The organism is Streptomyces sp. Q2 (assembly GCF_056820935.1).
In genome coordinates, this window is the sequence record NZ_JBXEJE010000005.1 from 76,095 (window position 1) to 132,678 (window position 56,584).

49 protein-coding genes and 1 pseudogene are annotated in these 56,584 nt (G+C 70.7%); 19 read left to right on the forward strand and 31 right to left on the reverse strand.

From position 1 onward, the window contains the following. Window positions 1-169: 169 nt before the first annotated feature. The 6 genes from ACWBNA_RS07390 to ACWBNA_RS07415 form a co-directional block, all read right to left on the reverse strand. Window positions 170-1,174 (reverse strand): sugar phosphate isomerase/epimerase family protein, encoded by a 1,005-nt coding sequence (locus tag ACWBNA_RS07390; RefSeq protein WP_482703402.1) that lies wholly within the window; start codon window positions 1,172-1,174, stop codon window positions 170-172. Between the two features lie 14 nt (window positions 1,175-1,188). Beyond that, window positions 1,189-2,493, reverse strand: coding sequence for a Gfo/Idh/MocA family protein (locus tag ACWBNA_RS07395; RefSeq protein ID WP_482703403.1), 1,305 nt, complete (start codon window positions 2,491-2,493; stop codon window positions 1,189-1,191). Window positions 2,494-2,576: 83 nt separating this feature from the next. After that, on the reverse strand, window positions 2,577-3,635 hold the full coding sequence (locus tag ACWBNA_RS07400) for a substrate-binding domain-containing protein (protein ID WP_482703404.1): 1,059 nt from the start codon (window positions 3,633-3,635) through the stop codon (window positions 2,577-2,579). A 17-nt stretch (window positions 3,636-3,652) separates the two neighbouring features. Beyond that, on the reverse strand, window positions 3,653-4,672 hold the full coding sequence (locus ACWBNA_RS07405; RefSeq protein ID WP_482703405.1) for an ABC transporter permease: 1,020 nt from the start codon (window positions 4,670-4,672) through the stop codon (window positions 3,653-3,655). Further along, window positions 4,669-6,186, reverse strand: a complete 1,518-nt coding sequence (locus ACWBNA_RS07410; RefSeq protein WP_482703406.1) for a sugar ABC transporter ATP-binding protein — start codon at window positions 6,184-6,186, stop codon at window positions 4,669-4,671. The genes ACWBNA_RS07405 and ACWBNA_RS07410 overlap by 4 nt, the downstream gene beginning before the upstream one ends. A 219-nt stretch (window positions 6,187-6,405) precedes the next feature. Beyond that, window positions 6,406-7,587: an ROK family transcriptional regulator gene (locus ACWBNA_RS07415; RefSeq protein WP_482703407.1), complete on the reverse strand. Its 1,182-nt coding sequence runs from the start codon at window positions 7,585-7,587 to the stop codon at window positions 6,406-6,408. Between the two features lie 237 nt (window positions 7,588-7,824). Between ACWBNA_RS07415 and ACWBNA_RS07420 the strand changes: the two genes are divergently transcribed. Further along, a complete protein-coding gene (locus ACWBNA_RS07420) occupies window positions 7,825-7,953 on the forward strand; it encodes a hypothetical protein (protein ID WP_482703408.1) in 129 nt (42 codons plus the stop codon). Between the two features lie 19 nt (window positions 7,954-7,972). On the opposite strand, the gene ACWBNA_RS07425 is transcribed toward ACWBNA_RS07420, so the two are convergent. From ACWBNA_RS07425 to ACWBNA_RS07440, 4 genes are all read right to left on the reverse strand, one after another. Next, the gene (locus ACWBNA_RS07425) at window positions 7,973-8,650 is read right to left on the reverse strand and encodes a GntR family transcriptional regulator (protein WP_482703409.1); all 678 of its coding nucleotides are present in this window, start codon (window positions 8,648-8,650) and stop codon (window positions 7,973-7,975) included. A gap of 163 nt (window positions 8,651-8,813) precedes the next feature. Next, the gene (locus ACWBNA_RS07430; protein WP_482703410.1) at window positions 8,814-9,755 is read right to left on the reverse strand and encodes a beta-ketoacyl-ACP synthase III; all 942 of its coding nucleotides are present in this window, start codon (window positions 9,753-9,755) and stop codon (window positions 8,814-8,816) included. 147 nt (window positions 9,756-9,902) lie between these two features. Continuing rightward, window positions 9,903-10,037 carry an MFS transporter small subunit gene (locus ACWBNA_RS07435; RefSeq protein ID WP_482703411.1) on the reverse strand — a complete coding sequence of 45 codons (135 nt, stop codon included), beginning with the start codon at window positions 10,035-10,037 and terminating at the stop codon, window positions 9,903-9,905. After that, window positions 10,006-11,340, reverse strand: coding sequence for an OFA family MFS transporter (locus tag ACWBNA_RS07440; protein ID WP_482703412.1), 1,335 nt, complete (start codon window positions 11,338-11,340; stop codon window positions 10,006-10,008). The genes ACWBNA_RS07435 and ACWBNA_RS07440 overlap by 32 nt, the downstream gene beginning before the upstream one ends. Before the next feature lie 223 nt (window positions 11,341-11,563). Between ACWBNA_RS07440 and ACWBNA_RS07445 the strand changes: the two genes are divergently transcribed. Genes ACWBNA_RS07445 through fdhD form a run of 5 tightly spaced genes read left to right on the forward strand, consistent with a single transcriptional unit; the run spans window position 11,564 to window position 18,006 of the window. Then, window positions 11,564-12,535, forward strand: coding sequence for a 2-dehydropantoate 2-reductase (locus ACWBNA_RS07445; RefSeq protein WP_482703413.1), 972 nt, complete (start codon window positions 11,564-11,566; stop codon window positions 12,533-12,535). After that, entirely contained in the window at window positions 12,532-14,457 is a 1,926-nt protein-coding gene (locus tag ACWBNA_RS07450) for a molybdopterin oxidoreductase family protein (protein WP_482703414.1), read from the forward strand. Before ACWBNA_RS07445 ends, ACWBNA_RS07450 begins: the two co-directional genes overlap by 4 nt. A 4-nt stretch (window positions 14,458-14,461) precedes the next feature. Next, window positions 14,462-16,294 carry an NAD(P)H-dependent oxidoreductase subunit E gene (locus ACWBNA_RS07455; RefSeq protein ID WP_482703415.1) on the forward strand — a complete coding sequence of 611 codons (1,833 nt, stop codon included), beginning with the start codon at window positions 14,462-14,464 and terminating at the stop codon, window positions 16,292-16,294. Further along, window positions 16,291-17,151 (forward strand): 2Fe-2S iron-sulfur cluster-binding protein, encoded by an 861-nt coding sequence (locus tag ACWBNA_RS07460; RefSeq protein ID WP_482703416.1) that lies wholly within the window; start codon window positions 16,291-16,293, stop codon window positions 17,149-17,151. The genes ACWBNA_RS07455 and ACWBNA_RS07460 overlap by 4 nt, the downstream gene beginning before the upstream one ends. A gap of 6 nt (window positions 17,152-17,157) precedes the next feature. Continuing rightward, window positions 17,158-18,006 carry a formate dehydrogenase accessory sulfurtransferase FdhD gene (gene fdhD / locus ACWBNA_RS07465; RefSeq protein WP_482703417.1) on the forward strand — a complete coding sequence of 283 codons (849 nt, stop codon included), beginning with the start codon at window positions 17,158-17,160 and terminating at the stop codon, window positions 18,004-18,006. Between the two features lie 70 nt (window positions 18,007-18,076). Here fdhD and ACWBNA_RS07470 read toward each other — a convergent pair whose 3' ends face one another. Both ACWBNA_RS07470 and ACWBNA_RS07475 read right to left on the reverse strand, forming a co-directional pair. Next, window positions 18,077-18,622 (reverse strand): isochorismatase family protein, encoded by a 546-nt coding sequence (locus tag ACWBNA_RS07470; RefSeq protein ID WP_482703418.1) that lies wholly within the window; start codon window positions 18,620-18,622, stop codon window positions 18,077-18,079. A 19-nt stretch (window positions 18,623-18,641) separates the two neighbouring features. Beyond that, entirely contained in the window at window positions 18,642-18,818 is a 177-nt protein-coding gene (locus ACWBNA_RS07475; protein ID WP_482703419.1) for a hypothetical protein, read from the reverse strand. 81 nt (window positions 18,819-18,899) lie between these two features. Here ACWBNA_RS07475 and ACWBNA_RS07480 point away from each other — a divergent pair, with 81 nt between their 5' ends. Then, window positions 18,900-20,129, forward strand: a complete 1,230-nt coding sequence (locus ACWBNA_RS07480) for a DUF4185 domain-containing protein (RefSeq protein WP_482703420.1) — start codon at window positions 18,900-18,902, stop codon at window positions 20,127-20,129. Here ACWBNA_RS07480 and ACWBNA_RS07485 read toward each other — a convergent pair. Beyond that, on the reverse strand, window positions 20,065-21,108 hold the full coding sequence (locus ACWBNA_RS07485; protein WP_482703556.1) for a bile acid:sodium symporter family protein: 1,044 nt from the start codon (window positions 21,106-21,108) through the stop codon (window positions 20,065-20,067). The two genes, ACWBNA_RS07480 and ACWBNA_RS07485, sit on opposite strands and share 65 nt — an antisense overlap. A gap of 172 nt (window positions 21,109-21,280) precedes the next feature. Here ACWBNA_RS07485 and ACWBNA_RS07490 point away from each other — a divergent pair, with 172 nt between their 5' ends. Next, window positions 21,281-22,144 carry a LysR substrate-binding domain-containing protein gene (locus tag ACWBNA_RS07490; RefSeq protein WP_482703421.1) on the forward strand — a complete coding sequence of 288 codons (864 nt, stop codon included), beginning with the start codon at window positions 21,281-21,283 and terminating at the stop codon, window positions 22,142-22,144. 20 nt (window positions 22,145-22,164) lie between these two features. Here the strand turns inward: ACWBNA_RS07490 and ACWBNA_RS07495 are convergent, their stop codons facing one another. Continuing rightward, the gene (locus tag ACWBNA_RS07495) at window positions 22,165-23,145 is read right to left on the reverse strand and encodes an Lrp/AsnC family transcriptional regulator (protein ID WP_482703422.1); all 981 of its coding nucleotides are present in this window, start codon (window positions 23,143-23,145) and stop codon (window positions 22,165-22,167) included. A gap of 107 nt (window positions 23,146-23,252) precedes the next feature. On the opposite strand from ACWBNA_RS07495, the gene ACWBNA_RS07500 reads away from it, so the two are divergent. The 4 genes from ACWBNA_RS07500 to ACWBNA_RS07515 all read left to right on the forward strand — a co-directional run bounded on the left by ACWBNA_RS07500 (window position 23,253) and on the right by ACWBNA_RS07515 (window position 28,735). After that, the gene (locus ACWBNA_RS07500) at window positions 23,253-24,752 is read left to right on the forward strand and encodes an MFS transporter (RefSeq protein WP_482703423.1); all 1,500 of its coding nucleotides are present in this window, start codon (window positions 23,253-23,255) and stop codon (window positions 24,750-24,752) included. A gap of 263 nt (window positions 24,753-25,015) precedes the next feature. Beyond that, complete coding sequence (locus ACWBNA_RS07505; protein WP_482703424.1) at window positions 25,016-26,842, forward strand: AMP-dependent synthetase/ligase; 1,827 nt, start codon at window positions 25,016-25,018, stop codon at window positions 26,840-26,842. A gap of 167 nt (window positions 26,843-27,009) precedes the next feature. Then, window positions 27,010-27,846, forward strand: coding sequence for an aldo/keto reductase (locus ACWBNA_RS07510; RefSeq protein WP_482703425.1), 837 nt, complete (start codon window positions 27,010-27,012; stop codon window positions 27,844-27,846). A gap of 187 nt (window positions 27,847-28,033) precedes the next feature. Then, window positions 28,034-28,735, forward strand: coding sequence for a glycoside hydrolase family 75 protein (locus ACWBNA_RS07515; protein ID WP_482703426.1), 702 nt, complete (start codon window positions 28,034-28,036; stop codon window positions 28,733-28,735). Window positions 28,736-28,748: 13 nt separating this feature from the next. Here the strand turns inward: ACWBNA_RS07515 and ACWBNA_RS07520 are convergent, their stop codons facing one another. Beyond that, entirely contained in the window at window positions 28,749-29,450 is a 702-nt protein-coding gene (locus ACWBNA_RS07520; RefSeq protein ID WP_482703427.1) for an SDR family oxidoreductase, read from the reverse strand. 178 nt (window positions 29,451-29,628) lie between these two features. Further along, a complete protein-coding gene (locus tag ACWBNA_RS07525) occupies window positions 29,629-30,231 on the reverse strand; it encodes a WD40 repeat domain-containing protein (protein WP_482703428.1) in 603 nt (200 codons plus the stop codon). Window positions 30,232-30,355: 124 nt separating this feature from the next. On the opposite strand from ACWBNA_RS07525, the gene ACWBNA_RS07530 reads away from it, so the two are divergent. Next, on the forward strand, window positions 30,356-30,898 hold the full coding sequence (locus ACWBNA_RS07530; protein ID WP_482703564.1) for a hypothetical protein: 543 nt from the start codon (window positions 30,356-30,358) through the stop codon (window positions 30,896-30,898). Between the two features lie 65 nt (window positions 30,899-30,963). Here the strand turns inward: ACWBNA_RS07530 and ACWBNA_RS07535 are convergent. The 4 genes and pseudogenes from ACWBNA_RS07535 to ACWBNA_RS07550 all read right to left on the reverse strand — a co-directional run. Beyond that, window positions 30,964-31,092 (reverse strand): annotated as a pseudogene (locus ACWBNA_RS07535) (hypothetical protein); the annotation flags it as partial. Further along, window positions 31,089-32,039: a class I SAM-dependent methyltransferase gene (locus tag ACWBNA_RS07540; RefSeq protein ID WP_482703429.1), complete on the reverse strand. Its 951-nt coding sequence runs from the start codon at window positions 32,037-32,039 to the stop codon at window positions 31,089-31,091. The gene ACWBNA_RS07540 and the pseudogene ACWBNA_RS07535, both read right to left, overlap by 4 nt. Before the next feature lie 238 nt (window positions 32,040-32,277). Further along, the gene (locus tag ACWBNA_RS07545) at window positions 32,278-33,987 is read right to left on the reverse strand and encodes a glycoside hydrolase family 6 protein (RefSeq protein WP_482703430.1); all 1,710 of its coding nucleotides are present in this window, start codon (window positions 33,985-33,987) and stop codon (window positions 32,278-32,280) included. A gap of 62 nt (window positions 33,988-34,049) precedes the next feature. Further along, window positions 34,050-35,531: a cellulase family glycosylhydrolase gene (locus ACWBNA_RS07550; protein ID WP_482703431.1), complete on the reverse strand. Its 1,482-nt coding sequence runs from the start codon at window positions 35,529-35,531 to the stop codon at window positions 34,050-34,052. 250 nt (window positions 35,532-35,781) lie between these two features. Between ACWBNA_RS07550 and ACWBNA_RS07555 the strand changes: the two genes are divergently transcribed. Beyond that, entirely contained in the window at window positions 35,782-38,700 is a 2,919-nt protein-coding gene (locus ACWBNA_RS07555; RefSeq protein WP_482703432.1) for a glycoside hydrolase family 48 protein, read from the forward strand. A 275-nt stretch (window positions 38,701-38,975) separates the two neighbouring features. Further along, on the forward strand, window positions 38,976-41,636 hold the full coding sequence (locus ACWBNA_RS07560; protein ID WP_482703433.1) for a cellulose binding domain-containing protein: 2,661 nt from the start codon (window positions 38,976-38,978) through the stop codon (window positions 41,634-41,636). Between the two features lie 55 nt (window positions 41,637-41,691). Here ACWBNA_RS07560 and ACWBNA_RS07565 read toward each other — a convergent pair whose 3' ends face one another. The 4 genes from ACWBNA_RS07565 to ACWBNA_RS07580 all read right to left on the reverse strand — a co-directional run bounded on the left by ACWBNA_RS07565 (window position 41,692) and on the right by ACWBNA_RS07580 (window position 45,851). After that, window positions 41,692-42,060, reverse strand: a complete 369-nt coding sequence (locus tag ACWBNA_RS07565) for a hypothetical protein (RefSeq protein ID WP_482703434.1) — start codon at window positions 42,058-42,060, stop codon at window positions 41,692-41,694. Further along, complete coding sequence (locus ACWBNA_RS07570; protein ID WP_482703435.1) at window positions 42,057-42,626, reverse strand: DUF6313 family protein; 570 nt, start codon at window positions 42,624-42,626, stop codon at window positions 42,057-42,059. The genes ACWBNA_RS07565 and ACWBNA_RS07570 overlap by 4 nt, the downstream gene beginning before the upstream one ends. A 304-nt stretch (window positions 42,627-42,930) precedes the next feature. Next, the gene (locus tag ACWBNA_RS07575; RefSeq protein ID WP_482703436.1) at window positions 42,931-44,853 is read right to left on the reverse strand and encodes a rhamnogalacturonan lyase; all 1,923 of its coding nucleotides are present in this window, start codon (window positions 44,851-44,853) and stop codon (window positions 42,931-42,933) included. Window positions 44,854-44,894: 41 nt separating this feature from the next. After that, the gene (locus ACWBNA_RS07580) at window positions 44,895-45,851 is read right to left on the reverse strand and encodes a helix-turn-helix transcriptional regulator (protein ID WP_482703437.1); all 957 of its coding nucleotides are present in this window, start codon (window positions 45,849-45,851) and stop codon (window positions 44,895-44,897) included. A gap of 39 nt (window positions 45,852-45,890) precedes the next feature. Between ACWBNA_RS07580 and ACWBNA_RS07585 the strand changes: the two genes are divergently transcribed. After that, a complete protein-coding gene (locus tag ACWBNA_RS07585) occupies window positions 45,891-46,367 on the forward strand; it encodes a hypothetical protein (protein ID WP_482703438.1) in 477 nt (158 codons plus the stop codon). A 113-nt stretch (window positions 46,368-46,480) separates the two neighbouring features. Here the strand turns inward: ACWBNA_RS07585 and ACWBNA_RS07590 are convergent, their stop codons facing one another. The 3 genes from ACWBNA_RS07590 to ACWBNA_RS07600 all read right to left on the reverse strand — a co-directional run bounded on the left by ACWBNA_RS07590 (window position 46,481) and on the right by ACWBNA_RS07600 (window position 48,727). Further along, window positions 46,481-47,224, reverse strand: a complete 744-nt coding sequence (locus ACWBNA_RS07590; RefSeq protein WP_482703557.1) for a class I SAM-dependent methyltransferase — start codon at window positions 47,222-47,224, stop codon at window positions 46,481-46,483. Between the two features lie 5 nt (window positions 47,225-47,229). Continuing rightward, the gene (locus tag ACWBNA_RS07595; protein WP_482703439.1) at window positions 47,230-47,535 is read right to left on the reverse strand and encodes a 4a-hydroxytetrahydrobiopterin dehydratase; all 306 of its coding nucleotides are present in this window, start codon (window positions 47,533-47,535) and stop codon (window positions 47,230-47,232) included. A 67-nt stretch (window positions 47,536-47,602) separates the two neighbouring features. Then, entirely contained in the window at window positions 47,603-48,727 is a 1,125-nt protein-coding gene (locus ACWBNA_RS07600) for an ADP-ribosylglycohydrolase family protein (RefSeq protein WP_482703440.1), read from the reverse strand. Between the two features lie 172 nt (window positions 48,728-48,899). Here ACWBNA_RS07600 and ACWBNA_RS07605 point away from each other — a divergent pair, with 172 nt between their 5' ends. Continuing rightward, window positions 48,900-49,739, forward strand: coding sequence for a helix-turn-helix domain-containing protein (locus ACWBNA_RS07605; RefSeq protein ID WP_482703441.1), 840 nt, complete (start codon window positions 48,900-48,902; stop codon window positions 49,737-49,739). Here the strand turns inward: ACWBNA_RS07605 and ACWBNA_RS07610 are convergent. Next, window positions 49,721-50,146 carry a hypothetical protein gene (locus tag ACWBNA_RS07610; protein WP_482703442.1) on the reverse strand — a complete coding sequence of 142 codons (426 nt, stop codon included), beginning with the start codon at window positions 50,144-50,146 and terminating at the stop codon, window positions 49,721-49,723. The genes ACWBNA_RS07605 and ACWBNA_RS07610 overlap by 19 nt on opposite strands. A 330-nt stretch (window positions 50,147-50,476) precedes the next feature. On the opposite strand from ACWBNA_RS07610, the gene ACWBNA_RS07615 reads away from it, so the two are divergent. Together ACWBNA_RS07615 and ACWBNA_RS07620 are read left to right on the forward strand one after the other, a co-directional pair. After that, the gene (locus tag ACWBNA_RS07615; protein ID WP_482703443.1) at window positions 50,477-51,340 is read left to right on the forward strand and encodes a helix-turn-helix domain-containing protein; all 864 of its coding nucleotides are present in this window, start codon (window positions 50,477-50,479) and stop codon (window positions 51,338-51,340) included. A gap of 147 nt (window positions 51,341-51,487) precedes the next feature. Continuing rightward, window positions 51,488-52,303: an SAM-dependent methyltransferase gene (locus tag ACWBNA_RS07620; protein WP_482703444.1), complete on the forward strand. Its 816-nt coding sequence runs from the start codon at window positions 51,488-51,490 to the stop codon at window positions 52,301-52,303. Here the strand turns inward: ACWBNA_RS07620 and dnaK are convergent, their stop codons facing one another. The 3 genes from dnaK to ACWBNA_RS07635 all read right to left on the reverse strand — a co-directional run bounded on the left by dnaK (window position 52,304) and on the right by ACWBNA_RS07635 (window position 56,507). Then, entirely contained in the window at window positions 52,304-54,211 is a 1,908-nt protein-coding gene (dnaK, locus tag ACWBNA_RS07625) for a molecular chaperone DnaK (protein WP_482703445.1), read from the reverse strand. Between the two features lie 94 nt (window positions 54,212-54,305). Next, window positions 54,306-55,064, reverse strand: a complete 759-nt coding sequence (locus tag ACWBNA_RS07630) for a glycerophosphodiester phosphodiesterase family protein (protein WP_482703446.1) — start codon at window positions 55,062-55,064, stop codon at window positions 54,306-54,308. Window positions 55,065-55,097: 33 nt separating this feature from the next. Further along, entirely contained in the window at window positions 55,098-56,507 is a 1,410-nt protein-coding gene (locus ACWBNA_RS07635) for a hypothetical protein (protein ID WP_482703447.1), read from the reverse strand. Window positions 56,508-56,584: the final 77 nt, after the last annotated feature.

The window sequence follows — 56,584 nt, forward strand, 5'->3', positions numbered from 1 at the left end:
CGGTGCTGGTGGTGCTGTCGTTCCCGTGCACGGGTGCCTCCAGAATGGGGCCGGTTGTACATGCGGGTGCGGTGCGCCGGGATGCGCCGTCATCCCGGAAGTCATGGACGTCACGGACGTCACGGACGTCATGGACGTCACGGACGCCATGGAAGGCAACGCCGTCGGTCTACTCGTTGCCGCCGAACGCCGCGTCGAAGGAGGCCGACGGCGGCTCGAAGTCGTACGCCTTGAGGCGGGCCAGGGCCTCGGGGGCGCCCTGGAGCCGGTCCATGCCGGCGTCCTCCCACTCCACGGAGATGGGGCCCCGGTAGTCGATGGAGCGCAGCATCCGGAAGACGTCCTCCCAGGGGACGTCTCCGTGGCCCGCGGAGACGAAGTCCCAGCCGCGGCGCGGGTCGCCCCAGGGCAGGTGGGAGCCGAGGCGGCCGTTGCGGCCGTCGAGCCGCTTGCGGGCCTCCTTGCAGTCGACGTGGTAGATGCGGTCGCGGAAGTCCCAGAGGAAGCCGACCGGGTCGAGGTCCTGCCACACGAAGTGGCTCGGGTCGAAATTGAGGCCGAAAGCCGGTCGCCGGTCGACCGCGTCCAGCGCGCATACAGTCGTCCAGTAGTCGTATGCGATCTCGCTGGGGTGGACCTCGTGCGCGAACCGCACGCCTTGCGCGTCGAAGACGTCGAGGATCGGATTCCACCGCTGGGCGAAGTCCTCGTAGCCGCGCTCGATCATCGACGCCGGGGCGGGCGGGAACATGGCCACCAGGTGCCAGATCGCGGAGCCGGTGAAACCGACGACGGTGTCGACTCCGAAGGCGGCCGCGGCCCGGGCGGTGTCGGCGATCTCGGCCGCGGCCCGCCGCCGTACGCCTTCCGCGTCACCGTCGCCCCAGATGCGGGCGGGCAGGATGGCCTGGTGCCTCTCGTCGATGATGGCGTCGCAGACCGCCTGGCCGACCAGGTGGTTGGAGATGGCCCAGCACTTGAGGCCGTACTTGTCGAGGAGCTGGTGGCGCGAATCGATGTACGACGGGTCGGCCAGCGCCTTGTCGACCTCGAAGTGGTCGCCCCAGCAGGCCAGTTCGAGGCCGTCGTAGCCGAAGTCGCGGGCGAGGCGGCAGACCTCTTCGAGCGGCAGGTCGGCCCACTGGCCGGTGAAGAGCGTGAAGGTGCGCGGCATGTCGCGGGGCCTCCTCAGGCCGCTATGGGCGTGTAGACGGAGTTCTTCTCGGCGCTCTCCTCCACCGCCGAGAGGACGCGCTGCACCTGGAGCCCGTCGGCGAAGGAGGGTTCGGGCCGGCGGCCCTCGGCGATCGCGTGGACCAGGTCGCGAGCCTGGTGGACGAAGGTGTGCTCGTAGCCGAGACCGTGGCCCGGTGGCCACCAGGCGTCCAGGTAGGGGTGGTCGGGTTCGGTGACGAGGATGCGGCGGAAGCCCGCGTGCGCGGCGGGCTCCCTGCCGTCGTGGTACGCGAGTTCGTTGAGGCGCTCCAAGTCGAAGGCCAGGGAGCCGAGTTCGCCGTTGAGTTCGATGCGCAGGGCGTTCTTCCGGCCGGTGGCGTACCGGGTGGCCTCGAAGGAGGCGAGGGCGCCGGAGGCGAAGCGGCCGGTGAACAGGGCGGCGTCGTCCACGGTGACCGGACCGGTGCCGGTGGCGGAGACCGCGGAGAGGCCGCTGCTGGGGCCGCCGGGCAGCGGACGTTCTCGTACGAACGTCTCGATGAGCGCGGAGACTCCGGCCAGGTGCTCCCCCGCCAGATGCTGGGCGAGGTCGACGATGTGCGCGCCCAGGTCGCCGAGCGAGCCCGAGCCCGCCAGCTCCCTTCGCAGCCGCCAGGTGAGCGGGAACTGGGGGTCCACCAGCCAGTCCTGCAGGTACGTCACCCGCACGTGCCGCAGGGCGCCGAGACGGCCGTCGGCGACCATCGAGCGGGCCAGCGCGGTGGCGGGCAGTCGGCGGTAGTTGAAGCCGACCATCGCCAACCTGCCCTGCGCGTAGGCTGTTTCGGCCGCCCGGGTCATCGCCTCGGCTTCCTCGACGGTGTTCGCGAGGGGTTTTTCGCACAGCACGTGTTTGCCTGCGGCCAGGGCGGCGAGGGCGATCTCGGCGTGGCTGTCGCCGGGGGTGCAGATGTCGACGAGGTCGATGTCGTCCCGCGCGATCAGGGCACGCCAGTCGGTCTCCGCCGACGCCCAGCCGTGCCGGTCGGCCGCCGCGCGGACGGCCGCCGCGTCCCGTCCGCAGAGCGCGGCCAGGACGGGGGTGCGGGGCAGGTCGAAGACGCGGCCCGCGGTCCGCCAGCCCTGGGAGTGGGCGGCGCCCATGAAGGCGTAACCGACCATGCCGACGCGCAGCGACGGCTTCCCGGCCCCGGCCCCCTCCAGGCGCTCCGCCCCGGCCCCGGTCAGGAGTTGCGCCCCGGCCGGCGCCGAGCTCCCGACTGCGGCCTGGTGCGATCCGTTCGCCTCCGCTCCTGGTGACTGCTGCGGCTGTGCCATACGCGGTGTCCTCCTCGTCGTGGTGGCGCGGTGGGGGGTGCAGCCCGGACCGTCGAGGAACCGGGCGCCTTCGGCGGGACGCCTCACTTGAAGCCGGTGGACATGTACTGGTCGACGTTGTCCTTGTCGACGACGGCCGAGTAGAGGGTGATCGACGCCGGGATCTCGTACTCGGCGAGGCCGCTCACTCCCTTGGCCTGTCCCAGGGCACGGGCGAGGTCGATCGCGGAGGCGGCCATGGTCGGCGGGTAGAGGACGGTCGCCTTCAGGACGCCGTTGTCCTGCTTGATGGCCTGGAAGGCGGACAGGGCACCCGCGCCGCCGACCATCAGGAAGTCGTCGCGCCCGGCCTGCTCGATGGCGCGCAGCGCGCCCACTCCCTGGTCGTCGTCGTGGTTCCACACCGCGTCGAACTTCGACTGGGCCTGCAGGAGTTGGGCCATCTTGGCCTGCCCGGACTCGACCGTGAAGTCGGCGGCCTGGCGGGCCACCTTCCTCACGTTGGGGTAGTTCTTGAGCGCGTCGTCGAAGCCCTGGGTGCGCTGCTTGGTCAGCTCCAGGTTGTCCAGGCCGGCCAGTTCGATGACCCTCGCGCCGGACTTCCCCTTGAGTTTCTCGCCGATGTAGTGCCCGGCGCTCAGGCCCATGCCGTAGTTGTCGCCGCCGATCCAGCAGCGGTACGCCTGCGGGGTGTTGAAGATCCGGTCGAGGTTGACGACCGGGATGCCGGCCCGCATCGCCTTGAGACCAACCTGGGTGAGTGCCTTGCCGTCGGCGGGCAGCACGACCAGGACGTCGACCTTCTTGTTGATGAGGGTCTCGATCTGCCCGATCTGCTGGGCGGTGTCGTTCGAGCCCTCGGTGATCTCCAGGGTGACGTCGGAGTACTTCTTCGCCCGGTTCTTGGCGTTGTCGTTGATGGCGTTGAGCCAGCCGTGGTCGGCCTGCGGGCCGGCGAAGCCGATGGTGACCTGCTTGCCGGGCTTGTCCTCGGCGGCCGGCCGGTCGTTCGCGGCCGGCTCGTCGTCACTGGAGTCGTTGCTGGTGCAACCTGTGAGGAGGGCGCCGGCGGAGACGGCGGCGGTCCCGAAGAGCAGTCCTCTGCGGCTGGTGAAGCGCTGGTAGGTCGTCGGCTCTGGCATGGCGGTGAACCCTTTCCTCAGGTCGTGCTCGCGGTACGGCGCTGGACCAGCACGGCGGCGACGATGATCGCGCCCTTGGCGATCTGCTGGACGTCGCTCTGCAGGTTGTTCAGGGCGAAGATGTTGGTGATCGTGGTGAAGATCAGGACGCCGAGCACGGACCCGGTGATGGTGCCGCGGCCCCCGCTGAGCAGGGTGCCGCCGATGATCGCGGCCGCGATGGCGTCGAGTTCGTAGAGGTTGCCGTTGGTGTTCTGGCCGGAGCCGGACAGGATGATCAGCAGGAAGGCGGCGATGCCGCAGCACAGTCCGGACAGCAGGTACAGGTACAGCCGCTGGCGGCGGACGTCGATGCCGGCGAGCCGGGCGGCCTCCGCGTTGCCGCCGACGGCGACGGTGCGGCGCCCGAAGGTGGTCCGGTTCAGCACAAGCCATCCGATGATCGTCACGAACGCGAACACCATGACCAGTGGCGGGACCCCGAGCACGTAGGCGTCGCGCTCGCCGAGGTCGAGGACGCCGTCGACGGTGACGATCTGCGTGCGCCCGTCGGTGATCTGGAGTGCGAGGCCACGGGCGGACGCCAGCATGGCGAGCGTCGCGATGAAGGGGACCATCGCGCCGTAGGCGATGAGCAGTCCGTTGACCAGACCGCACCCGACGCCGACGATCACCGCGGTGAAGAGGATGCCCGCGAAACCGTACTCCTGCGTGGCGACCGTGGTGGCCCACACCGAGGCGAGGGCGACGATCGCGCCGACGGACAGGTCGATGCCGCCCGAGGTGATGACGAAGGTCATCCCGACGGTGACGACGCCGATCACCGACGCCTGGGTGAGGACGAGTTGGAGGTTGCGGGTATCGAGGAACTCCTCCGGTTTGGTGATGCCGCCGATGACGATCAGCGCGGCGAGCACACCGAGGAGCGAGAGGGTGCGCACGTCTGCGCGGAACGCGAGGGACCGCCAGGCCGGGGCCTGGTTCGTCGACGGCACCTTGTCGGCGCTGTCCCTGGGCGGGGAGACGGGCTGCGTCATGACGCGGGACTTCCTTCCATGACGAGGTCGAGGACGCGGTGTTCGTCGAGGTCGCGGGCGGGCGCCGTGTGGACGACGCGGCCCTCGCGCAGCACCAGGACACGGTCGGCGAGGCCGAGCACCTCGGGGACCTCGCTGGAGACCAGCAGGACGGCGAGGCCTTCGTCAGCCAGTCGACGGACGACTGCATACAGTTCGGCGCGGGCGCCGACGTCGACCCCGCGCGTCGGTTCGTCGAGCAGCAGCACCCGGCAGCCGCGCAGCAGCCAGCGGGCCAGGACGGCTTTTTGCTGGTTGCCGCCGGACAGGGTGCGCACCGGCACGTTCGGGTTGTCCGGCCGCAGCGACAGCTCGCGCGTCGCGGCCCGCGCGGCCCGCTGTTCGGCGCCCCGGTCGATCCAGCCCGCGCGGGCGAAGCGCGACATGGAGGAGACGGAGACGTTGCGGGTGACCGACTCCAGCATCAGCAGGGCCTGCGCCTTGCGCTCCTCGGGGGCGAGTCCGAGGCCGGCGCGGACGGCGGCGCGGACGCTGCCGGGTCGCAGCGGGCGCCCGTCGACGCTGACATGGCCGACGGTGGGTTTGCGGGCTCCGTAGATCGTCTCCAGGATCTCGGAGCGGCCCGAGCCGACGAGTCCGGCGAGGCCGACGATCTCACCGGGACGGATGCTCAGGTCGAGGGGCTCGAACTCACCGTCCCGGGCCAGCCCTTCGACCTCCAGGACCGGGGTGCCGCCGGGCGCCCGGTCCGGCCGCTCGGGGAACACGTACTCCACGTTGCGTCCGGTCATCAGCGCGACGACCTCGCGGGTCGGCGTCGTCTTCGCGGGCAGTCCCACCGCGACGGCCCGCCCGTCCTTCAGGACGGTCACCCGGTCGCCGATGCGGCGGATCTCCTCCAGCCGGTGCGAGATGTAGACGACCGCGACTCCGTCCGCGGTGAGGTCGCCGACGATGCGGAAGAGGTTGTCGACCTCGTCCGGATCGAGGGCGGCGGACGGTTCATCCATCACGATGAGCCGTACGTCGTGCGAGAGCGCCCGGGCCATCGACACGATCTGCTGCTGGGCGGCCGACAACTCCCCCACCAGGCGGCCGGTGTCGATCTCCGGATGCCCGAGTCGCTTGAGCAGCGCGGCCGTTGACGCTCGAGCCGCCTTGGCGCGTACGACGAAACCGGCTGCCGTGGGTTCATGGCCCAGGTGGACGTTCTCGGCCACCGACAGGTGTTCCACCAGGTCGAGTTCCTGGTAGATGGTGGCGATGCCGAGCCGCATCGCGGCGATCGGCGAGCGCAGCGTGACGGCGTCGCCGCGCCAGCGGATGGTGCCGGTGTCGGGCTGGTGCGCGCCGGCCAGGACCTTGATGAGGGTCGACTTGCCGGCACCGTTCTGGCCGAGCAGGCAGTGCACCTCTCCGGCCTGGACGTCGAGGTCGACGCCGTCGAGGGCCCGGACGCCGGGGAACGACTTGGTGATGCCGGACATGCTGAGCAGCGTGGGTTGTGGTGCCATGTGCGGGTCCCCCTGGCAGGCGTGCGGGCCGGATTCAGGGCAGGGCGAAGCTGGGCGTGGTGCCGGTGAGCTGTATGCGGTCGGCGATGTGCCGGATGCGGTCGGCTGGCGAACGTATGGGGTCTGCCGACGGGTGCATGGAGTCTGCCGGCAGGCGTATGAGGTCGGCGGGTGAGCGTGTGGAGTGTGCTGTTCTGGTGCGGTGCGAAGTCGGTGGGTCTATGCGGGTGAGAACAGGTGGTCGCTGATGAGGCGGGCCGCGCCGATCACTCCGGCGGTGGGGCCCAACTCCCCTAGGACGATGGGCAGGTTGCCGGTCGCGAGTGGCAGCGACTGGCGGTAGACCTGGGTGCGGATCGCGGCGAGCAGGGTGTGGCCGAGGCCGGTCACCCCGCCGCCGATCACCACCAGGCCGGGGTTGAAGAAGCTGACCAGGCCGGCGATGACCTGGCCGACCCGGTCGCCGCCCTCGCGGATCAGGTCGAGGGCGGTGGCGTCGCCGGCGGCGGCCGCGGCGGCGACGTCGACGGCGGTGAGCGCGCCGTTCGCCTCCAGGCGGGTCGCGAGTTCCACCGACAGGCCCTGCTGGGCGGCTTCCGTGGCGTCCCTGGCGAGGGCCGCCCCGCTGAAGTGGGCTTCCAGGCAGCCCCGGTTGCCGCAGGCGCATGGTCGTCCGTCGGGCACGGCCTGGATGTGCCCGATGTCGCCCGCGCTGCCCGTCACCCCGCGGTGGACGTCACCGGCCGCGACGATGCCGCAGCCGATGCCGGTGCCGATCTTGACGCAGAGGAAGTCACCCACGGAGCGTGCGACGCCCGCGTGCATCTCCCCCATCGCCATCAGGTTCACGTCGTTGTCGACCATGACCGGGCAGCCGAGTTCCTGGCTGAGCGCCTCCCGCACGGGGAAGCCGTCCCAGCCCGGCATGATCGGCGGAGCCACCGGCACACCCTCGGGGAAGCGGACGGGACCCGGGACGCCGATGCCGGCGCCGTCGTACCCTTCCGCGAGTCCCGAGTCCCTCAACTTCGCCGCCATGGACAGGACTTGTTCGAAGACCGCGACCGGGCCCTCCCGTACGTCCATGGGCTGGTTGAGGTGGCCGAGGATCTCCAGTTCGGCGTTGGTGACGGCGACGTCGACCGAGGTCGCGCCGATGTCGACGCCGAGGAACCTGAGACCCGGGGCGAGCCTGACGTTGTGGGAGCGGCGGCCGCCGCGCGAGGCGGCGAGTCCGTCGGCCACGACCAGGCCGGTCTCCAAGAGCCGGTCGACCTCCACGGCCAGCTTGGACCGTGACAGATCGATGTGGTCTCCCAGCTGTGCACGGGAGTTGGGGCCGCCGTCCCGCAGCAGCTTGAGCAGGCGGGCCTGGTGCGCGTTCGCGGGTCGTGCCGTCATGCGTCTCACGAGCCCCTCCCCGCCTCAATCGGCCACCTGTTGCCGGGCTTTCGAGGGGAACGTAGCAGCGGCTGCCGAAGGTGGGAAGAAGTCGTGCACGGATTGCCGCAGACTTTTTCCCCTCACAGGACAAAGACGAGGCCGCGCTCTGGTGCCTTCACGGCCTTGCACGCAGGATGGGCACCGGGCCCGGGCCCGGGCATGCTCAGGAGCGGAGCAGAGAGGGGGGCGGGGCCCGTGGCCGGTGATCCGAACCGGCCGGAGACCGTGCGGGACACAGTGGAGGGGCATCCCTCGTCGAAGGTCACCGGGCGGGCGCCGCGCGCCTTCGCCGTGTGGGCGAGGGCGCACGCGGACGCCTTCTGAGCAGGAAGTCCCGTGAGGGTCAGGGCTGTTGACGGGCGTGGTACGAGCGGCGCGTGTGCTCGGTGTGTTCCCGCATGAGCTCCGTGGCGCGCTGCTCGTCGCGGTCGGAGATCGCGGCGATGAGGTCCCGGTGTTCGATCCAGGACTGGTTTCCGCGCTGCCGGGCCACCGGCGTGTAGTACCAGCGCACCCGCCGGTCGACCTGCGCGGCGAGCTCGGCGAGGACCGCGTTGCCCGCGAGTTCCATGATCTTCCCGTGGAAGCGGGCGTTCAGCGCGACGGCGGCGTCCACGTCGTCGGAGGCTACCGCCAGCCTGCCCTGCGCCACGATCTCCTCCAGCGCCTGAATGCCGGCCTTGTCCGCGTTCGCGGCGGCCAGTCGGGCGGCTTCGGCCTCCAACAGGGTGCGCACGGTGAGGAGTTGGTCGGCCTCCTCCTCTGTGGGCTCGTGCACGAACGCGCCCTGGGCGGGGCGCAGATCGACCCAGCCCTCGGTGTTCAGCCGCTGCAACGCCTCGCGCACCGGCTGCCGGGAGACCCCGAGATGGCCGGCGAGTTCGCTCTCCACGAGGTGCTGGCCGGGCTGCAGGGCGCGGGTGGTGATGAGTTCGAGCAGCGCCTCGTAGACGCGGTCCCGCAGCGGGCCGGGCCTTTCGAGTTTGGGCACTGCTCCCTGCGGCAGTCCTGTCGACAACATCGCGGTCCCCCTCCTCGGCGGGCCGTGCACAGCCGCCGTAAAAGCCGGTGTCACCCGTAGACCCACTATCGATTGTCTTTCGTCTACAGTCTACGGTGCACAGTTGCCAGAGGAGCGGGCGGTATTCCTCGTCACATCCCGTTGTACCGGCGCGTCGGAGCACTCAGGGACAGCGGACGACCTGTCCGGCGTACGACAGGTTCCCGCCGAAGCCGAAGAGCAGCACCGGATCCCCCGTGGAGATCGCGCCCTGCTCCACCAGCTTGGAGAACGCGAGCGGGATGCTCGCCGCGGACGTGTTACCGGATTCGGTGACATCGCGTGCGATCACCGCGTTGACGGCGCCCAGCTTCTCCGCGAGGGGTTCGATGATCCGCAGGTTCGCCTGGTGCAGCACGACCGCCGCGAGGTCCGCGGGGGTGAGGCCCGCACGTTCGCAGGCCCGGCGGGCGAGGGGCGGCAGCTGCGTGGTCGCCCAGCGGTAGACGCTCTGTCCCTCCTGCGCGAACCGCGCGGGCTGTCCCTCGATCCGTACCGCGTTCCCCATCTCGGGCACCGACCCCCACAGCACCGGCCCGATACCGGGTTCCGTCTGCGCCGCCTCGACCACCGCGGCGCCCGCGCCGTCGCCGACGAGCACGCAGGTCGTGCGGTCGGTCCAGTCGGCCACCTCGGACATCTTGTCGGCGCCGATGACCAGGGCGCGGGTCGCGGCGCCCGCCCGCAGGGTGTGGTCGGCGGTGGCCAGGGCGTGGGTGAACCCGGCGCACACGACGTTGAGGTCCATCGCGGCGGGTGAGGGGATGCCGAGCCGGGCGGCGACCCGGGCGGCCATGTTCGGCGAACGGTCGACCGCGGTCGATGTGGCCACCAGCACCAGGTCGATGTCCGCGGGGGTCAGGCCGGCCGCCGCGAGCGCCTTGGCGGCGGCGTGCGCGGCCAGCTCGTCGACCGGCTCGTCGGGCCCGGCGATACGACGGGTGCGGATGCCCACCCGGGACCTGATCCACTCGTCGCTGGTGTCGACCATGCCCGCCAGCTCCTCGTTGGTGAGTACCCTGGCGGGCTGGTAATGGCCGACGGCAGCGATGCGCGAGCCGTTCATGGGCGAATCCCCCTCGTTGTTCAGGTAGCGGGATTCACCAGTCTGATCAGTGACTCGCGGGTACGGCGGCAGGTGAAGCCACAGGAAACCCGGGCCCTGCTTGTCGGCTTCCGTCAGACCATCGGATGCCCGACACTTACCGCGGGGTCAGCCGGTGAACAATTGTGTGGCCTTTTGTACGAGTTCGTACAGCCCGTAGGCGAGCGGCGCTCCCACCCACACCCAGGCGAAGACGATCAGCCCTCGTCGGTCAGGCGGACTCTGGCTGCTGTCGGTGGACATCGACTGCCTCCTCCCTCGGGGCGGGGATGTGGTGACGGACATGGACGGGCCGCACGAGTTCGTTGGCGACGAAGCCGACGACGAGCAGCCCGATCATGATGACGAACGACAGACCATACAGCGACGCCCCGTGCCTGCCGGCCTCCTCCTGCCGGTCGGCTATCCAGTTCACGATCAGCGGCCCGAGGACGCCCGCCGTGGACCAGGCCGTGAGCAGCCGCCCGTGGATCGCGCCGACCTGGTAGGTGCCGAAGAGGTCCTTCAGGTAGGCGGGGATGGTCGCGAACCCGCCGCCGTAGAAGGACAGGATCACCAGCGCGCACAGGATGAACAGGGGTTTCGACGAGTCGCCGAACAGGGCGATCAGCGCGTACATCGCCGCGCCCACGCCGAGGTAGAGGCGGTAGATGTTCTTGCGGCCGATCAGGTCGGAGGTCGACGACCAGCCGATGCGGCCCGCCATGTTGGCGGCGGACAGCAGGGCGACGAAGCCGGCGGCGGCCGACACGGACACCGGGGTGGAGGTGTCCGCGAAGAAGTCCGTGATCATCGGGGCGGCCTTCTCCAGGATGCCGATGCCGGCGGTCACGTTCATGCAGAGCACGACCCACAGGCACCAGAACTGCGGTGTGCGCACGGCGCCGCGGGCGGAGACCTGCGGTCCGGTCAGGGCGCTCGGCCCGTCGGCCGTGGGCTTCTCGCCGCGCGGCACCCGCACGAGCAGCACACCCAGCGTCATGAAGACCGCATACGAAAGTCCGTGTACGAGAAACGCGAGTGCGATCCCCGAGCTGTCGCTGCCGAACGACTCCAGCATCTGCGCCGACCAGGGCGAGGCGATCAGCGCGCCGCCGCCGAAGCCCATGATGGCGATGCCGGTTGCCATGCCGGGCCGGTCCGGGAACCACTTGATCAGGGTGGAGACGGGCGAGATGTAGCCGATGCCGAGACCGATCCCGCCGACGAAGCCGTAGCCGAAGACGATCAGCCAGTACTGCTCGGTGGCCGCGCCGAGCGCGGACAGCAGGAAGCCGGACGAGAAGCAGATCAGGGCCACGGTCATCGCCCAGCGCGGCCCCTTGCGCTCCACGAGCGTGCCGCCGAACGCGGCCGACAGACCGAGCATGACGATGCCCAGTTGGAAGGGGAGCGCGCTCTGGGTGCCGCTGAGGCCGAGCGCGGATTCGAGCGGCGGCTTGAAGACGCTCCAGGCGTAGGCCTGGCCGATGGAGAGATGGACCGAGAGAGCGGCAGGCGGAACCAGCCAGCGGCTCCACCCTGGGGGTGCGACTGGGGGACTCATGATCCCGAACGTTAGGAAAGATCAGGGGAGTTGAGAAGGCGGCGCGTCGACCGTATGCGATGAACGGTACGCCGCACGCGCCGAACGGTCCTACCGACCGGTTTCCGGGGCGGGTCCCATCCTGCGCGAACCCTTGCTGACGCAACTTCCATACTGTAGACAATATTTCGTCGACAGAGTTCGGCAGTTCCTCGGTACCCTCGACCGAACGGAGCTCCCTCACATGAAGGTCGCAGTACTCGGCGCCGGAGCGATCGGCGCCTATGTCGGCGCCGCGCTCCACCGCGCGGGCGCCGACGTGCACCTCGTCGCCCGTGGACCGCATCTCGCGGCCATGAGGCAGCACGGCGTGCAAGTCCTCAGCCCGCGCGGCGACTTCACCGCGCACGCACACGCCACCGACGACCCGGCCGAGGTCGGCCCGGTCGACTTCGTCTTCCTGGGCCTGAAGGCCAACTCGTACGCGGCGTGCGGGCCGCTGATCGAGCCTCTCCTGCACGACTCCACGGCGGTCGTGGCCGCCCAGAACGGCATCCCCTGGTGGTACTTCCACCGGCACGGCGGCCCCTACGACGGCCATCGCGTCGAGAGCGTGGACCCGCACGGCACGGTCAGCGCGGTACTCGCCCCCGAACGCGCCGTCGGCTGCGTGGTCTACGCGGCCACCGAGCTGGAAGGGCCCGGCGTCGTACGGCACCTGGAAGGAACCCGGTTCTCCGTCGGCGAGCCCGACCGCAGCCTCTCGCCCCGCTGCAGGGCGTTCAGCGAGGCGATGCAGGCCGGCGGGCTGAAGTGCCCGGTCGAGCCCGACCTGCGCAACGACATCTGGCTCAAGCTGCTCGGCAACATCTCCTTCAACCCGATCAGCGCGCTGGCCCGCGCCACCATGCGGCAGATGTGCCTGCACGGCGGCACCCGCAAGGTCATCGAGATCATGATGACCGAGACGCTCACCGTCGCCGAGGCCCTCGGCTGCGAGGTCGGCGTCTCCATCGAGCGCCGGCTCGCGGGCGCCGAGCGGGTCGGCGACCACCGCACCTCCACGCTCCAGGACCTGGAGCGCGGCAAGCCGCTCGAACTCGACGTGCTGCTCGCGGCCGTCGTCGAGCTGGCGGAGATCACCGGCGTCCAGGTGCCCACCTTGCGCACCGTGCACGCCATCTCGGACCTGCTCGCGTCGAGGAGCGCCGCATGAGGAAACGCGATCGAACCCCCAAGACCTACACCCGGCTCACCCACCCGCTGATCCGGGACGCGCGCGACGAACCGTTCAGGCAGGCCAGTTGGGAGGAGGCGCTGGACCGCGCCGCCCGGGGCCTCGCGGCGGCGCGCGGCGCGTTCGGCATGTTCTCCTGCGCCCGCGCCACGAACGAGATGAACTACGTGGCGCAGAAGTTCGCCCGGGTCGTCATGGGCACCAACAACGTCGACTCCTGCAACCGGACGTGTCACGCCCCGAGCGTCGCCGGTCTGTCGGCCGCGTTCGGCTCGGGCGGCGGGACATCGTCGTACGAGGAGATCGAGCACACCGACGTCATCGTGATGTGGGGCTCCAACGCCCGTTTCGCGCATCCGATCTTCTTCCAGCACGCGCTGAAGGGGATACACAACGGCGCCCGGCTGTATGCGGTCGACCCCCGACGGACGTCGACCGCCGAATGGGCGGAGAGCTGGCTCGGTCTCAACGTCGGCACGGACATCCCGATGGCGCACGCGATCGGCCGCGAGATCATCCACGCCGGTCTCGCGAACCAGGCGTTCATCGAGCGGGCGACCAGCGGCTACGAGGAGTACCGGCAGCTCGTGGAACCGTGGACGCTGTCGCTCGCGCAGAAGGTGACGGGCGTACCGGCCGCCGCCATCAGGGAGTTGGCTCACGCCTACGCCCGCGCCGAACGCGCCCAGCTGTGCTGGACCCTCGGCATCACCGAGCACCACAACGGCACCGACAACGTGCGCGCCTTGATCAACCTCTCGCTGCTCACCGGCCACGTGGGCCGCTACGGCTCCGGCCTGCAGCCCCTGCGCGGCCAGAACAACGTACAGGGCGGCGGGGACATGGGCGCCATCCCCAACCGGCTGCCCGGCTTCCAGGACATCCTCGACCCCGTGGCGCGGCTGAAGTTCGAGTCGGCCTGGGACACCGTCATCGAGCCGCACTACGGGATGAACCTGACCGAGATGTTCGAGGCGATGGAGGAGGGCACCCTCAAAGCCGTCTACTGCATCGGCGAGAACCCGGCGCAGTCGGAGGCGGACAGCGAGCAGGCCGTACGGCGCATGCGGCAGCTGGACTTCCTCGTGGTCCAGGACATCTTCCTCACCAAGACGGCCGAACTCGCGGACGTGGTGCTGCCCGCGACGGCCGGCTGGGCGGAGACCGACGGCACGACGACCAACAGCGAGCGGCGGGTTCAGCGTGTGCGCCGGGCCGTGACGCCGCCGGGCGAGGCCCGCGAGGACATCGACATCATCTGCGACCTGGCGGCCCGGCTCGGCCACGACTGGAAGTACGCCGACTCCGAGTCGGTCTGGAACGAGCTCAGGTCGGTCTCGCCGGACCACTACGGGATGACGTACGACCGCCTGGCAGAACACCAGGGCATCCAGTGGCCCTGCCCCGACCCCGGCCGGCTCGAACCGACGTACCTGCACGGCCGGTTGTGGGAGAAGGACCCCGCGAGGAGGGGCACGCCCGCTCCCTTCGGGCTCGTCCAGCACGACCCGCCGGTCGATCTCACCGACGAGGAGTATCCGATCCGGCTGACGACCGGCCGGCGGCTCGACTCGTACAACACCGGTGTGCAGAGCGGGAGTTTCGCGTCCCCGCTGCGGCGCGGCGAGTTCGTCGAGCTGTGCCCGGAGGACGCCGAACGGTACGGGGTCGTGGTCGGCGAGGAGGTGCGGGTCTCCTCGCGGCGCGGGTCGGTCGTCGCGCCCGTGTGGATCGACACCGCCCTGCGGCCCGGGCTGGCCTTCATGACCATGCATTTTCCCGACGAGGTGGACACCAACCAGCTCACGATCGAGGCGAACTGTCCGATCGCGGGGACCGCGGAGTTCAAGGCGTCGGCGATCCGCATCCAGAAGCTTCCGGTCGTGACCTACGTGAGGTGATGCAGTGGACCTGCACTTCGGTGACAGCAAACCGACGGACGAGGAGCGGGCGGCGGTGGACGCGCTGCTCGGTCCCCCGGAGTCCTCGTGGGAGGGAGCCGACCGTGATGCGATGACGGCCGCGGACCTGAGGTGGGCCCGTGGCGGGCGCGCGGCCCGGGACCGCCGGGACCTGTTGCTGCCGGGGCTGCACGCGATCAACGACCGGGTCGGCTGGATCAGCGAGGGCGCCCTCGACTACCTGTGCCGGCGGCTGACGGTGCCCCCGGCCGAGGCGTACGGGGTCGCCACCTTCTACGCGATGTTCTCGGTCAAGCCGCGCCCGGCGACCGTGCTGCACGTGTGCACGGACCTGGCGTGCGCGGCCGCCGGGGCGTCCGGGCTGTGCGCCGGTGTCGAGTCCCGGCTGGGCCTCGGCAGCGGTGTGTCGGTCGAGCGCAGCCCGTGCCTCGGCCTGTGCGAGCGGGCTCCGGCCGCGCTCGCGGTCAGGGCCGGGGATCCGGTGCGTACGGCGGTGTCGGCGCCGGCGACCGTGGAGGGGGCGGTCCTCGCCGCGAGCGCACCCGACTCGGCGCCGAAGGAGCCGTCGGCGGCGATGGCGGTGCCCCAGGCGGGGGACCCGTCGTTGACGTTGCTCCGTCGCGTGGGCGTGGTGGATCCCACGAGCCTGGACGACTACCGCGCCCACGGCGGATACGCCGCCCTGCGCCGGGCCTTCGACCTCGGTCCCGCCGGAGTCATCCGTGAGGTCACCGATTCCGGCCTGGTCGGGCGTGGCGGCGCCGCCTTCCCCACCGGCCGCAAGTGGCAGGCGACGGCGTCGCAGCCCGACCACCCGCACTACCTGGTGTGCAATGCGGACGAGTCCGAGCCGGGCACCTTCAAGGACCGCGTGATCATGGAGGGTGATCCGTACGCGCTGGTGGAGGCGATGGCGATCGCCGGGTACGCGACCGGCGCGCACCGGGGATACCTGTATCTGCGCGGCGAGTATCCGCGGGCGATACACCGTATGCAATATGCCGTCGCCCAGGCGCGGGCCCGTGGACTGCTCGGCGACGACGTCCTCGGCCAGGGCTACGCCTTCGACATCGAGATCCGGCGCGGCGCGGGGGCCTACATCTGCGGGGAGGAGACGGCCCTGTTCAACTCCATCGAGGGATACCGGGGCGAACCGCGATCGAAGCCCCCCTTCCCCGTGGAGAAGGGCCTGTTCGGCAAACCCACGGTCGAGAACAACGTGGAGACGCTGGTCAACGTGCTGCCGATCCTGACCATGGGCGCCCCGGCCTACGCGGCGATCGGGACGGAACGTTCCACCGGGCCGAAGCTGTTCTGCGTGTCGGGGAGTGTGGCGCGACCCGGGGTCTACGAGCTGCCGTTCGGCGCGACACTGGGCGAGCTGCTGGAGCTGGCGGGCGTGCGCGAGGGGCTGCGGGCGGTCCTGCTCGGCGGGGCGGCCGGCGGCTTCGTACGGCCGGACGAAGGGGACATCCCGCTCACCTTCGAAGGCACCCGCGAGGCGGGCACCACCCTCGGCTCGGGCGTCGTGATGGCCTTCGACGACACGGTCCCGCTGCCCCGGCTCCTTGTGCGGATCGCCCAGTTCTTCCGTGACGAGTCGTGCGGCCAGTGCGTGCCGTGCCGGGTGGGGACCGTACGACAGGAGGAGGCGCTGCACCGGATCGCGGAGCGCACCGGCGCGGCGGCGGCCGACGACATCGCCCTGCTCAGGGAGGTCGGCCGCGCCATGCGGGACGCCTCCATCTGCGGTCTGGGGCAGACCGCGTGGAACGCCGTGGAATCCGCCATCGACCGCCTGGGGGCGTACGAATGACCGTGACACCGCTGGGGATCCCCCGCCGCCTGCTGGAGTTCACCATCGACGGAGTGGAGGCCAGGACTCCCGAGGGCTCGACCATTCTCGACGCCTGCCGGGCGGCCGGGAAGGACATCCCGACGCTCTGCGAGGGCGACACCCTCGCCCCCAAGAACGCCTGCCGCCTCTGCGTCGTCGAGGTCGAGGGCGCGCGCACGCTCGTCCCCGCCTGCTCCCGCAAGGCCGAGCCCGGCATGGAGGTGAGGACCGACACCGAGCGGGCCCGGCACAGCCGCAGGATCGTCCTCGAACTGCTGGCCTCCTCGGTCGACATGTCGACGACGCCGAGGGTCGCGGAGTGGATCAAGGAGTACGAGGCGAAGCCCGACCGTTTCGGCCCGGAAGCGGCCCGGCTCGACGAGGAACCCCGGGTCGACAACGACCTGTATGTGCGTGACTACGACAAGTGCATCCTCTGCTACAAGTGCGTGGACGCCTGCGGCGACCAGTGGCAGAACACCTTCGCCATCTCCGTCACCGGCCGCGGTTTCGACGCCCGGATCGCCGTCGAGCACGACGCGCCCCTGACCGACTCGGCGTGCGTGTACTGCGGCAACTGCATCGAGGTGTGCCCCACGGGCGCCCTGTCCTTCAAGTCGGAGTTCGACATGCGGGCGGCGGGTACGTGGGACGAGTCGGCGCAGACCGAGACGACCACGGTGTGCGCCTACTGCGGAGTGGGCTGCAACCTCACGCTCCACGTGCAGGACAATGAGATCGTGAAGGTCACCTCGCCGCACGACAACCCGGTGACCCACGGCAACCTCTGCATCAAGGGCCGTTTCGGCTACCAGCACGTACAGAACCGGGGCTGATCAGACATGGGACGAGTCACGGAACGACGCAAGGTGATCCGGATCCGGGACGGGGTGGTCTCCAGCCGCCCGGACACGCTCGTCGCCGAGGAACCGCTGGAGATCCGGCTGAACGGCAAGCCGCTCGCGATCACCATGCGCACACCGGGTGACGACTTCGCGCTCGCCGCCGGCTTCCTGGTGAGCGAGGGTGTACTGGCCGCCGCATCCGATCTGCTGAATATCGTCTACTGTGCCGGGGCGACCGCAGACGGCTCGAACACCTACAACGTGGTGGACGTGCGGACCGCCCCGGACGTGACGATGCCCGACATCACGCTCGAACGGAACGTGTACACCACCTCGTCCTGCGGCCTGTGCGGCAAGGCGAGCCTCGACGCCGTCCGAACGACCGCCCGCTGGCCCATCGCCGACACTCCCCTGGTCCGCGTCGATCCCGAGCTGCTCGCGAGCCTGCCCGACCGGCTCCGCGCGGCCCAGCGGGTCTTCGACCGGACCGGGGGCCTGCACGCGGCGGCCCTGTTCACCGAGGACGGCGAGCTGCTCGACATACGCGAGGACGTGGGCCGGCACAACGCGGTCGACAAGCTGGTCGGCCGTGCCCTGCAGAACGGGGACCTGCCGCTGTCCCGCACGATCCTGCTGGTGTCGGGCCGGGCCTCCTTCGAACTGGCGCAGAAGGCCGTGATGGCGGGCATCCCGGTCCTCGCGGCGGTTTCGGCGCCCTCGTCGCTGGCCGTGGACCTGGCGGCGGAGGCGGGGCTGACCCTGGTGGGCTTCCTGCGGGGCAGTTCCATGAACGTGTACGCGGGCGAGGGCCGGATCGCCCTGCAGGCTGCGGCCGCCCAGGGCTGACCGGCTCCCGCGACACGGCGGCGGGGCCCCGACCGGCGGGGAGCGCCCCCTGCGCCGCAGGGGCCCCGCCTCAACCCGTACGGAAGCGCACCTCGGCGGCGGTCACGACCGTTCCCAGTCGCGGGAAGTCGAGACGCAGCGACGCCTCGTGCTCGGCGGCGGTGAACGCGGCCATGGCGTCCTCGACGAAGACCAGGTCGTAGCCGAGGTCGCCGGCGGCGCGGGCGGTGGACTCGACGCCGAGGTTGGTGGCGATGCCGCCGAACACGAGCGTGGTGACGCCGTGTTCCCGCAGGCGCTCGTCCAGGCCGGTGCCCTGGAAGCCGCCGATCGTCCGCTTCACGATCTCGACGTCGCCGTCCCTGAGCAGGCCCGGCACCAGCCCGCTGCCGGCCGGCTGCTCGGCGACACCGGGGCGCTCGACCCGGACGAGGACGACGAGCGCGCCGACCGAGCGGAAGGCGGCGGCCAATTCCTCGGAGACCGCGAGGAGTTCGGTGCCCTTGCGGGGCTCCAGGGGCAGCGCGACGATGCGGTCCATCAGGTCGACGAGCACGAGGGCGGTGCGCGCGGGGTCGAGCGCGAGCCGTGACTCGACGGTGTGGGGTGCGTTCATGACGGAACGTTATCCGCCGTCAGCCGTCCGTACCGGAAATCCGGATCAACGGGCCGGTGAACTGGTCGCGTTCGGCAGCCGCGCGCTGCGCCGCGGCGGCGGCCGCCTGACCCTGTTCGTCGACGGTACGGCGATCGGCACCGAGGACGGTGCCGGGGTCGGTCAGCCACAACGCGCCGTTCGGCGAGGAGATCAAGGCCGGGAGCGCACTTGCGGGGAACGTGGTCCTGTGGCTGCCCATGGACCACGTGAGCAACAGCCGCTAACGTCCCAGAGCGTGCCCGAGGACATACGAGCACGACAGCGGACGGGAACCGTGGTCGGCCTGTTGCTGACCCTGGCTCTCGCGGCGGTGCTGCTCAGTGCGTTGCCGGAAGACGACGAACGACGGAATCCGGGAGACTGTATACCGCACACCGTCGGCTCGTGGTCGACGGACGACCGTCTGACCGCCGAGTTCGCCCGCTACGGTGACGACGCGACCCGTGCCGACGACTGGACCGGCGGCGACGGCACGCACTCCGTGCGGTTGCCGGACGGACGGCTGCTGTGGCTGTTCTCGGACACCTATCTCGGCCAGGTGCACAGGCCGCCCAACCCGGTCGGCGAGTCGTACGCGTGGCGGGACGGGACGGCTCCCCTGGTGCGCAACTCGGCCGTTGTGATGGACGACGGGCGGCTCGCGGGCACGCTGCCCGCGCCGCTCTTCCCCGATCCGGCTCCGAATCAGTGGCGTTGGCCGGTCGCGGCCCGCGTCGAGCCGCGCTCCCCCGGCTCCGACGAACAGGTGCTGCGCGTGCTGCTGTGGGTGCGCACGGCGGGGCCGGCGCCGTGGATCTACGGGATGCCCACCGCCACCGAGGTCGCCACCCTGTCCCTGCCCGACCTGCGGGTCGAGTCGGTGACCGAGGTGCTCGACCAGCGGTCCGTCCAGGATCCGTCCCGGCGGGTGCTGTTCGGCACGACGCTGGTCGAGAAGGGCGGCTGGACGTACGTGTTCGGCGGGGACGACGGTCAGGCCGCGTCCCGGCCCACCTCGCACGCGTACGTGGCGCGGGTGCCGGAGGGCGGGCTCGGGGACCCCGCCGCCTGGGAGTACTGGGACGGCTCCGCCTGGGCGGCGCGGGGCCGGCCGGGGGCGGTGCTGGGGGACGGGCGGCGCACCGGGGTGGGCAGTGCGTTCTCGGTGGTGCGGCAGGGCGGGACGTACGTGTTGTTCACGATGGCGGCGGGGGCGCGGGGGCTGACCACGGTGACCTCGTACTGGGCCTGCTCGCCCACCGGCCCCTGGTACGGCCCGGCGAAGGACTTCACCCCGTCGCTGCCGCAGGGGCAGGTCGCCGCCTACAACCCGCAGGTGCATCCGGAACTCGGCGGCGACGGGCGGCTGGTGCTGAGCTACGACGTCAACTGGCTGGAGGCGACGGGCGCGGCGGCGCAGCTCAATCGGAACGTTTCCCTGTACCGACCGCGGTTCGTGACCCTGCGGCTGAAGCCGGCGCGGTGACCGCCTCGCCGGCGCCGGCGCGTACCTCGGGGGCGCCGTAGGGGTCCCGTGAGCGGCGCTTGGCGATCACCGCGCACACCATCAGCTGCATCTGGTGGAAGAGCATCAGCGGCAGCACGGCCAGCGAGGCGTGCGCGCCGAACAGCACGCTCGCCATGGGCAGTCCGGAGGCGAGGGACTTCTTCGAGCCGGCGAACTGGATCGCGATCCGGTCCTCGCGGTCGAAGCGGAGCGCCTTGCCGCCGTACCAGGTCAGCGCCAGCATCACGGCGAGGATCACGACCTCCACGCCGAGCAGGCCGGCCAGCCTGACGGGGCTGACCTGGTGCCAGACGCCTTGGACCATGCCCTCGCTGAACGCCGTGTAGACGACGAGGAGGATCGAGCCGCGGTCGACCAGGCCGAGGACCTTCTTGTGCCGGGTGACGAAGCCGCCGATCCAGCGGCGCAGCAGCTGCCCGGCGAGGAACGGCACCAGGAGCTGGAGCACGATCTCCACCAGGGAGTCGGCCGAGAACCCGCCGGCGCTGCTGCCGAGCAGGGCGGCCGCCAGCAGGGGCGTGACGACGATCCCCACCAGGGAGGAGAAGGAGCCGGCGCAGATCGCGGCGGGCACGTTGCCGCGGGCCATCGAGGTGAAGGCGATCGACGACTGGATCGTCGAGGGGACGAGCGTGAGGAAGAGCAGGCCCTGGTAGAGCGGCTGGGTCAAGAAGACCGGGACGAGTCCGCGGGCGGCCAGGCCCAGCAGCGGGAACAGGACGAACGTGCAGGCCAGGACGGTGACGTGGAGCCGCCAGTGCTTGAGTCCGTCCAGCGCCTCACGGGTGGACAGGCGGGCGCCGTAGAGGAAGAAGAGGAAAGCGATCGCGGCCGTGGAGGCGCCGGAGGCCACGTCGGCCGCCGTCCCGCGGGCGGGGAGGAGAGCCGCGAGGCCCACCGTCCCGAGCAGCAGCAGGATGTACGGGTCGATCGGCATCCAGCTCGGCCAACGCAGGCGTTTCACGGTGCTCCACTTACTCGGTGCTGTCGTTGCTGTCGGTGCGGCGAGGGGGTCACGGGTCCCCGCTCCATCCTGCTCCCGAACCCGGCGATCGGGAATCCCGTATACCGCACTCACTGTCATCACGTTCCGCTATAGCCTGGGTGTCGTGTACGACCCCTCCCAGCTGCGGACGTTCCTCGCGGTGGCCCAGACGCTCAGCTTCACGCAGGCCGCCCGGCGGCTGGGGCTGCGCCAGTCCACCGTCAGCCAGCATGTGCGGCGGCTGGAGGGCGCCGCCGGGCGGCAGCTGTTCACCCGGGACACCCACTCCGTGGAGCTGACGGAGGACGGCGAGGCGATGCTCGGCTTCGCGCGCCGGATCCTGGAGGTGCACGAGCAGGCGACGGCGTTCTTCACGGGGACGCGGGTGCGCGGCCGGCTGCGGTTCGGGGCGTCGGAGGACTTCGTACTGACCCGGCTGCCGGAGATCCTGGAGGGCTTCCGGCACGACCATCCCGAGGTCGACCTGGAGCTGACGGTCGAGCTGTCGGGCACGCTGCACGAGCAGTTGACGGCCGGGAAGCTGGATCTGGTGCTGGCGAAGCGGCGTCCCGAGGATCCGCGCGGACAGCTGGTCTGGCACGACGAGCTGGTGTGGATCGGCGCGGAACGGCTGCGTCTGGACGCGGACCGGCCGGTGCCGTTGATCGTGTATCCGCCGCCGGGGATCACCCGGGCGCTCGCCCTGGAGGCGCTGGAGCGGCAGGGGCGGGCGTGGCGCGTCGCCTGCACCAGCGGCAGCCTCAGCGCGCTGATCGCGGCGGCCCGCGCGGGCCTCGGCGTGATGGCCCACTCCCGGGGGCTGATCCCGCCGGGCCTGGTGCGCGTCCCCGACCGGTCTGGGCTGCCGGAACTCGGCCGGGTCGACTTCGTCCTGGTCCACGGCCGCCGCCGTACGGCCGCCCAGGGCGCCGCCGACGCGCTGGCGGCGGCGGTCCTGGCGGGCGGGGACCGGCTGCACAGGCGCTGACGCGGCGCGACGGCCGGGCGTCAGCGCGACGGCTGCTGGTAGGTGAGCTGCTTCACCCGCCGCAGGAACGGCGAGGCCTCCACGTGCTGGACCCCCTCCAGTCGTCCGAGCGGGCCGCTGAGGTAGGCGTACAGGTGCGCCGTACTCCTGACCACGGCGGTGGCGATGATGTTGGAGGGGCCGGCTGTCGCGGCGGCGTGGGCGATCTCGTCGTGGGTGGCGAGGGCTTCGCCGACGGAGTGCAGGGCGGCCGGGGTGGTGGTGATCCACAGGACGGCGGCGACGGGGTAGCCGATGGCCTCGGTGTGGTACTCCACGTCGATGTAGACCGCGCCGGAGGCGAGCAGGGCGGCGAGGCGGCGTCTGACGGCGGATTCCGAACGGCCGGTGGCGCGCTGGAGTTCGGGGAGGGTGGCGCGGCCGTCCTGTTCCAGCGCGGCGACCAGCGACTCGTCCTGCGGGTCGATGCGTGCCGGGCGCCCGGTGCGGACCGGTTCGGCACCGAGAGCGGTGAGCTGGTCCGCGGTGAGCGCGGCGAACTTGCGGAGCCAGCCGCTCGGTCCGCCGTAGAAGCGGTGGAGCATCTGGTGGGCGCGGATCTCCATGACGCGCGGGATGCGCGGGAGTTTGCCGAGCATCAGGTCGTCGCGGTCACCGGCGTTGCGCGGCCGGGTGCCGAAGATCACCTCGGTGCCGCCCGCGGCGATGCCGATCCAGCTGGTGTCGGGCCGCTTGGCGAGGGCGTCGGCGATGGCGAGGGCGCTGTCGGGGACGCAGCGCAGCCGCAGGGTCCACTGGTCCAGCCCGAGGCGTTCGGCGTCACGGACGGCGACGACCCTGAGACCGCCCTGAGCGCACAGCCTGCGGTAGCGGCGCGCGACGGTCTGGTCGGAGACGCCGAGCACCGCGCCGAGCCGGCTGAAGGAGGCACGCCCGTCGACCTCCAGCGCGTCCAGCAGTTGCAGATCGAGCTGGTCGAAGGTGTGGGATTCCATCTCCATGCGGCTCGCCCCTGTCGGATTCCGGCGCCGGGCGGCCTGCTACCGCTGCGATCTGCCATGCGCGCCCCACTGTACGGAGCACATACGTGACAGAGGGAGCTGGGGAGATGCGTACATGGGGGCCGCTGACGGCGGTGTGCCTGGGCACGTTCATGTTGCTGCTGGACGTGACGATCGCGATCGTGGCGCTGCCGGACATGGCGCGGGCGCTGGACGCGTCGCTGAGCGATCTGCAGTGGGTGATGGACGGGTACGCGCTGGCGCTGGCGGCGCTGCTGCTCGGGGTGGGGGCCGCCGCCGACGTGCTGGGGCGGCGGCGGGTGCACGTCGTGGGGGTGGTGCTGTTCGCGGTCGCGTCGCTGTGGTGCGGACTGGCGACCGGGCCCGGGATGCTGATCGCCGCGCGCGGGCTGCAGGGGGTGGGCGCGGCGGCGATGTTCGCCACGACGCTGCCGCTGCTGGGCTCCGTCTACCAGGGGCGGCAGCGGTCGACGGCGCTCGGGGTGTGGGGTGCGGTCAGCGGGGCGGCGGCCGCGGTCGGGCCGCTGGTCGGCGGGCTGCTCACCGACGGGCCGGGCTGGCGGTGGATCTTCCTCGTGAACCTGCCGGTCAGCGTGGCGGCGGTCTGGCTGACCCTGCGGGTGGTCCCCGAGTCGCGGGGCCGGCAGGGGCGCCGCGTCGACTGGGCGGGCACGGTCACCTTCGCGGCTTTCGCCGGGGCGGTGACCTACGGGGCAGTGCGGGCCGGGGCGCACGGCTGGACCGGGAGCGGCACACTCGTCTGGTTCGCGGCGGCGTTCGTGGCGCTGGCGGCCTTCCTCACCGTGGAACGGCGCGGCGCGGACCCGCTGCTCGATCTGAGGCTGTTCACCAAGCCCGCGTTCACGGGCGTCATGGCGGGCGCGCTCGCCTTCAACGGGGCGGCGTTCGGCGTGCTGGCGTACACCTCGATCTGGCTGCAGACGATGCTCGGCATGAGCGCGGTGCGCGGTGGCGTGCAGTTCCTGTGGATGTCCCTCGCCTCGTTCGGGGTGGCGGCGGCCGGGGGGCGGCTGCTGCACGGGGTGCCGGCCCGGTTCACCATCGGGGGCGGGCTGCTGCTGATCGGCGCCGGCCAGTTCTGCATGGCGGGCCTGGACGCCGGCTCGGGCGCCGACGCGCTGATTCCGGGGCTGGTCCTGGTGGGTGCCGGTACGGGGCTGATGTCGCCCGGCCTCGCGGGCGCCGCGCTGGCCGCGGTGCCGCCGGAGCGGTCGGGCATGGCGGGCGGCGCGGTCAACACGTTCCGGCAGCTCGGCTACGCGGTCGGCATCGCCCTCAGCGGCACGGTCCTCACCTCGCGGATGCAGGACACGCTGCCGCACGACGCGGCCCACGACCTGGCGGGCGGCGGCGCGGAGGTGCTCAGGGGGACGTTCTCCGAGCCGACCCTGCGGGCGGCCTTCGCCGCGGGGCTCGACCGGGCGGCGCTGGTCGCCGCTCTGGTGGCCGTGGTGGCCGGGGTGCTGGTGCTCGCGCTGGTCAGGAGCCCGCGGACGGTGCGGGAACGTGTGACGGATTCGGCGGCGCCGGCGCTGACAGAGGAGGGGGCCGTACAGCGTGGATGAGGCCGCCGGCCGAGGCTCGACGGCCGCATTCCGGTCACCGCCGTGGCCGTGACCAGGTCGTACAGATTCGGTGGAGATTACGGTACCGAAACTTACTCAACCGTCAGCTTTCTGTCCGACCCTTCCCCATGTGAGCGCATTTTCCGCCACTGACCAGTGCATACGTGAGCACTGCTCGGTTTCCGCCCCCCTCCCGCCCGTCCCCGGGGTGGGGTAGCTTTCACGGCGCTGTGCGGAGCGTCACAAGAGGCGGGGAGCGGGGATTGCGCGAGTTCACCAACCCTCCGTTGGCGTTGGCACCGCCGGTGGGCGGACTGGCCGACGTCGTCTTCCAGCATGCCCAGGAGGACCCGCTGCACATCGCGCTCGGCCGTAAGGACGAGACGGGGCAGTGGCGGGACGTGACCGCCGCCGAGTTCCGCGACGAGGTCCTCGCCCTCGCCAAGGGCCTGCTCGCCCAGGGCGTCCGCTTCGGCGACCGGGTCGCGATCATGTCCCCCACCCGCTACGAGTGGACGCTGTTCGACTTCGCCCTGTGGACGATCGGTGCCCAGGTCGTGCCTGTCTACCCCACGTCGTCGGCCGAGCAGTGCTTCTGGATGCTGTACGACGCCGAGTGCACGGCGGCCGTCGTGGAGCACGAGGACCACGCGATGACGATCGCCACCGTCATCGACCGGCTGCCGCAACTGCGCCGACTGTGGCAGCTCGACTCGGGCGCCCTGCAGGAGTTGTACGAAGCCGGCGCCCACCTCGACGACGAGGTGGTGCACCGGCACCGGCAGGCGGTCACCCCTGACTCGGTCGCGACGATCATCTACACCTCGGGCACCACCGGCCGCCCCAAGGGCTGCGTCATCTCGCACGGCAACTTCATGTACGAGGCGGACACGGTCATCGAGCGCTGGGAGCCGGTGTTCCACTCCAAGAAGGGCGACGAGGCGGCGACCTTGCTGTTCCTGCCGCTGGCGCACGTCTTCGGGCGGATGGTGCAGATCGCCGGGATCCGCGGCAAGGTCAAGTTCGGCCACCAGCCGCAGCTGAACGCGGCCGCCCTGCTGCCCGACCTGGCCGCCTTCAAGCCGACCTTCTTCCTCGCCGTGCCGTACATCTTCGAGAAGGTGTTCAACGCCGCCCGCCGCAAGGCCGAGAAGGAAGGCAGAGCCGGGGCCTTCGAGAAGGCCGTCGAGGTGGCGGTGAAGTACGCGGACGCGATGGAGGCGAAGGCCTGGGGCATCGGGCCCGGCCCCTCGGCGGGGCTGCGCATGCAGCACCAGCTCTTCGACAAGCTCGTCTACTCCAAGGTGCGCGCCGCGATGGGCGGCCGCATCCGGCACGCGATGTCGGGCGGTTCGGCGATGGACCGCAAGCTCGGGCTGTTCTGGGCGGGCGCGGGCGTGCACATCTACGAGGGCTACGGCCTCACCGAGACCACCGCCGCCGCGACCGCCAACCCGCCCGAGCGCACCCGCTACGGCACCGTCGGACAGGCCATCCCCGGCATGACCGTGCACATCGCGGACGACGCCGAGATCTGGCTGCGCGGCGAGAACGTCTTCCAGGGCTACCTCAACAACCCCAAGGCCACCGACGAGGCCCTGCACGACGGCTGGCTCGCCACCGGCGACCTCGGCTCCCTCGACGAGGACGGCTACCTCACCATCACCGGCCGCAAGAAGGAGATCCTGGTCACCTCCGGCGGCAAGAGCGTCTCCCCCGGCGTGCTGGAGGAGCGGGTGCGCGACCATCCGCTGGTCGCCCAGTGCATCGTCGTGGGCAACGACCGCCCGTACATCGCCGCCCTCGTCACCCTCGACCAGGAGGCCGTGGAGCACTGGCTGGCGATGCGCGCCAAACCGCGGATGACCCCCGCCGAGCTGGTGCGTGACACGGATCTGGAGACGGAGGTCCGGCGGGCCGTGGTCGCCGCCAACACGCTGGTCTCCCAGGCCGAGTCGATCCGCACCTTCCGCATCCTCGCCCAGCCCTTCACCGAGGAACACGGCCTGCTCACCCCGTCGTTGAAGCTGAAGCGCAAGGCGATCGAGAACGCCTACGCGGGCGAGGTCGAGGCGCTGTACCGGGCATGACGCGCCGCGCGCGGCAGGACACCGCCGCATCGGGCATGACGCCGAAACCGGCACATTCCGGCCGGTCCGTCCGATTCCCACTGATTAGCCGGTCAGGAATGCATCACGGCTCGTGATCGTTGACGATGGGAGTACCACCTGACGACAACCGTAAGGATCAAGAGCTCGTGAGCAGCAAGGTCCCCCCGATCATCCTCAACAACGGCGTCGAGATGCCCCAGCTGGGCTTCGGAGTCTGGCAGGTGCCGGACGACGAGGCGCAGCAGGCGGTCACCACCGCGCTGGAGGCCGGGTACCGCAGCATCGACACAGCGGCGATCTACGGCAATGAAGAGGGCACCGGCAAGGCCATCGCGGCCTCCGGACTGCCTCGTGAGGACGTCTTCGTCACCACCAAGCTCTGGAACAGCGACCAGGGATACGACTCCACGCTGCGCGCCTTCGACACGTCGCTGGCCAAGCTCGGTCTGGAGTACGTCGACCTGTACCTGATCCACTGGCCGCTTCCGTCCGCGGACAAGTACGTCGACACCTACCGGGCGTTCGAGAAGCTCCTCGCCGACGGCCGCGTGCGCGCCATCGGTGTGTCCAACTTCCTCACCGAGCACCTCGAGCGACTGGTGGCCGAGACGTCCGTCGTCCCGGCGGTCAACCAGATCGAACTGCACCCGCACCTGCAGCAGCACGCCTCCCGTGAGTACCACGCGGAGCAGGGCATCGCCACCGAGGCCTGGTCGCCGCTCGGACAGGGCAAGGGCCTCCTGGAGGTTCCGGCGATCGTCGCCATCGCCCAGAAGCACGGCCGCACCCCGGCCCAGGTCGTGCTGCGCTGGCACCTCCAGCTCGGCAACGTCGTGATCCCGAAGTCCGTGACCCCGTCCCGGATCAAGGAGAACATCGAGGTCTTCGACTTCAGTCTGGACGCCGAGGACCTGGCGGCGATCAGCGCGCTGAACGAGGACCGTCGCCTGGGCCCGGACCCGGCGACACTCGACGCGGCCTGACCCTTCCCGGCCTCGCGCCCCGGGACCGTTACCACCTCGGTGGTGCCGGTACCGGGGCGCTGCCATGTCCACCACCCACGCGGGGGACGGACGCGGCCAGGTCGGCGGGCCACCCCGGATCCACATGGTAGGGAGTCGTGATGAGCGGATTTCCCTAACGTGTTTCCCTACGGAAGGCCCCCTCGCAGTGCACCTCCGGACCCTGGCCCTCACCGCGCTCCCCACCGCCGCCCTGCTCGCCGCCGGGCAGCTCCCGCCTCCCGCGAGCGCCCACGCCGCCCCGCGCCCGACGCAGGCTCGGGAAGGCTCGGTCAGCGCGGCCGACCTGCTCGCGAAGGTGACCTCCTGCCGGCAGATCTCCCGCGGCAGGTACCGCACCGACGCGAACACCCGGGGCACGATCCCGGTGTGCGGCAAGAAGGGCACGGTGTTCTGGAAGGCCGACATGGACATCGACTGCGACGGCCGCCGCACCGCGAAGTGCAATGAGCGCACCGACCCCTGGTTCCGCGCCGACACCGCCTTCCACCAGTCCGACGGCAGGCCCCTGCGCTCCGACACCCTGCCGTACGTGGTCGTGCCCGCGGCGAGCGGCATCTGGAGCCCCGCCCGCTCGGGCATCAAGGGCGGCGGCGTGGTCGCGGTGATCCACGACGGGAAGGTCCGGTACGCCGTCGTCGGCGACACCGGCCCCACGAAGATCATCGGTGAGGCCTCGTACGCCACCGCACGGGCCCTCGGCATCGACCCGGACCCCGCGACGGGCGGCACGGGTCTGGGGGTGACGTACATCCTGTTCAAGAACTCCCAGGTGTCCCCCATCGAGGGCCGCACAGCGGCGGTACCGCTGGGCAAGCGGCTGGCGAAGCGGTTCCTTCGCGACAACTGATCGCGTCCTGCCGTCAGTTGGGCTGCCCGATCGGCCGTACGACGACCGTGTTGACGTCGACGCCGTCGGGCTGCCCCATGGCCCACACCATGGAGTCGGCGATCTGGTCGGCGGTGAGCAGATGCCCGGGCGGCAGACTGCCGTAGCCGTCCCAGAACGGGGTCTCCACCCGGCCGGGCGCGATCAGGGTCACGCCCACGCCGAACTCCGTCACCTGGCGACGGGTGTTCTCGGCGAGACCGGTCACCGCCCACTTCGTCGCCCCGTAGATGTTGCCCGGCGTCGGCACGAACCCGGCGACACTGCCGACGAGCACGATCCTGCCTCGGGTCTCCTTCAGGGCGTCGATCGACGCGCGGATGAGCAGTGCGGGACCGAGGACGTTGGTCAGCACCATCTCGGTCCACCCGGCCGGGTCACCGTCCGCGACGGAGTCGTGGGTGGCGAAGCCGGCGTTGGCGACGACGGTGTCCAGTCGACCGTATTCCTTGAGGGTACGGTCGACAGCCGACTGGATACTGTCGTACTCGGCCGCGTTGCCGACAAGCGTCAACAGACCCTCGGGACGGCCGAGTTCCTCGGCGAAGCCACGCAGCCGTGCCTCGCTGCGGCCGGTGACGGCCACGCGCCCGCCGGCGTCGAGCAGCCGCCGGGCGACCGCGGCGCCGATGCCGCTGCCGCCGCCGGTGATGAGCGCGACCGGAGAGTCGGTCATGGTTCTCCCTGGGACTTCGGTGGAGCTTGCGTTCGGGTTGCCACGGGGGAGTCCATCAGTTGGAGAGCTCTCGAAGTCAAGGGGTGGCAGGCGGAGTTCGGTTTCCGCAGTGCGGTCGGGGTCGGTGGCGGGGGCGGGGGCAGGCGGTCAGGTCAGCCTCCGGCCAGGCAGGGGCAGTTCACGATCCGCAGGTGTCTCGGTACTCGGCCGAGGGGAAGTGGCGGTGCCACTCGGCCTCGGTCAGTCCGCCTTGCGCGCGTACGCACACCTCGTCCGCCGCCTGTTTCACCGCCAACGCGCGTGCGCGGTGCGCGAGATGAGGGGTGGCGATGCGCAACCGGCCGCTGTCCGCGGTGAAGCGGAGAGCGCGGACCCGCCCGTCCCCGGCCGGCAGTACGGCCGGCGACAGGGCGGGCGAGGCCGTCTCCCACACGTGCACGGACACGTCCGGCGCGCTGCCCGCGAGGAGCGAGCCGTCGGCGGAGAACGCCAGCGCCACCCCCTGCACGGTGGACCCGACGGCCCGCAGGACGGCGATCCTGCGCCAGGCGTGCGCGTCCCACAGGGTGAGGCGGCCCTGGTAGTCGGCTGCGGCGAGGTATCTGCCGTCCTGACTGACGGCCGTGGTGAGGTAGTCCTCGCCGTCGACTCCCGTACGCCACAGACTGAAGGAGCCCTTGCCCCAGGCCAGGGCATAGGCGCCCGAGAACTCCACGACGTACGCGCCGCCCGGCAACGCAAGCTGGGGGCGTTCCCGGCCGGCACGGAAGTCCCACGTCACGATCCCCTCGGAGGTGCCGACCGCCAGCGCCCGCTGGTCGGAGGTGAAGGTGAGGTCCCCCTTCCGCGCTGACGCCGACCACCCGCTCGGACAAGCCCTCGCGCGCCACGGAACGGATGCGCCGATGCTCCTCCACGTCCCACTGGACGGCGTGGTCGTGGACGACGGTCGTCAGGATCCTGCCGTCCTGGCTGAGCCAAGCGGGCGCGTTGAGCGCGCGCGAGCCCACCTCGGGCTGGACGAACACGTCCTGTTCGCTCTGTGCCGCCGCCGTCCGCAGGCCCTGCCGCGTCTCGGGCAGGTCGGCGGTGCGCCACGCGGCGAGCGCCAGGCGCATCGCGGTGCGCGGCTCGGTGGATCGCAGCGTCTCGACCAGCGCGGCGGCGCTGCGGGCCTCGGCCTCGTCGCGCTGACGGGCGCTGGCCTCGCTCTGCCGCCAGGCCGCGAGGCCCGCGACCACGGCCAGACACAGCAACACGGCGAGAGCGCAGGACAGCGCACGCAGCCGGCGCGCGGCTCGGGTCGCGACCCGCCGACCGTGTTCGTACGCCGCCACACTCGCGGCCAGGAAATCCGTTCGAGCCGGTTCAACTCCGTGTGTGGAAGGCCCGCTTCACCTCCGTCGCCGAAGGTCTCGCGGGCCTCGGTCAGCCGGGTGCGCCGGTAGAGCGCGCCCGCGTCCCGGTCCAACTCGGCCCAGCTCCGTGCCGCTTCGGTGAGGCGGCGGTGCGGACGCAGCCGTTCGCGGTCCTCGTCCAGCCAGCCGCGCAGTCGTGGCCAGGCGCCGAGCAGTGCCGACCGTTGACGTCGACTGCCGACTGCCCACTGCCGACCGGCGACCGGCGACCGGTACCCCTTCATCCCGTGCGCACAGCCGTGTACACGGTATGCGCCGCCAGCACGAAGACATCCGGCCGAAGGTGCACGCTCGCCCGGTCCGCAGGATCAAGGAGCCGGTCGAGGGTGGCACGGTCGGTGGCGTCGAGGCGGTCGCCGAAGCCGTCGCGGAGGCGCTGGAGCGAGGCGGCGACGTATGCGCGGGCCCGGTCCGTGGTCGGGGCGGGCAGGTCGAGCAGGAAGCTGCGGGTGCCGCTCGGCCGGAGGCCGACCGCGATCATCAGCGCCGGCCAGTTCTCGGTCTCGGCGACACTTCCGGGCAGGTCCGCGCGCATCCTCGCGAACCACTCCTCCTCGAGCGCGTCGAGGCGGGCCTGCAGTCCGGGCCGCCCGATGCCGATGTCGCGGGGCAGGAACCGGGCGGGCAGGCCGCCCTCCAGGAGGGCGAGCGTGCCGCCGGGTGCGAGCCGGGCCGCGAAGGCGGCGAGGGCGGCGCGCTGGTCGCCGAGATGGTGCAGGCTGCGGCTGGCCCACAGCAGGTCGGCGGGATACTCCAATTCGTCGAGAACGCCGGGCAGTTCACCGGCGAGGGTGTCGAAACGGTCGGCGACGCCGAGGCGCCCGGCGCGGGCGCGGGCTCGTTCCAGCAGTGGTTCGGTGCCGTCGACGGCGACGACCCGGGCGCCGGGGAAGGCGTCGGCGAGCAGGCAGGAGACGACGCCGGGGCCACTGCCCGCGTCGACGATCAGTCCAGGCTCGGTCTGTTTGTGGCCGAGCCACGCCAGGGCCCGTTCGTACAGGGGGGTGAACAGCTCCGCCTGGTTCTCCAGGCGTGGAGCCATCTCGTTCCAGTCGATGTCCGTGTCGCCGTGGCCATGACGGTGCCCGTGCCCGGGGCCGTGGCCTTGCCCGCCTTGGCCTTGCTCGTGTTCAGGGCCATGGCCCGCGTCGTGCTCGTGGTGGTGCGCCATGGGAGTCAGCCTCTCGTCCGGATGCGGCCAGCGTGCGCCGACGCACCGCTGTGAGGCCACCGCTGTTGCCGCGACGGCAAAAGGAAACGGCGCCGCGGCTTGTCTCACGAACCTGCGCTCGAAGGATCGCGTGATCCGCCGGGGTCTGGCCCGGGAGGGCCGACCCCGGCGGATCACGTCAGGGAACTTTCATGGAACTGCCCCGTGTTTCACCGGACTTGCAGGGGCTTTGGGTGGGTCAGAGCGCCGGGTAGGCGTTCTTCATGAGCTCCTGGAACTGTGCCGAGAACCAGTGCCCGGCGACCGGGGCGTTGGGCAGGGCGCCGGACAGGTTGTTGCCGTTGCGCGGGTTGCCCGTGTAGGTGGGGTCGCACATCCGGTCGAAGCCCTTGCCCTCGTCGTTGTCGATGAGCTGGCTCGAACCGTCGGACTCACCCGGGGGCTTCATCCACACGTAGGCGTCGATCCCGGTGGCCGGGTTGGCCTGCGGGCGCTCGCCGAGGCCGGCGCCGGACTGGTTGCACCAGTTGCCGATGTGGATGCGGCGGTCGTAGCGGCCCCCGTTGACGTACGTGTCGACGGTGGTCGTGGCGCCCGGTGCGGCGGGCCTGGCGGTGCCGCCCCAGCCGTTGCGGGAGGTGTCGATCAGCATGCCGATACCGGAGTTGAAGCCGGTCGTGACCAGCTGGTTGCGGAAGCCCTGGGCGAAGGACAGCTCGTCGACGTAGCGGTTCCAGTCGACCCACTTCGACTCGCGGACCGACTTGCCGGCCACGTTGTCGTTGATGGTGAAGTTGTTCTCCTTCAGGGCGCTGTAGTTGGCCGTGTTGGCGATGAAGCCGTGGACGTCGTTGACGGTGGCGCCCTCCGTGGTCGCCGCCTCCTTGAACAGGGCGGCGCTGGGGGCGAAGTTGTCGTCCCAGCCGATCCAGCCGTGGTGCCCGGCGTCGATGTAGTTGTAGACGTTCGGCACGTCACCGAGCTTGTTCAGGGCGTAGCCGACGCCCTTCTGGTAGTTGCCGTTGGCCTTCATCACGTCGCACTGCGGGGTGGCCGTGGGCCGGCTTCCGGTGTTGGTGACGAGGTTGGGCAGCGAGTCGATCTCGATGGTGGTGACGATCCGCAGCGCCGCGTACTTGGGATCTGCGAGGATCGCCTTGATCGGGTCGATGTACTGCGTCTTGTACTTGTCGATCTCCGTCGGGCCGAGCTCGCCGTTGGAGGCGAGGGCGGCGCAGTCGCGGCCGGGCAGGTTGTAGATGACCAGCTGGACGACGAGTTCGCCGGAGCCCTTCTGCGTCAGCGCCGCATCGAGGTGGTCGCGCAGGCCCATGCCGCCGTTGACGCCGTTGATGGCGGCGATCCGGTCCAGCCACACGCCGGTGGGCTGGTTGGAGATGCGGGTGCCGCCCGGTTCGGCGGCGGCCTTCGCGGACCATTCCGGGTTCACGTACACCTTGGCGCCGGAGTACGGGTTGTCGACCTTGGGGCCGGTCGGGTCCGGCGGATCGGTGGGTCCTCCGCCGCCGTCCTCGACGTTGCAGGTCACGCCGTCGAGGGTGAAGGTGGCCGGGAGGGCGTTGGTGCCGCTGTAGGTGCCCTGGAAGCCGAAGCTGGCCGAACCGCCGGTGGCGAGCGTGCCGTTGTAGGACTCGTTGGCGGCCGTGACGGCGGTGCCGCTCTGGCTGATCTTGGCGTTCCAGCCGCTGGTGACCTTCTGGTTACCGGCGTACGACCACTTCACCGCCCAACTGGACTTGGCGGCACCGTTGTTGGTGACGGTGACGGCGGCGGTGAAGCCGGTGTCCCACTGGTTCTGCACCTTGTAGTCGACGGTGCAGGGGATGGCGGCGGCGCCGACGTCCCCGGGTACGACGGCGAAGGCCGTCCCGGAGGCCCCGGCGACCAGCGCCAGGGCAGCGAGCATCGCGGTTCTGGTACGACTCATGAGTGCGGGTTCCTTCTCGGTTGCGGGTGACTCGGATGCGGGTGACTCGGTTGCGGGAGTTGTCAGCCGTTCAGGGAGCGCAGGTGGTCGCGCAGCCCGATTCCGAACGCCGTGGGTGTGCCGTCGTAACCGGAGATCAGGGCGGGACCGGTGTTGCAGTTCCAGGTGTTCCAGGTCCAGCCCAGGTACGACAGGCCTCGGTCGTCGAACCACTTCATGACCTGGTCGATGAAGCCGTGTGCGCAGGTGTTCTCGCCGATCTCCCCTGCCACGAGCGGCACTTGGGCTGCGACCGGGGCGAGCGTGGAGTTCCAGCAGCTCTCGTTGGAGCAGGTGTTGAAGTTGTACACGTGCCAGGCGGCGGCGAGATTGCCCGCCGGGTCGGTGGGCTTGTAGGTGAGCCATTGGCTCAGGTCGTTCGAGTAGGCGATCCCGCCGGCCAGGATCAGGTTCTTGGCGCCGGTGGTGCGGATGCTGTCGACGAGATCCTGCATACCGGCGACCTCGTATCCGATGCCGGGGCAGGTGCCGCCGTCCCGCCAGCACTGCCACGCCTGGGTGGTCGTGGCAGTGGCGCGGTCCGGGTAGGGCTCGTTGAACAGGTCGAAGACGACGGTCGAATCGCCCTTGAAGGTGTTCGCCACCGAGGTCCAGAAGGACGGTGTGTACTGCATGTCCGGCATCGGCTTCTGGCAGCTGGCGTGCACGTCCGAGCAGCCCGCGGAGTTTCCGGTGTACTGGCCGTAGGTCCAGTGCAGTTCGAGCATCGGCGTCATGCCGTTCGCCTTCACCTTCGCCACCAGGTCCTTGACGGCGTTGATGTAGTTGGCTCCGGCGTACTCGGGTTGGATGTTGGTCAGGCCCAGCCAGCACTCCTCGTTGAGGGGGATGCGGACGGTGTTGGCGTTCCAGTCGGCGATCGCCTTGACGGAGGCGTCGTCGACCGGGCCGTCGAAGATGCCGCGGCCCTGGACGCACATGAACTCGCCGCCGGACCGGTTCACGCCGAGCATGCGGCGAGTGTCGCCCTCGGCGTCCACGAGCTTGTTGCCCACGACGCGCAGGACGGGTGCCGTGCCGCCCCCGGGGCCGGGTGGACCGGTCGGATCCGGGGTGGGTGACGGTTCGGCGTCGACGTTGCAGGTGGTGCCGTTCAACCGGAACGACGTCGGTACGGCGTTGCTCCCCGACGAGGTGGCGAGGAACCCGGCGCTGACGCCCGCGCCGGTGCCGAGCGAGCCGTTGTAGCTCTCGTTGGCGGCGGTGACGGTCGTACCGGACTGGGACCACTTGGCGTTCCAGCCCTGGTTGACCTTCTGGCCGTTGGTGAGGTCGAAGGTCAGCTTCCAACTGCTCAGGGACGCGGCATTGTTGGTGATCCTGACGGCGCCCTGGAAGCCGGTGTCCCACTGGCTGGTGACGGAGTATTCCACCGTGCAGGCGGGTGCGGCGCCGGACGCCGTGACCGCCGTGACAGTCATGGACCCGACAAGTGCGATCGCGCCGGCGACGGCTAAAAGTACTGAACGCGGGGGGTGTCGCATGAGCGACTCCTTGCAGGTCGGGCGCGTCGTGGCAGACGCGTCGACTGATGGAATCGCTCCCACTGGTGCAACGAAGCTAGCGCCAAGTGACGGCAAAGAACAGAGGAGTAACTGACTTTCCCTCAACGTCCCTTGTCGAATCTTTTCGACTCTTCAAGCACCTTGACCCCTCTCACCCCCGTCCCCACTATGGGAGCGCTCCCACTGGTTCAAGCCTTGACATCTCCGAGCCGCGAGGAGGAACCAGCCCATGCCCCCCAGAGCAAGACGCCGGACCGCCCGGCGTTTGTGGACCGCCGTCGTGGCGGCCCTGGCACTTCCGTTCACGATGCTGAGTACGGGATCGACTCCCGCACAGGCGGCGCCACTTCAGTGCAGCGTCGACTACAAGACGAACGACTGGGGATCCGGTTTCACCGCGGACCTGACGATCACCAACCGCGGCACGGACCCCATCGCCGGCTGGACCCTGACCTACGGCTACGCGGGCAACCAGAAGCTCAGCGGCACCGGCTGGAACGGCTCCTGGTCCCAGTCCGGCCAGGCGATCACGGTGAAGAACGCGTCGTACAACGGCACCATCGCCGCGGGCGCCGCCGTCTCCACCGGCGCGCAGTTCACCTACAGCGGCACGAACGCGAACCCGGCCGCCTTCGCGGTGAACGGCACCAGCTGCACGGGGGCGCACCAGCCGCCGATCACCGTGCTGACCAGCCCGGCACCGGGTGCGGTCTACACGCAGGGGGACGCGGTTCCGCTCGCCGCGACCGCCGCGGCCGCGGACGGGGCGACGATCAGCAAGGTGGAGTTCTACGACGACACCACGCTGCTGGGCACGGACACGACGGCGCCGTACTCCCTCTCGGCCTCAAGTTTGACCGTGGGCAGTCATTCGCTCCTCGCGAAGGGGTACGACAGTCTGGGCGCGTCCGCGGAGTCCACGCCGGTCGGCATCACGGTCGCGTCGGGTCCCGCGGTGGTGGCCTCGGCCAACCAGCTGGCCGTCCAGCAGGGCAAGACGGGCACGTTCGACGTGAAGCTGTCGACCCAGCCGTCCGCCAACGTGACGGTCACCACCGCCCGCACCGGCGGCAACACGGGTCTGTCGGTGACCGGCGGGGCGTCGCTCGCCTTCACCCCGTCGAACTGGAACACCGCGCAGAAGGTGACCATCACGGCCGACGCCTCCGGCACCGGTGCGGCGACCTTCGAGTCGACGGCCACCGGTCACGCGAAGTCCACGGTGACGGTCACCCAGATCGCGGCGTCGAAGACGTACGACGCCCGCTTCCTGGAGCTGTACGGCAAGATCACCAACCCGGCCAGCGGCTACTTCTCCCCCGAGGGCATCCCCTACCACTCGGTCGAGACGCTGATCGTCGAGGCGCCGGACCACGGGCACGAGACGACATCGGAGGCGTACAGCTACCTGCTGTGGCTGCAGGCGATGTACGGCAAGGTCACCGGCGACTGGACGAAGTTCAACGGCGCCTGGGAGATCATGGAGAAGTTCATGATCCCCACCCACGCCGACCAGCCGACGAACTCCTTCTACAACGCCTCCAAGCCGGCGACGTACGCACCCGAGCTGGACACCCCCAACGAGTATCCGGCGAAGCTCGACGCGTCGGTCTCGGTCGGTTCGGATCCGATCGCCGGTGAACTGAAGACCGCATACGGTACGGACGACGTCTACGGTATGCACTGGCTGCAGGACGTCGACAACGTCTACGGCTACGGCAACTCGCCCGGCAAGTGCGAGGCGGGTCCGACCGACACCGGGCCGTCGTACATCAACACCTTCCAGCGGGGCGCGCAGGAGTCGGTGTGGGAGACGGTGCCGCAGCCGACCTGCGACGCCTTCAAGTACGGCGGCAAGAACGGGTACCTGGACCTGTTCACAGGTGACGCCTCGTACGCCAAGCAGTGGAAGTTCACCAACGCCCCGGACGCCGACGCGCGCGCGGTGCAGGCCGCCTACTGGGCCGACAAGTGGGCCGACGAACAGGGCAAGGGCAGTGCCGTCTCCGCGACCGTCGCCAAGGCCGCGAAGATGGGCGACTACCTGCGCTACTCCATGTACGACAAGTACTTCAAGAAGGTCGGCAACTGTGTCGGACCGTCGGCCTGTGCGGCCGGCACCGGCAAGGACGCCTCGATGTACCTGATGTCCTGGTACTACGCCTGGGGCGGTGCCACCGACACCTCGGCCGGCTGGGCCTGGCGCATCGGCTCCAGCCACGCGCACGGCGGCTACCAGAACCCCCTGGCCGCGTACGCGCTGAGCAGTTACGCCGACCTGAAGCCCAAGTCGGCGACCGGGCAGGTGGACTGGGCCAAGTCGCTCGGCAGGCAGCTGGAGTTCTACCGCTGGCTGCAGTCGGACGAGGGCGCGATCGCGGGCGGTGCGACCAACAGCTGGGCGGGCCGCTACGCGACACCGCCGGCCGGGAAATCGACGTTCTACGGCATGTACTACGACCAGCAGCCCGTCTACCACGACCCGCCGTCCAACCAGTGGTTCGGCTTCCAGGCGTGGTCGATGGAACGGGTGGCCGAGTACTACCAGCAGACGGGTGACGCGAAGGCCAAGGCGGTCCTCGACAAGTGGGTCGACTGGGCGCTGTCCAAGACCACGGTCAACCCGGACGGCACCTACCTGATCCCGTCGACGCTCCAGTGGTCGGGCCAGCCCGACACCTGGAACGCCACCAGCCCGGGCGCCAACAGCGGCCTGCACGTCACCGTCGCCGACTACACCAACGACGTCGGTGTGGCCGCCGCGTACGCCAAGACCCTGACGTACTACGCGGACCGCTCCGGCGACACCCAGGCCGCGACCACGGCCAAGGCACTGCTCGACGGCATGTGGGGCAACTACCAGGACGGTCTCGGCATAGCCGTCCCGGAGACCCGCGCCGACTACAACCGCTTCGACGACGGCGTGTACGTCCCGAGCGGCTGGACCGGCACCATGCCGAACGGCGACGCGCTCAACGCGTCGTCGACCTTCGACTCCATCCGCTCCTTCTACGAGGACGACCCGGCCTGGTCGAAGATCGAGGCCTACCTGGCGGGCGGCGCCGCGCCCTCCTTCACGTACCACCGGTTCTGGGCCCAGGCGGACATCGCCCTGGCCATGGGCTCGTACGCGGAGCTTCTCGAATAGCCCCCGCCGAGCGCTCCGCGGGAAGGGCTGTGTTCTTTGGCTGCGGGCCGTGTGTGGCTGGTCGCGCAGTTCCCCGCGCCCCTGAAGGGGCGCGGTAGCTCACGGCGCTTGTCCGGAACCGCTCGAAGGCTCCGCGTACGCGGTCTCGTCACCTGACGACGAGGCCACCTGACCGGGCGGCCCCCACCCGCACTGGGGGCCGCCCGGTCCTCGCACGCTCCCCTTCTGAACGGCCCTCCCCCCGCAAGGCCCTCCCGAAAGGAAGGTCCCCCACCGTGCGAAGAACCCGCACCCTCACGGCCGTACTGGCGCTCGCGGCCGGTCTGCTCGCGGGCACCCCGCCCGCACTCGCCGCGGACACCGCGAAGCCGGCGATCGCCGCCGACACGTACACCTGGAAGAACGCGCGCATCGACGGCGGCGGCTTCGTCCCCGGCATCGTCTTCAACCGCACCGAGAAGAACCTGGCGTACGCCCGTACCGACATCGGCGGTGCCTACCGCTGGCAGGAGTCGGCGAAGACCTGGACGCCCCTGCTGGACTCGGTCGGCTGGGACGACTGGGGGCACACGGGCGTGGCCGCGCTGGCCTCGGACTCCGTGGACCCGGACAAGGTGTACGCGGCTGTCGGCACGTACACGAACAGCTGGGATCCGGGGAACGGGGCCGTGCTCAGGTCCTCCGACCGGGGCGCCAGCTGGCAGAAGGCCGACCTGCCCTTCAAGCTGGGCGGCAACATGCCCGGCCGGGGCATGGGCGAGCGGCTGGCGATCGACCCGCACAAGAACAGCGTGCTGTACCTCGGCGCGCCGAGCGGCAAGGGGCTGTGGCGGTCGACGGACTCCGGTGTCACCTGGTCGCAGGTGACCGGCTTCCCCAACGTCGGCAACTACGCCCAGGATCCGAGCGACACCAGCGGCTACGCGAGCGACAACCAGGGCATCGTGTGGGTCACCTTCGACGAGTCGACGGGGACCGCCCAGAACGCGACGAAGACGATCTACGTCGGGGTCGCCGACAAGGACAACGCGGTGTACCGCTCGACGGACGCGGGCGCGACCTGGACGCGGCTGGCCGGACAGCCGACGGGATACCTCGCGCACAAGGGTGTACTGGATGCGACGAACGGTTTTCTGTATCTGGCATACAGCGACAAGGGCGGCCCGTACGACGGCGGCAAGGGCCAGTTGTGGCGGTACGCGACCGCGACCGGCACCTGGACGGACATCAGCCCGGTCGCCGAGGCCGACACCTACTACGGCTTCAGCGGACTGACGGTGGACCGGCAGAAACCCGGCACGGTCATGGCCACCGCATACAGCTCCTGGTGGCCGGACACCCAGATCTTCCGCTCCACGGACAGTGGCGGTACCTGGACGAAGGCGTGGGACTACTCCTCGTATCCCACCCGCTCCAACCGCTACACGATGGACGTGTCGTCCTCCCCGTGGCTGACCTGGGGCGCGAACCCCTCGCCGCCCGAGCAGGCCCCGAAACTCGGCTGGATGACCGAGTCGCTGGAGATCGACCCGTTCGACTCGGACCGGATGATGTACGGGACCGGGGCGACGGTCTACGGCACGGAGAACCTCACCAACTGGGACGGCGGAAGCCAGTTCACCATCAAGCCGATGGTGCAGGGCCTGGAGGAGACGGCGGTCAACGACCTCGCGTCGCCTCCCTCCGGCGCCCCGTTGCTGAGCGCCCTCGGTGACATCGGCGGCTTCCGGCACACGGACCTGACGAAGGTCCCGTCGATGATGTACACCTCGCCCAACTTCACGTCGACGACCAGCCTGGACTTCGCCGAGACCACCCCGAGCACGGTGGTCCGGGTCGGCAACCTCGACTCGGGCCCGCACATCGCGTTCTCGACGGACAACGGCGCCAACTGGTTCGCGGGGACCGACCCTTCGGGTGTCAGCGGCGGCGGCACGGTCGCGGCGGCGGCCGACGGCAGCCGGTTCGTGTGGAGCCCGGCGGGCACGGGGGTGCAGTACGCGACGGGCTTCGGCTCGTCCTGGGCGGCGTCGAGCGGCATCCCCGCGGGTGCGATCGTCGAGTCGGACCGGGTGGACCCGAAGGTCTTCTACGGTTTCAAGTCCGGCAAGTTCTACGTCAGTTCGGACGGCGGCGCGACCTTCACCGCGTCTGCGGCAGCCGGCCTGCCGGCCGGTGACAGCGTCCGCTTCAAGGCGCTGCCCGGTACGAAGGGCGACGTGTGGCTGGCGGGCGGTGCGAGCGACGGGGCGTACGGGCTGTGGCACTCCACGGACGGCGGCGCGACCTTCGCCAAGCTCGCGGGCGTCGAGCAGGCCGACACGATCGGCTTCGGCAAGGCGGCGACGGGGGCGTCGTACCAGACGCTCTACACCAGCGCGAAGATCGGCGGGGTGCGCGGCATCTTCCGCTCCACCGACAAGGGCGCGACCTGGACCCGCATCAACGACGATGCCCACGAGTGGGGTTGGACGGGTGCGGCGATCACCGGTGACCCGCGGGTGTACGGCCGTGTGTACGTGGCGACGAACGGCCGCGGCGTCATCTACGGCGACAGCTCCGACACCGGCGGCGGCGGAACCGATCCGGGACCGGGCCCCGACCCGACCCCGACCGGCGCCTGCGCGGTGACGTACAAGGTCACCAACCAGTGGTCGGGCGGCTTCCAGGCGGACGTACACCTGTCCAACACCGGCTCAACCGCGTGGAGCACCTGGTCACTCGGCTGGTCCTTCGCGGACGGGCAGAAGGTGTCGCAGGTGTGGAACGCCGACTACACGCAGTCGGGCACGGCGGTGACGGCCAAGAACGTCGGCTGGAACGCCAACGTGGCGGCGGGCTCGTCGGTGAGCTTCGGGTTCACGGGAAGCTGGTCGGGGACGAACACGAAACCGGCGGCGTTCAAGGTCGGTGACAAGACCTGCGCCCTGACCTGAGGGCGACGGCCCGGTAGGGCGGCGGCGGCCCGATGAGCGGGCCGCCGCCTGCGGGTCAGTCCGGGGTCCCAGACCCGCGGGTGCGTCGTGTGTGTTCGTCGTCCGGGTCGGGTGGCTGCCTCCGGAACGGCAACTCGTCCTCGACCTGGTCCGGTCGGGACCAGGTGCGGTAGTCGGCCGGCCTGGGTCGGGGACGATCGGGTTCGGCCGGGCGGAACTCCTGCATCCTGAAGTCGCCGACGAAGACGAGGTCGTGCAGCATTCGCTCGGACAGTTCGGGATTGAGCTGCTCGTCCGCACCCTCCGCGCCCCAGCGCAGCAGGTGCTCCGCCGCTCGGGCCAGGCCTTCGGCAGAGGCCCCGGGAAAGGCCAGAGCCAGTGATGCCCGGACGATTTCCACCGCGTCCTCTGAACGCACCGTCATCGCCGCCTTTCACACACGATGCACTGGCCCGCGCGAGCCGTCACCGCGAGGGTGAGACGCGCCGCCCCCTGCGCCTGGCGGAGGCCCTCGTGCCGGTCGAGGTGAGCGTACTGCTGGGTGGAGAGTATGTCCCGGATGAAGACTTCCCAGTGGTCCTGGGCACGGCTCCAGTCGTTGCGGTGGGCGACCCGCACCCACACGTCGACGAAGTACTGCTGGGCGAAGGCGCCGTGGAAGTACCGCCGCAGATCGTCGATCCGTCCCGGCGGCCTGACCCGCTGCCCCAGCCTGCGCTGCCGGAACAACGTCTCCGTGGAGATCGACTTGGAACTGCTGATCCTCGTGGCGATCACATGACCGGCGACCCCGCCGATGATGGCGGGGACCAGGAGCCACCCGATCAGGGAGGACACCCACAGCGAGAGTCCCTTGGGGGCCTCGATGAGAGTGAAGGCCTTGTAGACCTCGCTGGGCGATGTGGACCGGGCGGCATAGACGTAGAGCAGGATCGCACCGACGGCCATCGGTATGCCCCAGTCGATCACCCACTGGGTGACGCCCTTCAATGCCTTCCTCGAACGCCACACCCGCCGAAAGCGCCGGAACGTGCCGCGTTTTGCAGGTGCCAGTTTGAGATCCGGCGGAATCGGAATGGGCCCGTTTGGCAATGAACTCCCCCGTACATGCGCGCGACAGTGCCCGCGGCGTCGACTTCGGCCTCGTAGGACCGACGCGGCACGCGGAGGCTGATTGTGCATCACGGCTCGTGGGAGGGGCCACCTGTTCCGGGCAACGCGGCTTTGAGCAGGCGGAATTCGTGCTCGGTGGGTGCTTACCTGGTTGGGTGCGCACCCACCCTTCCTCACGTGCTCACGGCGTGTAGACCGTCGGCCTCGGTGCCGTCGCCATGCCGTTGCCGATGAAGAAGCTCGGGTGCGGCGGTTGGTTGTATGCAGTATTTTGCCAGGCCAGTGCGGTGCGGTACATCGGGTCGTGGAGCAGCGTGGTGATCTTGGTGTTGGTCTCGGTGGGGGTCGAGTAGATCCGCAGGGCCGTGTTGTTCGACGTCGGCCAGACGACCTCCTCGCGCCAGTCGCCGAGGATGTCGCCGGACAGGGACGGCGTGGCCTTGGTGCCGTTGTTGGAGTGGACGCCCGAGCCGGTCAGCAGGCGGGTGTCGCCGGAGGTGCCGTACTTGTCGATGCGGGTGCCGTCGAGGAGTTCACGGACGGTGTCTCCGTCCCACCAGCTCACGAAGTTGATGCTGGAGGGCTCGCGGCCGAGGGAGGCGCCGGTCGCGGAGCGCAGGGTGGTGTCGGAGGCGGACCAGGCTTCCGCGCCCGCGCTGCCGGCGTAGATGTCGGCGGCGACTCCGCGGCCGTTGTCGGCGCCGGAGGCCGTCTGCCACAGGAGGGCGCCGGTGCGTGCGTCGGCCAGCCACGAGCCGGGCTGGCTGGTGCTCTCGGAGACCTTGAAGTACTCCAGGCCCGCCCGCGAGGGGTTGAGGTCCCCGACGTGGCCGGCGTCGCCGTGCCCGGTCTTGGTCGTCCACAGCCCGGAGCCGTTGTCGTCCACGGTCATGGCGCCGTACACGATCTCGTCCTTGCCGTCGGCGTCGACGTCGGCGATCGACAGGCTGTGGTTGCCCTGGCCGTCGAAGCCCTTGCCGGTGTTGGTGGAGGAGGAGGTGTCGAAGGTCCAGCGGCGGGTGAAGGTACCACCCCGCCAGTCCCAGGCGGCGATCACCGAGCGCGTGTAGTAGCCGCGCGCCATGATGAGCGAGGGGCGGGAGCCGTCCAGGTAGGCCGTTCCCGCGAGGAAACGGTCGACTCGGTTGCCGTACGAGTCGCCCCACGACGACACCGTGCCGCGGGCCGGGACGTAGTCGACGGTCTGCATCGCCTTGCCGGTCTGCCCGTTGAACATGGTCAGGAACTCGGGCCCGGACAGGACGTAACCGCCGGAGTTGCGGTGGTCGGCCGACGCGCTGCCGATGACCGCGCCGGTTCCGTCGACCGTGCCGTCGGCCGTCTTCATGGCGAGCTCGGCCTTGCCGTCACCGTCGTAGTCGTACGCCTGGAACTGCGTGTAGTGCGCGCCGGAGCGGATGTTGCGCCCCAGGTCGATGCGCCACAGCCGGGTGCCGTCGAGTTTGACGCCGTCGACGATCGTGTTGCCGGTGTAGCCGGACTGGGAGTTGTCCTTGGCGTTGGTCGGGTTCCACTTGAGTACGAAGTCGAGTTGTCCGTCACCGTCGAGGTCGGCGACGGAGGCGTCGTTGGCCTCGTAGGTGTAGGCGACGCCGTCGGGGGTGGTGCCGCCGGCGGGCGGGGTGATGGGTACGTCCTTGTATCCGGTGCGGAGTTGCACCGCGTGGACGGAGTCGGTCTGCTCCACGCCGCCGACGATCGCGCGGACGGTGTAGTCGGCCTGAGCGGGGGCGCCGGAGTGGAAGTAGTTCGTGGAGCCGGTGACGGGGGTGGAGTTGACCTTGGTGCCGGCCCGGTAGACGTTGAAGGAGACGTCGTTCGGGTCGGTGCCGAGCCAGCGCCAGCTGATCAGGTTGCCGCTGTCGACGTGCACGCTGACGACTCCGCGGTCGAGTTTCTCGACCTGGCGGGCGGTGGCGGCCTCGGCGGTGTCGGCGCCGAGTGACGTGGTGAGTCCGGCGCCGACGAGGGCCGCGACGGCCGTGGCCGCCGAGAGGAGCACTCGGCGTCTGCGGTGCCCGCGCGGGAGCGGCTGCGGGGGTGACTGGGGGTGGGACTGCGCGTGCGGGTGCGGGTTCTGCACGGGGCGAACCTCCTGGGAGGACGGGCGGGTTCCGTTCCTCCTCAGTCGCCGCCGCGCGTGACCGAGTTGCCGTATCTTTCGGCCAATTCGGCGACCGTGCGGGCGATCTTCGCGCGCAGCTCGGGCGGTTCGAGCACCTCGATGCCGGTGCCCAGGCGCAGGAACTCGGCGTGGGCGTGGTCGAGGGACTCGATGGGGACCGTGGCCACGGTCCAGCCGTGGTCGTCGGTGCGTGCGCCGACCACTGTCCGCCGGGCGAGTTGTACGCCAGGCGCCAGGCGCACCACCGCCTCGCCCTGCTGGAGCCGGGCGTGGAAGTCGCGCTGGTACGCCGTCCAGTACGTGGTCAGGTCGAAGTCGTCGGGGCGGGTGAACTCTTCGTCCGTGGTGGCGAGTTGGAGGATCTGGTCGACGCGGAAGGTGCGTGGTCCGGGGCCGGCGACGACGTACCAGCGGCCCGCTTTGAGGACCAGTGCGTACGGTTCCAGGCGGCGCTCCACGTCGGTGGGTGCACGCCAGCGACGGTATACAATATTCAGGATACGGTTGTTCCAGACCGCGTCGGCGACCGCGGCCAGGTACGGCGTCTCGTCCCCGTCCGCGTACCATCCCGGCGCGTCAAGGTGGAAGCGCCCGCTGATCCGGTCCGCGTGGGCGCGTAGTTCCGTCGGCAGGGCGGCGCGCACCTTGAGCTGGGCGGCCGCCAGGACGGAGCCGAGACCGAGGTCGGCGGCGGGCCCAGGGGCCCCGGAAAGGAACAGGGCCTGCGCCTCCCCCGCGGTCAGGCCGGTGAGACGGGTGCGGTAGCCGTCGAGGAGCCGGTAGCCGCCGGCATGGCCCGCGTCGCCGTACAGCGGGACACCGGCGGCACTCAGTGCTTCGACGTCCCGGTAGACCGTGCGGACGGAGACCTCCAGTTCCCCGGCGAGCTGAGCGGCGGTCATCCGGCCGCGGGTCTGGAGCAGCAGCAGGATGGACACCAGACGGCTCGACTTCACTGACACAGGATGGCAGTGAAGCGGCCCTAGCGTCGCGTCATGGCTTTCACGGAGAAACTGCTGAGCGTGCCGCCGCCGATCGAGGTGGCAGGGCGGCGCGTCAAGCGCTACCACGTCACCGCGGATTCGGCGGGCATCGCGCCCGACGTGGCGAAGGCGGCGTACGACATCCTGCCGGAGCTGTTGCCGGAGCCGGACGGGACCCCGCCGGCGACGTTCGTGGTGCTGCACCGGGGTGGCGACAACGGCGTCTACCTGAACGCGTACAGCTGGGTGTGGGACAACGTCCTGCACTTCCGGGGCGCCGCGGCGGGCCAGCCCGTCCTCGGCTGCCCGGACGACGACCCCACGCACTTCGTCGCACCAGACCGGCCGTGGATCGGCTGCGTCTGGGAGCTCCCGCCGATCCTGCACGAACGGGACGCCTGGGTACGGCACCTGCTCGCCCCCGAAGTCCCCGATCTGGAGGCCTACTTGGCCGACGCACTGCCGGCCGGAACCACAGGAGACCGCTGACGAGCAGTGCGCACGTCGACTTCCCGCACGGCGAGTGGGCGGTCCGCCACCGTCGCCGCACCGACTTTCCCGGGACGGCGGGACCACGTGGGTGACCGTCTGGCGCAGGGACGTCAGCCGGTCTTGCGGAACGCCAGCACCTCGAACACCGGGTCGGGCCGCGGCCGGTCCTGGTCGGGCAGCGCCTGGAGGCGGTCGGCGAACGGTTCGACGAGCGGATGGCCGGGCGGCAGCCGTGTGAACCAGCCGCGCCGCAGGTCCGCGACCGTACTGCGCGGGCTGCGGCCCTGACCGAGGCCCGGAAAACGGGTCTCCCCCGCCGGATCCAGTCCACAGGCGACCGCATACGACGCAACGGCCGCGCGCGCGTCCCGGGCCGGCCGGCGCGGGCGCGGCGCGAGCACCGCGTCGATGTCGCTGCCCACGTCGTGCGCGGCGGCCTTGTCGACGGTGGTGACGTACACGCCGCCCGGCCGCAGCACGCGCGCGCACTCGGCGACGACGGCCCGGACGTCGCCGGGCCCGTCGAGCAGATGGAGCAGCCACACACTGGTGACGGCGTCGAACGCCCCGCCGGGGAACGGCAGTCGGCGGCCGTCCGCGAGGACGATCGCCCCGGGCAGCCGTACGGCCGCCGTCCGGGCCATCCCGTACGTCAGGTCCGCGCCCGTCACCCGCAGGGCGGGCCGGACCGCCGCCAGACGACGGGTCACGATCCCCGTGCCGCAGGCCACGTCGAGAAGGCGGCGGGCGCCGGCCGGGACCAGGCCGAGAACTGCGCCGGCGGCCGCGGCGGCTCGGGGCTCGCCGCCGCGGGTGGCATCGTAGGCGTCGGCCTCCTTGTCGTAGTCCAGCACCTGCGTCACTGGGCTCCGTGGCCGGGGGCGAGCGCCTCCACTTTCGCCGCGAGTTCGAAGTCCAGCTCGGTGACCGCCCCGCCCACGCTGTGGGTGTTCACCGTCAGGGAGACGGTGTTGTAGCCGAGGGTGAGATCCGAGTGGTGGTCGAGTTCCTCCTGGACCTGGGCGATGTGGACGACCATCGCCGTGGCGGCGAAGTGCGAGCCGAGCCGGTAGGAACGGGCGAGACGGTCGCCGTCGAGCGACCAGCCCGGCAGCTCGGCGAGCCGGTCCTCGATGTCCTTCTGCGACAGCGGTTCGAGGGGCATGACCTCGCTCCTTCGTGGATGTCGGGTGTTCCTCCAGCCTGCCACAGCGGGGCTGCTTCGGCCCTGGTCAGGAGGGTTCCCGGTGGTCAGCCGCGGACACCTCCCAGAGAGGGGATCCCAGGGCCGCCAGGTCGTCGGCGAGCGCGGCGATCGGGGCCCGGCCCTCGACCTGCTCCACCCACGCGTGCGGCAGTCCGACGTCGCCGTGCCGGGCGCCGAGGAGGTTGCCGCAGATGGAGCCGGTGGAGTCGCTGTCGCCGGAGTGGTTGACGGAGAGGAGCAGGGCGTCCTTGACCTCGGGCGTGGCGAGGGCGCAGTAGACACCGATGGCGAGGGCTTCCTCGGCGACCCAGCCCGCTCCGAGGGACTCCACCTTCTCCGCCGTCGGCCCGCCGTGCGCCGCCAGGTCGAGGGCCTGGCGCAGAGCGGCCGAGGTCTCCTCGTGGCCCCGGTGGCGCTCCAGCTCGCGCAGGGCGCGCAGGACCGAGCCTTCGAGGGAGTCCCCGTCGACGATGTGCGCCACGATCGCGGCGAACGCTCCCGCCGCGTAGTAGCCGGTGGGGTGGCCGTGAGTGATCTGGGCGCCGCGGGCGGCCATGGCGAAGGCCGCGTCGGCGCGGTTGACGAGACCGAAGGGGGCCGAGCGCATCACCGCGCCGCAGCCCTTGGAGTCGGGGTTGACCTCACCCGGCTTGCCGTCGAGTTCCAGCCACGGATCGGGGGCGTACATCTGGGCGACCCCGGACAGGCAGGCGTTGCCGGGAGCACGGCGGGAGTACAGCCAGGCCTCGGTGATCAGACCGCCCGCGGGAGCGCCGCTCGGAGCCGGTGCGGCCTGCTCCGGGCCCGGCTTCGTCTGGGTCTCCAGCCACCGCTCGTACGCCCAGCGCAGCAGCACGGCCCAGCTGCCGCCGATGCCCTTCTCCCGCTCCCTCGCGTAGGCCTGCACGAGGGCCTCGACGGTGAACAGGGTCATCTGCGTGTCGTCACTGATGCGGCCGACCACACCGTGCGCGCCGGGCACGAACCCGGTCACCCCGCGCTCACCGTGGGACGCGCGGATCCGGTCCAGGGAGGAGAACTCGACGGGATAGCCGAGGGCGTCGCCGACGGCCCCGCCCAGGAGGCAGCCACGCACTCTGGCGCGGTGGACCGCTGCGGTCTCCAGTGTCTGCTGCTGCGGCCGGCTCATGCGCCCACTCCTCGACTCACCACGGGCGACTGTCCATTGTCTACAGTCGCCCGTTCTTCGACCACGGTATTTCGACCACGGTATTTCGACCAGGGCTGATCGCCGACGGTCGCCGCCATCCCGGCTGCGACCGCCCGTCAACCGTGGCCGTTCCTCGGCTACGGTCGTCCGTATGACCATTCTCGCGTCCGGTTCCGCCGCGCCCGCCGGTACCCCCGCCGACAAGGGGGTGGGCCCACTGCTGCGGGCCTGGCGGGAGCAACGACGGGTCAGTCAGCTGGAGCTGGCGTTGCGCGCCGACTCCTCGGCCCGGCACATCAGCTTCATCGAGACAGGCCGTTCCCGGCCGAGCGAGGAGATGGTGCTGCGGCTGGCCGAACACCTCGACATTCCCGTCCGCGAGCGCAACGCCCTGCTGCTGGCGGCCGGTTACGCCCCGCACTACCCCCAGACCCCGCTGGACGACCCGGCGCTGGACTCCCTGCGCGAAGGCATGGAGCGGTTGATCCAGGGCTACGAGCCGTACCCGGCCCTCGTGGTCGACGCGATGTACAACGTCGTCGCGGCGAACCGGGGCATCCTGATGCTGCTCGACGGCATCCCGGAGTCCCTGCTCGCGCCACCGCTCAACGCCATGCGGCTGACCCTGCATCCGCGGGGCCTGGCATCCCGCATCCGCAACCTCCGTGAGTGGCGCGGGCATCTACTGGCCCAGATGGGCCGACAGATCGCCCTGCACCGTTCGGAGCCGCTGCGGGCGCTGTACGAAGAGGTCGCCGCGTACCCGGTGCCGGAGGCGGCCGCCGAGGCTCTGGGCGGACAGCCGGCCGAGCCCGTCGCCTGCTTCGCGCTGCCGATGCAGATCGAGCACGAGGGACGGACACTGTCGTTCGTCTCGTCCATCTCCACCTTCAACACACCCATGGACGTGACCGTCGCCGAGCTGGCCATCGAGACGCTGCTCCCGGCCGACCCGGCGACGGTCAAGTACCTTCACTCACTGATGTCCTGACGGCTCCTCAGGGCGGTGTACTGCAGCAGGGCGAAGCCGGCGACGGTGAGAGCCTGGAGCACGGTCCACACGGCGCCGGCCGTGGTCGGCGACAGCCACAGGGCCAGGGCGACGAGACTCAGCGCCGCCCAGGCGAGGTTGGCCTCGATCACGGCCCGGACGGGCAGCGCGGCCGGATGGGCGCGGGCCGCCAGGAGGCCGACGGCCGCCGCGTACGCGGTGAGGAAGATCCCGAGTCCGAGGAGCAGCCCCGAGTCGGTTCCGAGGAAACGCCCGAGCGGGCCGGAGGCGGTCAGGTAGGCGAGGCCGTTCGCCCCGGTCACCACGGCGTCCAGGACGAGGAAGCGCCGCAGCTTGGTGTGCGGGTCGGAGCTACGGGCGAGCGCGGCGAGCTGGGTCGCGGACATGACGAATCACCCTCTGTCGAAGTCGAGTGGCAAAACCGGATCCCGGATCCCGGATTTCGAATCCCACATCCCGGATCCCGGATCCCGGATCCCGGATCCCGGATCCCGGATCCCGGGCCGGAGTGCGCCGGCCCGGAACCCGTTGCCACCACGATCCCGTCGGCCGGCGCCCCGGTCGATTACCCCTGAGGTAATCCCGGCGGGGAGGAACGCACACCGTCCCCGCCCCCGCCCCGCCCCGTGGCTTGTCCCCCGGCCCCTGGGACTGATGTGACCGCCATGGAACATGGCACACTGCACGCAAGCTTCGACGCGTAGGGGAGGCGTGGCGTGAGTGAGCGGCGTCCTGCGCCCACCGTGGGTCAGGTGGTGCTCGGCAGACGCCTGCAGGAACTGCGGGAGGCGGCCGGCCTCAAGCGCGAGGAGGCCGCACAGGTTCTGCGGGTGGCCCCGGCGACCGTACGGCGGATGGAAATGGCCGAGGTCGCGCTGAAAATACCGTATGTCCAGGTGCTGTTGGAGACGTACGGTGTCGGCGACGACGAGACGGCCTCCTTCGTGGACCTGGCCGAGGAGGCGAACCGGCCGGGCTGGTGGCAGCGGTTCCACGACGTGCTGCCGGACTGGTTCAGCCTGTACGTGAGCCTGGAGGGTTCCGCCCGGATCATCCGCTCCTACGAACCGCACTTCGTGCCGGGTCTGTTGCAGACCGAGGCGTACGCGCGGGCCGTGATGGAGGCGGGGACGATAGGGCAGGCGGGACCGGAGACGACCGAGCGGCATGTGTCCCTGCGCATGGAGCGGCAGCGGCTGTTGGAGCGCCCGGACCCGCCCCACCTGTGGGTGATCATGGACGAGACGGTGCTGCGGCGGCCGGTGAGCATCCACGGTGAGGTCATGCGCGACCAGTTGGACAGGCTCCTGGAGTTCGCCGAGCGCGACCGGGTCACGCTGCAGGTCGCGGAGTTCGAGGAGGGCCCGCATCCGGGGACGTACGCGCCGTTCTCACTGTTCCGCTTCGGCGAGCCGGAGCTGCCCGACATGGTCTTCACCGAGTACCTGACCGGCGCCCTCTATCTCGACTCCCGCAAGGAGGTCGCGACGCATCTGGAGGTCCTGGACCACATGTCGGCGCGGGCCGCGTCGGCCGAGCGCACCAAGAAGCTGCTCCGGGAGCGCCGCGAGGACTTCTGAGCCCCGCACGGCCCACCCTGCACAGCCCACGGACCACGGCCCACCCCGCACAGCCCACACGGCCCACACGGCCCACATACGCCACCCCCGCACGATCCGACCGCCCCCTGCCCCCCCCAGCCTCCAGCCTCCAGGAGACGACGCCCTATGGCCGGATCCGACGCCACGCCCGTCCGCATCGACACCAGCCGGCCGCACCCGGCCCGGGTGTACGACTGGTGGCTGGGCGGCAAGGACAACTATCCGGTGGACGAGGAACTGGCCCGCCGGATCCTCGCCGTCGACGACACGGTGCTGCGCGGGGCGCGGGCCAACCGCCGGTTCATGCAGCGGGCGACCCGGGTGGCCGCCGAGGCGGGGGTACGGCAGTTCCTGGACATCGGTACCGGCATTCCCACCGAGCCGAACCTGCACCAGGTGGCGCAGGGGGTCGCGCCGGAGTCGAAGGTCGTGTACGCGGACAACGACCCGATCGTGCTCCGGCACGCCCAGGCCCTGCTGCACGGTGCGGCGGAGGGCTCGACCGACTACATCCACGCGGACGTTCGCGACCCGGACACGATCCTGCGGCTGGCGGCGCAGTCCCTGGACTTCGGGCAGCCGGTCGCCCTGTCGCTGGTGGCCCTGACGCACTACCTCGGTGACGCGGCGGACGGCGACGACGTGCACGGCCTGCTGAAGCGCTACGTCGACGTCCTGGCCCCTGGCAGCCATCTGATCCTGTCGCAGGTCACCCCTGACCTGAACCCGGAGGCGATCGGGAAGGCCGCCGAACACTTCCGTCGCAGCGGCACTCCCTTCCACCCGCGTTCGCTCGCCGAGTTCTCGCGCTTCTTCGACGGCCTGGAGCTGCTCGGCCCCGGCGTGATCCCGGTCTCCGGGTGGCGGCCGGAGCCGGAGGACGTGGCGGTACAGGCCGAGGGCATCGTGCCGGTGTACGCGGGGGTCGCCCGTAAGAGATAACTAGGCCGCCCCGTCCGTCTCGCCCCTGCCGCCCCTCGCGCCCCTGCCTTCCTGGTCGCGCTCGTCGTCGACGATCTCCGCGTCCACGACGCCCTCCTCGTCCTGCGGTGAGGTGTGCCGGCCGGCGTCCGTGTCCTCGGTGGGGGTCTGCTGGGCGGCGGACTGGGCGTACATCGCCTGGCCCATCTTCTGGCTGACGGAGGCGAGTTTCTCGACGCCTGTGCGCAGGTCGTTGGTTTCGGCGTTCCGTTCCAGGAGTTGTTTGAGTTCGGTGACGGCGGACTCGACCTCCGCCTTGGTGTCCGCGGGGATCTTGTCGCTGTTCTCGCGGACGAACTTCTCGGTCTGGTAGACGAGTTGTTCGGCCTGGTTGCGGGTCTCCGCCTCCTCGCGGCGTTTGCGGTCCTCCTCGGCGTACTGTTCGGCGTCCCGCATCATGCGGTCGATGTCGTCCTTGGGCAGGGCCGAGCCGCCGGTGACGGTCATCTTCTGTTCACGGCCCGTGGCGAGGTCCTTCGCCGACACGTGCATGATGCCGTTCGCGTCGATGTCGAAGGCCACCTCGATCTGCGGCACGCCCCGAGGCGCGGGCGGCAGGCCCGTGAGGTCGAAGACGCCCAGCTTCTTGTTGTAGGCGGCGATCTCGCGTTCGCCCTGGTAGACCTGGATGCCGACCGAGGGCTGGTTGTCGGTGGCGGTGGTGAAGATCTCCGAACGCCGCGTCGGAATGGTCGTGTTGCGTTCGATGAGCTTGGTCATGATGCCGCCCTTGGTCTCGATGCCGAGGGACAGCGGGGTGACGTCGAGCAGGAGGACGTCCTTGACGTCGCCGCGCAGGACGCCCGCCTGGAGGGCCGCGCCGACGGCGACGACCTCGTCGGGGTTGACGCCCTTGTGCGGGTCCTTGCCGGTGAGTTCCTTGACCAGGTCGGTGACGGCGGGCATGCGGGTGGAGCCGCCGACGAGGATGACGTGGTCGATCGCGGCGAGCTTGATGCCGGCGTCCTTGACCGCCTGGTGGAAGGGGTTCTTGCAGCGTTCGAGGAGGTCGGCGGTCAGCTCCTGGAACTGGGCGCGGGTCAGTTTCTCGTCGAGGTGCAGCGGGCCCTCGGCGGAGGCGGTGACGTAGGGGAGGTTGATCGTGGTCTCGGAGGAGCTGGACAGTTCGATCTTGGCCTTCTCGGCGCCCTCGCGCAGTCGCTGCACGGCCATCTTGTCGTTGCCGAGGTCGACGCCGTACTGGCCCTTGAACTTCTTCACCAGGTACTCGACGACCCGCTGGTCCCAGTCGTCGCCGCCGAGGTGGGTGTCACCGTTCGTCGCCTTGACCTCGATGACCCCGTCGCCGATCTCCAGCAGCGACACGTCGAAGGTGCCGCCGCCGAGGTCGAAGACCAGGACGGTCTGCTCCTCGCCCCGGTCCAGACCGTAGGCGAGGGCGGCGGCCGTCGGCTCGTTGATGATCCTGAGCACCTTCAGGCCGGCGATCTCGCCGGCCTCCTTGGTGGCCTGGCGCTGGGCGTCGTCGAAGTAGGCGGGGACGGTGATCACCGCGTCGGTGACGTCCTCGCCGAGGTAGGACTCGGCGTCCCGCTTCAGCTTCTGCAGCACCCGCGCCGACAGTTCCTGCGCCCGGTAGCGGGTGCCGTCGACGGCGCCCTGATCGGGGAAGCGCCAGGTCACGTCGCCCATGTGGCGCTTCATGGATCGCGCGGTGCGCTCGACGTTCGTCACGGCCTGCCGTTTGGCGACCTCGCCGACGAGCACCTCGCCGTTCTTGGCGAAGGCCACGACCGACGGTGTGGTCCTTGCCCCCTCCGCGTTCGCGACGACGGTGGGGTCGCCGCCCTCCAGCACGGCCACCACCGAGTTCGTGGTCCCGAGATCGATTCCGACCGCACGTCCCATCGCTGTCCCCTTCCGCCAGGGAGCCTCCCGCACTCCAGCACAAAACTTGAGTGCGTATCTGTCAATGGGTGGTTTCCGGTCAGTGGGGGCTCCTTCACACGGACGGGTACCCCAGTCGGCGCTCGTCCTGCCGTCCGCCCCTCAGGGCGACCGCCCGCCGGGGCCGGTCGGTGACCAGGACGTCCACGCGCTGGTCCGCGAGGAACGCGCGCATCGGGGCGTCCTCGTTGACCGTCCACACCATGGTGTGGAGGCCGTGCCGGGCCGCCTCGCGCAGGACGTTCACGCGTGCCAGCCCCTGGTGCACGGCGACCCCGGTCGCGCCGCAGGCGCGGACCCGCCGCATGGGCAGCAGCTCGCTGAGCCGGGTCCCGGGCAGCCGGGCCGGGCCGACGTCCCTGCGGTCGCGGCCCAGGGACAGGGCGGTGCGTACGGCGGGGAACGCCCGTCTGATGGCGGCGACGGAGGCGTCCTCCAGGGTCGTGGCGACGAAGCCGTCCATGCCGAGCAGGGCGATCGCCCGGTCGATCAGTTCGCGCTCGTGGCCCGTTTCCTTCAGGTCCAGGTGCCCCACGAGCTTCCCGGCGATCAGGTCCATGACCTCGTCGACCACCGGCACGGCGTACCCGGCGCGCTCGCTGAGCTCGGCGTGCGTGATCCGGGACAGGAGCGGCCCGGTGTGCGCGACCCGGGGGTCGTGGTAGACGACGAAGACGCCGTCGGCGGTACGCCGGATGTCGAACTCGACGTACTCCGCGCCGGACCCGATGGCGTCCTCGTACGCCGCCCAGGTGGCGGCGGCGGCGCGTTCGGATCCTCCCCGGTGGGCCGATACGGCGGGTCGTCGCGGCATGGTCAGGTCACCTTCCGCAGGCGCATGGTCGGGTCAGCTCCCGGAGGCGGATCGGGGCGGGGGCACCGGTGCGGGCGGGCCGCCGTCGGGCGGTGACAGGAGGGTGCCGGAGCGTCGGCTGACCCGCCTGAGCAGCACGTATCCGATCACGACGAGGACCACGAAGGGAAGCCAGGCCAGCGCGTACGCCGTGCCGTACGCGGAGAGGTCGAAGATGGAGCGGTCGGCGTCGACGTTCGTGCCGTTGATCCCGAAGAAGGTCAGCAGCAGGGTCGGCGGCAGGGCGATGAGGGTGGCCGCGGCGACGAGGGCGGAGACGGTGCGGTCGCGGCGGTCGTCGCGCTCGGCGAGTGCGGCGTCCAGGGCCGCGGAGCGGGCGCTGATCACGGAGGTGAGGCGCTCGACCATGCGGGCCGAGTTGTCGAGGCTGTCGCGGATGCCGAGGGCGTCGCGCAGCGAGGACTGGAAGCTCTCCATGAGCATCTCGGGGATCAGCAGGCTGTCGACGTAGGCCTCGACGCCGAAGGCCAGGTCCAGTTGCAGTTCGTTGACGCCCGCGGAGAGGCGGGAGATGAGGGAGCGGACCTCGTACGGCGAGTCCGTCAGGGCCCGTTCGTTGGCCCGCATCGTCTCGAAGGCGGCGAGGCGGGTGCGCTGGAGGACGGCGAGCGCGGAGATCATGCCGAGTGCGACCAGGGTCAGGCCGTTCTCCACGTGCGGGGCCCAGCCGGCCTGGACGGACACGCCGCGGCCGTGGGAGGAGAGGGTGAGGCCGTGCTCGCGCAGGTTGGGCGGCGTGGTGGCGTCGAGGTCGGCGGTGTGGGTCGCCGGCATCCTGCCGCGGTAGACGATCTCGTTGAGCAGGGCGGGCCGGCGGGCTGAGCCCTCATCGGTCCCGTCGGTCCCGTCGCCGTCGGCGAGCAGGTCGTGCAGTAACCGGCCGCCGGGGAAGACGAGTTGGTGCACGTTCTGGCCGTGGGCGAGCGGTGTCGGCAGAGCGAGCCGCTCGTTCAGCACGTCCAGCAGCGGTCTGCCGCCCAGGCGGATGCGTTCGCGGTGGAAGCAGGTGTCGGCGAGCCAGGCGGCGAGGGCGGCGGGCTCGGTGTCGGCGGCGAAGCCGCAGTCCAGGAGCAGGGTCACGTCGCCGCGCGGGGTGGCGACGACCATGATGTCGACCGTGGCGAGTTGCAGGCCGTGGCTGCCGTGCGGCAGGTGGAGGTCGTCCGGTGCGGCGGGTACGGCCAGGACCGGTACCGGGAGCACCTTCTCGCTGGACCTCAGGTGCGGTTCGAAGCGGCCGAAGTCGTAGCGGTCGACCAGGGCGCCGGGTGGGGAGTCGCCCGGGCGCATCCGGCCCGCCAGGCTGAACAGCAGTACCGCGCGGGTGAGTTCGCGTGTGGCGGAGTCGAGTGCCGTCGACCCGCTCGATGTTCCCGGCCCCATCACGTCCCTTTCGCCACCGTCATCCTGATACCCCTGCCCCGGGTCACGAACCGACCGTCGCGGGGGGGGCGCCCCCG

What these genes read in the sequence shown, in the direction of transcription:
- ACWBNA_RS07435 (WP_482703411.1), bottom strand. Translation starts at nt 10,037, where the DNA reads ATGTCCACCGACAGCAGCCAGAGTCCGCCTGACCGACGAGGGCTGATC.
- ACWBNA_RS07410 (WP_482703406.1), bottom strand. Translation starts at nt 6,186, where the DNA reads ATGGCACCACAACCCACGCTGCTCAGCATGTCCGGCATCACCAAGTCG.
- ACWBNA_RS07630 (WP_482703446.1), bottom strand. Translation starts at nt 55,064, where the DNA reads ATGCCGCGACGACCCGCCGTATCGGCCCACCGGGGAGGATCCGAACGC.
- ACWBNA_RS07555 (WP_482703432.1), top strand. Translation starts at nt 35,782, where the DNA reads ATGCCCCCCAGAGCAAGACGCCGGACCGCCCGGCGTTTGTGGACCGCC.
- ACWBNA_RS07445 (WP_482703413.1), top strand. Translation starts at nt 11,564, where the DNA reads ATGAAGGTCGCAGTACTCGGCGCCGGAGCGATCGGCGCCTATGTCGGC.
- ACWBNA_RS07460 (WP_482703416.1), top strand. Translation starts at nt 16,291, where the DNA reads ATGACCGTGACACCGCTGGGGATCCCCCGCCGCCTGCTGGAGTTCACC.
- ACWBNA_RS07520 (WP_482703427.1), bottom strand. Translation starts at nt 29,450, where the DNA reads ATGACCGACTCTCCGGTCGCGCTCATCACCGGCGGCGGCAGCGGCATC.
- ACWBNA_RS07595 (WP_482703439.1), bottom strand. Translation starts at nt 47,535, where the DNA reads ATGCCCCTCGAACCGCTGTCGCAGAAGGACATCGAGGACCGGCTCGCC.
- ACWBNA_RS07530 (WP_482703564.1), top strand. Translation starts at nt 30,356, where the DNA reads ATGCTCCTCCACGTCCCACTGGACGGCGTGGTCGTGGACGACGGTCGT.
- dnaK (WP_482703445.1), bottom strand. Translation starts at nt 54,211, where the DNA reads ATGGGACGTGCGGTCGGAATCGATCTCGGGACCACGAACTCGGTGGTG.
- ACWBNA_RS07405 (WP_482703405.1), bottom strand. Translation starts at nt 4,672, where the DNA reads ATGACGCAGCCCGTCTCCCCGCCCAGGGACAGCGCCGACAAGGTGCCG.
- ACWBNA_RS07400 (WP_482703404.1), bottom strand. Translation starts at nt 3,635, where the DNA reads ATGCCAGAGCCGACGACCTACCAGCGCTTCACCAGCCGCAGAGGACTG.
- ACWBNA_RS07635 (WP_482703447.1), bottom strand. Translation starts at nt 56,507, where the DNA reads ATGGGGCCGGGAACATCGAGCGGGTCGACGGCACTCGACTCCGCCACA.
- ACWBNA_RS07545 (WP_482703430.1), bottom strand. Translation starts at nt 33,987, where the DNA reads ATGAGTCGTACCAGAACCGCGATGCTCGCTGCCCTGGCGCTGGTCGCC.
- ACWBNA_RS07430 (WP_482703410.1), bottom strand. Translation starts at nt 9,755, where the DNA reads ATGAACGGCTCGCGCATCGCTGCCGTCGGCCATTACCAGCCCGCCAGG.
- fdhD (WP_482703417.1), top strand. Translation starts at nt 17,158, where the DNA reads ATGGGACGAGTCACGGAACGACGCAAGGTGATCCGGATCCGGGACGGG.
- ACWBNA_RS07495 (WP_482703422.1), bottom strand. Translation starts at nt 23,145, where the DNA reads ATGGAGATGGAATCCCACACCTTCGACCAGCTCGATCTGCAACTGCTG.
- ACWBNA_RS07610 (WP_482703442.1), bottom strand. Translation starts at nt 50,146, where the DNA reads ATGTCCGCGACCCAGCTCGCCGCGCTCGCCCGTAGCTCCGACCCGCAC.
- ACWBNA_RS07605 (WP_482703441.1), top strand. Translation starts at nt 48,900, where the DNA reads ATGACCATTCTCGCGTCCGGTTCCGCCGCGCCCGCCGGTACCCCCGCC.
- ACWBNA_RS07450 (WP_482703414.1), top strand. Translation starts at nt 12,532, where the DNA reads ATGAGGAAACGCGATCGAACCCCCAAGACCTACACCCGGCTCACCCAC.
- ACWBNA_RS07550 (WP_482703431.1), bottom strand. Translation starts at nt 35,531, where the DNA reads ATGCGACACCCCCCGCGTTCAGTACTTTTAGCCGTCGCCGGCGCGATC.
- ACWBNA_RS07440 (WP_482703412.1), bottom strand. Translation starts at nt 11,340, where the DNA reads ATGAGTCCCCCAGTCGCACCCCCAGGGTGGAGCCGCTGGCTGGTTCCG.
- ACWBNA_RS07540 (WP_482703429.1), bottom strand. Translation starts at nt 32,039, where the DNA reads ATGGCGCACCACCACGAGCACGACGCGGGCCATGGCCCTGAACACGAG.
- ACWBNA_RS07485 (WP_482703556.1), bottom strand. Translation starts at nt 21,108, where the DNA reads ATGCCGATCGACCCGTACATCCTGCTGCTGCTCGGGACGGTGGGCCTC.
- ACWBNA_RS07395 (WP_482703403.1), bottom strand. Translation starts at nt 2,493, where the DNA reads ATGGCACAGCCGCAGCAGTCACCAGGAGCGGAGGCGAACGGATCGCAC.
- ACWBNA_RS07620 (WP_482703444.1), top strand. Translation starts at nt 51,488, where the DNA reads ATGGCCGGATCCGACGCCACGCCCGTCCGCATCGACACCAGCCGGCCG.
- ACWBNA_RS07390 (WP_482703402.1), bottom strand. Translation starts at nt 1,174, where the DNA reads ATGCCGCGCACCTTCACGCTCTTCACCGGCCAGTGGGCCGACCTGCCG.
- ACWBNA_RS07600 (WP_482703440.1), bottom strand. Translation starts at nt 48,727, where the DNA reads ATGAGCCGGCCGCAGCAGCAGACACTGGAGACCGCAGCGGTCCACCGC.
- ACWBNA_RS07415 (WP_482703407.1), bottom strand. Translation starts at nt 7,587, where the DNA reads ATGACGGCACGACCCGCGAACGCGCACCAGGCCCGCCTGCTCAAGCTG.
- ACWBNA_RS07565 (WP_482703434.1), bottom strand. Translation starts at nt 42,060, where the DNA reads ATGACGGTGCGTTCAGAGGACGCGGTGGAAATCGTCCGGGCATCACTG.
- ACWBNA_RS07500 (WP_482703423.1), top strand. Translation starts at nt 23,253, where the DNA reads ATGCGTACATGGGGGCCGCTGACGGCGGTGTGCCTGGGCACGTTCATG.
- ACWBNA_RS07470 (WP_482703418.1), bottom strand. Translation starts at nt 18,622, where the DNA reads ATGAACGCACCCCACACCGTCGAGTCACGGCTCGCGCTCGACCCCGCG.
- ACWBNA_RS07425 (WP_482703409.1), bottom strand. Translation starts at nt 8,650, where the DNA reads ATGTTGTCGACAGGACTGCCGCAGGGAGCAGTGCCCAAACTCGAAAGG.
- ACWBNA_RS07585 (WP_482703438.1), top strand. Translation starts at nt 45,891, where the DNA reads ATGGCTTTCACGGAGAAACTGCTGAGCGTGCCGCCGCCGATCGAGGTG.